55 protein-coding genes (1 of these 55 running past the window's edge) are annotated in these 56,804 nt (G+C 56.4%); 22 read left to right on the forward strand and 33 right to left on the reverse strand.

The window, feature by feature from the left end; translation table 11 throughout:
* Positions 1-229: 229 nt before the first annotated feature.
* A complete protein-coding gene (locus AC2FIT_RS11905) occupies positions 230-2,029 on the forward strand; it encodes an NAD(P)-binding domain-containing protein (RefSeq protein ID WP_496829691.1) in 1,800 nt (599 codons plus the stop codon).
* A gap of 340 nt (positions 2,030-2,369) precedes the next feature.
* Here the strand turns inward: AC2FIT_RS11905 and AC2FIT_RS11910 are convergent, their stop codons facing one another.
* From AC2FIT_RS11910 to AC2FIT_RS11940, 7 genes are all read right to left on the reverse strand, one after another.
* The gene (locus AC2FIT_RS11910) at positions 2,370-2,717 is read right to left on the reverse strand and encodes a hypothetical protein (RefSeq protein ID WP_496829693.1); all 348 of its coding nucleotides are present in this window, start codon (positions 2,715-2,717) and stop codon (positions 2,370-2,372) included.
* A 522-nt stretch (positions 2,718-3,239) separates the two neighbouring features.
* On the reverse strand, positions 3,240-4,217 hold the full coding sequence (locus AC2FIT_RS11915; RefSeq protein WP_496829695.1) for a DMT family transporter: 978 nt from the start codon (positions 4,215-4,217) through the stop codon (positions 3,240-3,242).
* A gap of 767 nt (positions 4,218-4,984) precedes the next feature.
* The gene (locus AC2FIT_RS11920; RefSeq protein WP_496829697.1) at positions 4,985-5,512 is read right to left on the reverse strand and encodes a hypothetical protein; all 528 of its coding nucleotides are present in this window, start codon (positions 5,510-5,512) and stop codon (positions 4,985-4,987) included.
* 186 nt (positions 5,513-5,698) lie between these two features.
* Positions 5,699-6,673 carry a recombinase family protein gene (locus tag AC2FIT_RS11925; RefSeq protein WP_496829699.1) on the reverse strand — a complete coding sequence of 325 codons (975 nt, stop codon included), beginning with the start codon at positions 6,671-6,673 and terminating at the stop codon, positions 5,699-5,701.
* Positions 6,674-6,675: 2 nt separating this feature from the next.
* Positions 6,676-7,125 (reverse strand): DUF2924 domain-containing protein, encoded by a 450-nt coding sequence (locus AC2FIT_RS11930; protein ID WP_496829701.1) that lies wholly within the window; start codon positions 7,123-7,125, stop codon positions 6,676-6,678.
* Positions 7,122-7,391, reverse strand: coding sequence for a DUF3489 domain-containing protein (locus tag AC2FIT_RS11935; RefSeq protein WP_496829703.1), 270 nt, complete (start codon positions 7,389-7,391; stop codon positions 7,122-7,124). Before AC2FIT_RS11935 ends, AC2FIT_RS11930 begins: the two co-directional genes overlap by 4 nt.
* Positions 7,392-7,591: 200 nt before the next feature.
* A complete protein-coding gene (locus AC2FIT_RS11940; RefSeq protein WP_496829704.1) occupies positions 7,592-8,296 on the reverse strand; it encodes an IS6 family transposase in 705 nt (234 codons plus the stop codon).
* 506 nt (positions 8,297-8,802) lie between these two features.
* Here AC2FIT_RS11940 and AC2FIT_RS11945 point away from each other — a divergent pair.
* From AC2FIT_RS11945 to AC2FIT_RS11960, 4 genes are all read left to right on the forward strand, one after another.
* On the forward strand, positions 8,803-9,396 hold the full coding sequence (locus tag AC2FIT_RS11945; RefSeq protein WP_496829706.1) for a helix-turn-helix transcriptional regulator: 594 nt from the start codon (positions 8,803-8,805) through the stop codon (positions 9,394-9,396).
* 349 nt (positions 9,397-9,745) lie between these two features.
* Positions 9,746-11,074 (forward strand): efflux RND transporter periplasmic adaptor subunit, encoded by a 1,329-nt coding sequence (locus AC2FIT_RS11950; RefSeq protein WP_496829708.1) that lies wholly within the window; start codon positions 9,746-9,748, stop codon positions 11,072-11,074.
* A gap of 3 nt (positions 11,075-11,077) precedes the next feature.
* Positions 11,078-11,881, forward strand: a complete 804-nt coding sequence (locus AC2FIT_RS11955; RefSeq protein WP_496829710.1) for an ABC transporter ATP-binding protein — start codon at positions 11,078-11,080, stop codon at positions 11,879-11,881.
* Positions 11,878-13,113, forward strand: coding sequence for an ABC transporter permease (locus AC2FIT_RS11960; RefSeq protein ID WP_496829712.1), 1,236 nt, complete (start codon positions 11,878-11,880; stop codon positions 13,111-13,113). Before AC2FIT_RS11955 ends, AC2FIT_RS11960 begins: the two co-directional genes overlap by 4 nt.
* Positions 13,114-13,163: 50 nt before the next feature.
* Here the strand turns inward: AC2FIT_RS11960 and AC2FIT_RS11965 are convergent, their stop codons facing one another.
* The 3 genes from AC2FIT_RS11965 to AC2FIT_RS11975 all read right to left on the reverse strand — a co-directional run bounded on the left by AC2FIT_RS11965 (position 13,164) and on the right by AC2FIT_RS11975 (position 15,095).
* The gene (locus tag AC2FIT_RS11965) at positions 13,164-13,463 is read right to left on the reverse strand and encodes a hypothetical protein (RefSeq protein WP_496829714.1); all 300 of its coding nucleotides are present in this window, start codon (positions 13,461-13,463) and stop codon (positions 13,164-13,166) included.
* Between the two features lie 260 nt (positions 13,464-13,723).
* On the reverse strand, positions 13,724-14,428 hold the full coding sequence (locus AC2FIT_RS11970; protein ID WP_496829704.1) for an IS6 family transposase: 705 nt from the start codon (positions 14,426-14,428) through the stop codon (positions 13,724-13,726).
* Between the two features lie 145 nt (positions 14,429-14,573).
* Positions 14,574-15,095 carry a DUF2478 domain-containing protein gene (locus tag AC2FIT_RS11975; RefSeq protein ID WP_496829716.1) on the reverse strand — a complete coding sequence of 174 codons (522 nt, stop codon included), beginning with the start codon at positions 15,093-15,095 and terminating at the stop codon, positions 14,574-14,576.
* 299 nt (positions 15,096-15,394) lie between these two features.
* Here AC2FIT_RS11975 and AC2FIT_RS11980 point away from each other — a divergent pair, with 299 nt between their 5' ends.
* A complete protein-coding gene (locus tag AC2FIT_RS11980) occupies positions 15,395-16,057 on the forward strand; it encodes a DNA-3-methyladenine glycosylase I (protein ID WP_496829718.1) in 663 nt (220 codons plus the stop codon).
* A gap of 41 nt (positions 16,058-16,098) precedes the next feature.
* A complete protein-coding gene (locus tag AC2FIT_RS11985) occupies positions 16,099-16,785 on the forward strand; it encodes a hypothetical protein (protein WP_496829720.1) in 687 nt (228 codons plus the stop codon).
* 3 nt (positions 16,786-16,788) lie between these two features.
* Here the strand turns inward: AC2FIT_RS11985 and AC2FIT_RS11990 are convergent, their stop codons facing one another.
* The 3 genes from AC2FIT_RS11990 to AC2FIT_RS12000 all read right to left on the reverse strand — a co-directional run bounded on the left by AC2FIT_RS11990 (position 16,789) and on the right by AC2FIT_RS12000 (position 19,301).
* A complete protein-coding gene (locus AC2FIT_RS11990; RefSeq protein ID WP_496829722.1) occupies positions 16,789-17,193 on the reverse strand; it encodes a c-type cytochrome in 405 nt (134 codons plus the stop codon).
* A 133-nt stretch (positions 17,194-17,326) separates the two neighbouring features.
* Entirely contained in the window at positions 17,327-18,013 is a 687-nt protein-coding gene (locus tag AC2FIT_RS11995) for an ABC transporter ATP-binding protein (protein ID WP_496829724.1), read from the reverse strand.
* On the reverse strand, positions 18,006-19,301 hold the full coding sequence (locus AC2FIT_RS12000) for a lipoprotein-releasing ABC transporter permease subunit (protein ID WP_496829726.1): 1,296 nt from the start codon (positions 19,299-19,301) through the stop codon (positions 18,006-18,008). The genes AC2FIT_RS11995 and AC2FIT_RS12000 overlap by 8 nt, the downstream gene beginning before the upstream one ends.
* Positions 19,302-19,816: 515 nt before the next feature.
* Between AC2FIT_RS12000 and AC2FIT_RS12005 the strand changes: the two genes are divergently transcribed.
* The gene (locus AC2FIT_RS12005) at positions 19,817-20,029 is read left to right on the forward strand and encodes a hypothetical protein (protein WP_496829728.1); all 213 of its coding nucleotides are present in this window, start codon (positions 19,817-19,819) and stop codon (positions 20,027-20,029) included.
* 5 nt (positions 20,030-20,034) lie between these two features.
* Here AC2FIT_RS12005 and AC2FIT_RS12010 read toward each other — a convergent pair whose 3' ends face one another.
* Both AC2FIT_RS12010 and proS read right to left on the reverse strand, forming a co-directional pair.
* Entirely contained in the window at positions 20,035-20,946 is a 912-nt protein-coding gene (locus AC2FIT_RS12010; RefSeq protein ID WP_496829730.1) for a glycosyltransferase family 2 protein, read from the reverse strand.
* The gene (gene proS / locus AC2FIT_RS12015) at positions 20,930-22,270 is read right to left on the reverse strand and encodes a proline--tRNA ligase (protein ID WP_496829732.1); all 1,341 of its coding nucleotides are present in this window, start codon (positions 22,268-22,270) and stop codon (positions 20,930-20,932) included. Before proS ends, AC2FIT_RS12010 begins: the two co-directional genes overlap by 17 nt.
* A gap of 167 nt (positions 22,271-22,437) precedes the next feature.
* Here proS and AC2FIT_RS12020 point away from each other — a divergent pair, with 167 nt between their 5' ends.
* From AC2FIT_RS12020 to AC2FIT_RS12040, 5 genes are all read left to right on the forward strand, one after another.
* A complete protein-coding gene (locus tag AC2FIT_RS12020) occupies positions 22,438-23,802 on the forward strand; it encodes an FAD-dependent oxidoreductase (RefSeq protein ID WP_496829734.1) in 1,365 nt (454 codons plus the stop codon).
* Positions 23,802-24,776, forward strand: a complete 975-nt coding sequence (locus AC2FIT_RS12025; RefSeq protein ID WP_496829736.1) for an isopenicillin N synthase family dioxygenase — start codon at positions 23,802-23,804, stop codon at positions 24,774-24,776. Before AC2FIT_RS12020 ends, AC2FIT_RS12025 begins: the two co-directional genes overlap by 1 nt.
* Before the next feature lie 90 nt (positions 24,777-24,866).
* On the forward strand, positions 24,867-25,940 hold the full coding sequence (locus tag AC2FIT_RS12030) for an AI-2E family transporter (RefSeq protein ID WP_068335801.1): 1,074 nt from the start codon (positions 24,867-24,869) through the stop codon (positions 25,938-25,940).
* Positions 25,941-26,630: a P-loop NTPase family protein gene (locus AC2FIT_RS12035; protein WP_496829738.1), complete on the forward strand. Its 690-nt coding sequence runs from the start codon at positions 25,941-25,943 to the stop codon at positions 26,628-26,630.
* A gap of 49 nt (positions 26,631-26,679) precedes the next feature.
* Positions 26,680-28,224, forward strand: a complete 1,545-nt coding sequence (locus AC2FIT_RS12040) for a Ppx/GppA family phosphatase (protein ID WP_496829740.1) — start codon at positions 26,680-26,682, stop codon at positions 28,222-28,224.
* A 3-nt stretch (positions 28,225-28,227) separates the two neighbouring features.
* Here the strand turns inward: AC2FIT_RS12040 and AC2FIT_RS12045 are convergent, their stop codons facing one another.
* From AC2FIT_RS12045 to scpA, 6 genes are all read right to left on the reverse strand, one after another.
* The gene (locus AC2FIT_RS12045; protein ID WP_496829742.1) at positions 28,228-28,602 is read right to left on the reverse strand and encodes a hypothetical protein; all 375 of its coding nucleotides are present in this window, start codon (positions 28,600-28,602) and stop codon (positions 28,228-28,230) included.
* 38 nt (positions 28,603-28,640) lie between these two features.
* The gene (locus tag AC2FIT_RS12050) at positions 28,641-29,618 is read right to left on the reverse strand and encodes an endonuclease/exonuclease/phosphatase family protein (protein WP_496830070.1); all 978 of its coding nucleotides are present in this window, start codon (positions 29,616-29,618) and stop codon (positions 28,641-28,643) included.
* Positions 29,619-29,623: 5 nt separating this feature from the next.
* Entirely contained in the window at positions 29,624-30,304 is a 681-nt protein-coding gene (locus AC2FIT_RS12055) for a TerB family tellurite resistance protein (protein ID WP_496829744.1), read from the reverse strand.
* Positions 30,305-30,349: 45 nt separating this feature from the next.
* Positions 30,350-30,838 (reverse strand): GNAT family N-acetyltransferase, encoded by a 489-nt coding sequence (locus AC2FIT_RS12060; protein WP_496829746.1) that lies wholly within the window; start codon positions 30,836-30,838, stop codon positions 30,350-30,352.
* The gene (locus tag AC2FIT_RS12065) at positions 30,835-31,437 is read right to left on the reverse strand and encodes a VOC family protein (protein WP_496829748.1); all 603 of its coding nucleotides are present in this window, start codon (positions 31,435-31,437) and stop codon (positions 30,835-30,837) included. The genes AC2FIT_RS12060 and AC2FIT_RS12065 overlap by 4 nt, the downstream gene beginning before the upstream one ends.
* Before the next feature lie 103 nt (positions 31,438-31,540).
* Complete coding sequence (gene scpA, locus AC2FIT_RS12070) at positions 31,541-33,667, reverse strand: methylmalonyl-CoA mutase (protein WP_496829750.1); 2,127 nt, start codon at positions 33,665-33,667, stop codon at positions 31,541-31,543.
* Positions 33,668-33,835: 168 nt separating this feature from the next.
* Between scpA and AC2FIT_RS12075 the strand changes: the two genes are divergently transcribed.
* Positions 33,836-34,282, forward strand: a complete 447-nt coding sequence (locus AC2FIT_RS12075; RefSeq protein ID WP_496829751.1) for a DUF4174 domain-containing protein — start codon at positions 33,836-33,838, stop codon at positions 34,280-34,282.
* 67 nt (positions 34,283-34,349) lie between these two features.
* Here the strand turns inward: AC2FIT_RS12075 and AC2FIT_RS12080 are convergent, their stop codons facing one another.
* On the reverse strand, positions 34,350-36,395 hold the full coding sequence (locus AC2FIT_RS12080) for an acetyl-CoA carboxylase biotin carboxylase subunit (protein WP_496829753.1): 2,046 nt from the start codon (positions 36,393-36,395) through the stop codon (positions 34,350-34,352).
* Between the two features lie 114 nt (positions 36,396-36,509).
* Complete coding sequence (locus AC2FIT_RS12085; RefSeq protein WP_496829755.1) at positions 36,510-36,713, reverse strand: hypothetical protein; 204 nt, start codon at positions 36,711-36,713, stop codon at positions 36,510-36,512.
* A gap of 641 nt (positions 36,714-37,354) precedes the next feature.
* Between AC2FIT_RS12085 and AC2FIT_RS12090 the strand changes: the two genes are divergently transcribed.
* Positions 37,355-38,512, forward strand: a complete 1,158-nt coding sequence (locus tag AC2FIT_RS12090) for a DcaP family trimeric outer membrane transporter (protein ID WP_496829756.1) — start codon at positions 37,355-37,357, stop codon at positions 38,510-38,512.
* A gap of 87 nt (positions 38,513-38,599) precedes the next feature.
* Here the strand turns inward: AC2FIT_RS12090 and AC2FIT_RS12095 are convergent, their stop codons facing one another.
* The 3 genes from AC2FIT_RS12095 to AC2FIT_RS12105 all read right to left on the reverse strand — a co-directional run bounded on the left by AC2FIT_RS12095 (position 38,600) and on the right by AC2FIT_RS12105 (position 41,201).
* On the reverse strand, positions 38,600-38,953 hold the full coding sequence (locus tag AC2FIT_RS12095; RefSeq protein ID WP_496829758.1) for a hypothetical protein: 354 nt from the start codon (positions 38,951-38,953) through the stop codon (positions 38,600-38,602).
* Positions 38,954-39,083: 130 nt separating this feature from the next.
* On the reverse strand, positions 39,084-39,491 hold the full coding sequence (locus tag AC2FIT_RS12100; protein WP_233421965.1) for a DUF6497 family protein: 408 nt from the start codon (positions 39,489-39,491) through the stop codon (positions 39,084-39,086).
* A 177-nt stretch (positions 39,492-39,668) separates the two neighbouring features.
* Positions 39,669-41,201 (reverse strand): acyl-CoA carboxylase subunit beta, encoded by a 1,533-nt coding sequence (locus AC2FIT_RS12105; RefSeq protein ID WP_496829761.1) that lies wholly within the window; start codon positions 41,199-41,201, stop codon positions 39,669-39,671.
* Between the two features lie 182 nt (positions 41,202-41,383).
* Here AC2FIT_RS12105 and AC2FIT_RS12110 point away from each other — a divergent pair, with 182 nt between their 5' ends.
* Both AC2FIT_RS12110 and AC2FIT_RS12115 read left to right on the forward strand, forming a co-directional pair.
* Positions 41,384-42,589: a multidrug effflux MFS transporter gene (locus tag AC2FIT_RS12110; RefSeq protein WP_496829763.1), complete on the forward strand. Its 1,206-nt coding sequence runs from the start codon at positions 41,384-41,386 to the stop codon at positions 42,587-42,589.
* Positions 42,590-42,654: 65 nt separating this feature from the next.
* A complete protein-coding gene (locus AC2FIT_RS12115; RefSeq protein ID WP_496829765.1) occupies positions 42,655-44,055 on the forward strand; it encodes a helix-turn-helix domain-containing protein in 1,401 nt (466 codons plus the stop codon).
* A 72-nt stretch (positions 44,056-44,127) separates the two neighbouring features.
* Here AC2FIT_RS12115 and AC2FIT_RS12120 read toward each other — a convergent pair whose 3' ends face one another.
* From AC2FIT_RS12120 to AC2FIT_RS12145, 6 genes are all read right to left on the reverse strand, one after another.
* A complete protein-coding gene (locus AC2FIT_RS12120; protein ID WP_224890727.1) occupies positions 44,128-44,367 on the reverse strand; it encodes an HP1242/YdcH family protein in 240 nt (79 codons plus the stop codon).
* A 78-nt stretch (positions 44,368-44,445) separates the two neighbouring features.
* A complete protein-coding gene (gene betA / locus AC2FIT_RS12125; protein WP_496829767.1) occupies positions 44,446-46,104 on the reverse strand; it encodes a choline dehydrogenase in 1,659 nt (552 codons plus the stop codon).
* Between the two features lie 72 nt (positions 46,105-46,176).
* A complete protein-coding gene (gene betC / locus AC2FIT_RS12130) occupies positions 46,177-47,685 on the reverse strand; it encodes a choline-sulfatase (protein ID WP_496829769.1) in 1,509 nt (502 codons plus the stop codon).
* Positions 47,682-48,254: a choline-binding transcriptional repressor BetI gene (gene betI, locus AC2FIT_RS12135; protein ID WP_496829771.1), complete on the reverse strand. Its 573-nt coding sequence runs from the start codon at positions 48,252-48,254 to the stop codon at positions 47,682-47,684. The genes betC and betI overlap by 4 nt, the downstream gene beginning before the upstream one ends.
* An 87-nt stretch (positions 48,255-48,341) precedes the next feature.
* Positions 48,342-49,250: a DMT family transporter gene (locus tag AC2FIT_RS12140; RefSeq protein WP_496829773.1), complete on the reverse strand. Its 909-nt coding sequence runs from the start codon at positions 49,248-49,250 to the stop codon at positions 48,342-48,344.
* 40 nt (positions 49,251-49,290) lie between these two features.
* Positions 49,291-49,890 carry a LysE/ArgO family amino acid transporter gene (locus AC2FIT_RS12145; protein ID WP_496829775.1) on the reverse strand — a complete coding sequence of 200 codons (600 nt, stop codon included), beginning with the start codon at positions 49,888-49,890 and terminating at the stop codon, positions 49,291-49,293.
* A gap of 86 nt (positions 49,891-49,976) precedes the next feature.
* Between AC2FIT_RS12145 and AC2FIT_RS12150 the strand changes: the two genes are divergently transcribed.
* On the forward strand, positions 49,977-50,882 hold the full coding sequence (locus AC2FIT_RS12150) for a LysR family transcriptional regulator ArgP (protein WP_496829777.1): 906 nt from the start codon (positions 49,977-49,979) through the stop codon (positions 50,880-50,882).
* Between the two features lie 62 nt (positions 50,883-50,944).
* On the opposite strand, the gene AC2FIT_RS12155 is transcribed toward AC2FIT_RS12150, so the two are convergent.
* Positions 50,945-51,685: a YebC/PmpR family DNA-binding transcriptional regulator gene (locus tag AC2FIT_RS12155; protein ID WP_496829779.1), complete on the reverse strand. Its 741-nt coding sequence runs from the start codon at positions 51,683-51,685 to the stop codon at positions 50,945-50,947.
* 110 nt (positions 51,686-51,795) lie between these two features.
* On the opposite strand from AC2FIT_RS12155, the gene AC2FIT_RS12160 reads away from it, so the two are divergent.
* The 4 genes from AC2FIT_RS12160 to AC2FIT_RS12175 all read left to right on the forward strand — a co-directional run.
* On the forward strand, positions 51,796-53,568 hold the full coding sequence (locus AC2FIT_RS12160) for an SLC13 family permease (protein WP_496829781.1): 1,773 nt from the start codon (positions 51,796-51,798) through the stop codon (positions 53,566-53,568).
* A gap of 16 nt (positions 53,569-53,584) precedes the next feature.
* A complete protein-coding gene (locus tag AC2FIT_RS12165; protein ID WP_496829783.1) occupies positions 53,585-54,319 on the forward strand; it encodes a glutamine amidotransferase in 735 nt (244 codons plus the stop codon).
* A gap of 72 nt (positions 54,320-54,391) precedes the next feature.
* On the forward strand, positions 54,392-55,249 hold the full coding sequence (locus AC2FIT_RS12170; RefSeq protein WP_496829785.1) for a bile acid:sodium symporter family protein: 858 nt from the start codon (positions 54,392-54,394) through the stop codon (positions 55,247-55,249).
* Positions 55,250-55,260: 11 nt separating this feature from the next.
* On the forward strand, positions 55,261-56,804 hold the 5' portion of the coding sequence (locus AC2FIT_RS12175; RefSeq protein ID WP_496829787.1) for an FAD-binding dehydrogenase. It continues 118 nt past the right edge of the window; the window shows 1,544 of its 1,662 coding nt (coding positions 1-1,544); it begins with the start codon at positions 55,261-55,263; its stop codon lies off the right edge, out of view.

Here is a 56,804-nt window from a genome sequence, read left to right on the forward strand (position 1 = left end):
CGATGTTGTGCGTGTGCAGCAGAAAACTCCGAAACCGGACTTTCACGGCGCCAGTCATGTATGTCTCACTTGCGGACTAAGAGGTCAGTGGCTTGAAGTCTTTTTAAACAACGGCGTCGTCCTTGCGGTCGGTTTGGTGCCAATGTTCGGGGCTCGTTAAATGTCTGGATTCTGAAGGCCCCCTTCCCATAGGCTGCTATCTAAAATGGATAAGCGAAGGGAGGATGAAATGCTTGATACGACACTAACGGACCAGACGCAGACATTTCTTGATGCGTTCGGCGAAGCACTCGAAAAAGGAGATGTTGAAGCTGCCACCGAGATGTTTCAGGATGACTGCTACTGGCGCGACCTAGTGACCTTCACTTGGAACATCAAAACGGTTGAAGGAAAAGGTCAGGTGGCCGATATGTTGCGGCACCAACTGGAGACGATTAAGCCAACAGGATGGAAGGTCGCGGATGGCGAGGTTCCGACTGTAGACGGTGGCATCACAACAGCATGGATCAAATTTGAAACTGAGGTTGCGCGCGGTTACGGTTTGATCCGTCTGAAGGATGGGTTGATCTGGACGCTGCTGACCACAATGGTCGAACTCAAAGGACATGAAGAACCCAAAGGCTTTCAGCGTCCGCTCGGAGCTAAACATGGAGCGGGGAAACACCGCATGACCTGGAAAGAAGAGCGGGAACAAGAAGAGACGGAACTCGGATACAACACGCAACCTTACTGCCTGATCATTGGCGGCGGACAGGGCGGTATTGCTTTGGGTGCACGTCTTCGCCAACTCGGCGTGCCCACTATCATTGTGGAGCGCAACGAGCGCCCCGGCGACAGCTGGCGTAAACGCTACAAGTCCCTCTGCCTGCATGACCCCGTCTGGTACGACCATCTGCCTTACATCAAATTCCCAGAGAATTGGCCGGTCTTCTCACCCAAGGATAAAATCGGTGATTGGCTCGAAATGTACACCAAGGTGATGGAGCTCAACTACTGGACGCATACGACCGCCAAGTCCGCCAGCTATGACGAGACAACCAAGGAGTGGACGGTCGTTGTAGATCGCAACGGTGAGGAAGTAACGCTGAAACCTAAACAGCTGGTCATGGCGACGGGTATGTCAGGCAAGGCCAACATGCCGAGCTTTCCGGGCATGGATAAGTTCAAGGGCGATCAGCATCATTCATCGCAGCATCCAGGCCCAGACAAGTACAAGGGCAAAAAGGCGGTTATAGTTGGGTCAAACAACTCCGCGCACGACATCGCGGCTGCCCTGTGGGAGAATGATGTCGACGTCACCATGGTTCAGCGTTCCTCTACACATATTGTGAGGTCCGATACTTTGATGGAGATCGGGCTCGGGGATCTTTATTCCGAACGAGCCGTCGAAGCCGGCATGACGACCGAAAAGGCAGACCTTATCTTCGCTTCGCTGCCCTATGCGATCCTACATGAGTTCCAGATTCCAGCCTACGCCGCGATGAAGGAACAGGATAAGGCGTTCTATGACGGGCTTGAGAAAGCAGGGTTTTGGCTGGACTGGGGTGACGACGACTCCGGTCTGTTCATGAAATATCTGCGCCGTGGCTCAGGCTACTATATCGACATCGGCGCCAGCCAACTTATCATTGACGGAGAGATCAAGATAAAGCGTGGTCAGGTTGTTGAGGTGGACGAAACCGGCGTCATTTTAGATGATGGAACACATCTCGACGCAGATGTCATTGTCTATGCAACTGGCTACAATTCGATGAATGGTTGGATTGCAGATCTGGCTGGTCAAGAAATGGCTGACAAAGTCGGGAAAGTATGGGGTTTGGGATCGGATACCACCAAGGATCCGGGTCCTTGGGAGGGGGAACAGCGCAACATGTGGAAACCCACGCAGCAAGAAGCTCTATGGTTTCATGGCGGAAATCTGCATCAATCGCGCCATTATTCGCAGTTTCTGTCGCTGCAGATAAAAGCTCGGATGGAAGGTATCGAAACGCCTGTTTATGGCCTTCAAGACGTACACCATTTGTCTTGATCGTCGTCGTCGGGCCGGAAAAATTCCGGCCCAACTTTCCCAAACGAATACGCGCTAAATCAACCGTCCCTTCATTCCATTAAAAGTCAGAAGTGTTCGCGAGATATTTTGCGCGGCTTGTAGTCAAAATTCAGTTCGCGCCTGTTTGGCAACAGAGTGTTGTCGTTACCGAAGGCCAGTGGCGAACTTGGCAGGTTTTCCACTGTCGGTGACTCTTTCGTAGATGCGTTTGAAGTCCGGGTTTAACCTGATGGCGGTGAGCCTGGCACATAGAGAACCGCATGTTTGCCCCAGACTTTGAATAGTCCTCTCTGTCAATGAGTTCAGGACAACTGCCGGACTACTCCGCAACATCCATCGAGAAGAAATACGTCGCGCACAACGCTTGATCGGCAATGCCTTCAGGCGGTTCCACTCCAGTAAACATCGCTACGCCAAGGTAGGTGAACCCGGAGCTGTCCTCACTCCAGGCTGCCATATACGTGATTGGCTGGTCGCCACAAAGCGTGTTTCCCCGACGCAGTGGGCCTGCATCCCCTGATACACGAAACACCTGAGCAACAGGCACGTCGCCAGACGCGCCCCAATGGCCTGAACTCTTGGGGTCATGAAATTCGAGATCAAGAAACCTTCCGGTCTCGAAAACCATCTGCTCGGTAGACAAGATCACTGGCCCGGTAATCGCCATTGCCGTTTCGCTGGAAGGATTGAAAGCTTTGGATTCCTCAAAGAGGGGTTGGGATGATGCTGGACCTCCCAATATAGCTATTGCCATTGGCAGTATAAGCGTCGATCGGCACATTTGATTCTCCAGTGTGCGAAGTAGCTTGGCAACTTTACAGCACCGTTATGCTATGCCGTTGAATGCAGCCGCGAGTTCCTGTTCACTGTTTCGAATGCCGCGCAAGCGATCAAGGTCTGAGAAGGGCTGATTGTGTTGAAAAACTCCGGTTATCGAAAATCGCACCGAAAAATTAGAATAAATTTCCCACAGGTCGCCTGTTTGAAAACACTGTTTGCAAAACGTCACTTTTGCAGAACGATTTTCTGCCAATTTGACCGTTCTCGGCGAAGCACCGAGTTTTTCAACACAATCAGCTCGAAGCCGCTATCTGACAAAAACTGCCAGATGACTGAAATCCAGAGCTTTGCAGACATAGCATCCGACCTTCATAAGTTCTTTGCGAAGACCACCGGTTTCGGCTGCAGACTAGGCATCGGGCCGCTTTCTCGCCTGCAGCGCAAGTCTTTCACGATTCAAAGTATAAAGTCCCGTCGCCACGATGATGGCGGCGCCGAGCCAGGTCCATCCATCTGGCAACTGCCCAAACACGATAAACCCGTAGAGAGTGCCCCACAAAAGCAAGCTGTATTGAACGGGAGCGACCACGACGGCCTGGGCGGCGTCCAAGGCCATTATGACAAGAATCTCAGCAATTGCTGCAAATACAGCCATTGCCAGTAACAAACCGAATTCCAGCGGGCTTTCTGGTGTTTGCCAGATGAATGGCAATGGAAGCGTCAGAAGGCCCCAGGACACGATTGCAGTGTACGCAACCGTGGTTCGTGTCTTGTCTTCGCCCGCCAGAATACGAGAGAGTACCTGCCGCAGAGCGAAGGCAGATGCCGCCACGATCAATAAGAGCGCAGCGGGATGAATGACGCCCAAACCGGGGCGGATGACGATCAGAGTTCCGAGGAAGCCGATGACCACGGCGGACCATCTTCGGACACCCACCGGCTCTCGCAGGATCAGCGCGCCCATCAAAGTCACCATGAAGGGGGCAACAAATGTGATCGCGACGGCATCAGCTAACGGAACGTAGGCGACGCCAACAATGAAGAGCGTTGCAGAACAAGCCGCCAGAACGCCGCGCCCTATCTGCAGTTTGGGATTGGTGGAGGACAAAACAGATTTGCCCTGAACACCAATTAGTACGAGCACACCCAACAACAGCCCCAGTTGGCGAAACCACACGATCTGGATGGGATGAACGGTGTCTGTCAGGAACTTTCCCATCGTATCAACGCCGGAGAACAGAAACATGCCCATCGCCATAAAAGCGATGCCGCGCAGGCTGTCTGTTCGTTGAGACGTTGATAGCTGCTTTTTCGGAATGATTGGTGTGATGGCCATATACGAATTGATTAGAGCAACCTTTAATTTGACGCTATTCAAATCCGTCAACTTACCGCGCGTTTACAGTTCGCTGCTCACGCGAAAGGAATGCCAACAGAACTTCCGCTCCGGGCTGCTTGTGTTGAAAAACTCGGTGCTTCGCCGAGAACGGTCAAATTGGCAGAAAATCGTTCTGCAAAAGTGACGTTTTGCAAACAGTGTTTTCAAACAGGCGACCTGTGGGAAATTTGTTCTAATTTTTCGGTGCGATTTTCGATAACCGGAGTTTTTCAACACAATCGGCTCAGTGCCGTTGTTCGCCGCACTTTGGCTGAGTGTCCGCTTAGGCTGCGCAAGCCGTCACTTGGGAGCAGGTCGACCCTAGTGACGCGTCAAGAGGCCCCTTCCCTGTACTGCTAGTTTTCTTCCCTGTTCTGCCTAAATATTTCCCTGTTCCTCGCAATAAATTCCCTGTTCTTTGAAGAGCAGGGAATTGCTCAATAACACGTTGTAATCGCTCTGGAAAAATCGGAAAAATACCCAAGAAATAGGCCAAATCGACGAAAAACTGCAAATATTCCCTGTAAATTCCCTGTTAGCAGGGAAAACAACACCCGAGACCGGTTCGCTCAAGACTGGTTCCACCACCACTCAGTCACCACAAAACCGTGTTGGTCACGCCCTCTCTGGATAGTGCTATTTTTTCCGTGGGTTACGAGGAGTGACGGCAGTCGAGACCTCAAGTATTGTCTCTGATCAGAGCCATTTTGGCGCGATTTCGGCCGAAGTCTCAGTGGAGCATTTACGCGTGAGGTCTTGAGGCAGGCCTGGATGCGCTATTGATGCGGAAAGCCCAGAATATTCCGCTGTTCATGCCAGTTCAGCGGTAATTCCGGAAGGCTACGCACCTTCTTTGCCGTGAGGTGTTGTGGCTGACGGCCTTCGAGAATAGCCGTTGAGATATCCGGTGCCAGCCAGGCAAGTGGCAGGATGCGACTGACCGATCCGCTTCGGAGCCCTTCGCGGTCTTCGATCTGGCGGATGGTGCTGGACGTGCCGTCAAGAAGTTCGGCTGACCACCGTCTCGCATCAGCGACGAGGTTGATGAGGCCCTGATCCGGCTGAGGCGTATCGTCCGGCGCAATGATGATCGGCCTCGCCCGTCCGGTCTGACGCTTTTGGAACGAGACGTCGAAGGCGGCATGGATTGGCAACTCAGCATTCTCAGTTGGCAGTAACGCACCCAGATCCAACCGAACACAAAACTGCCCCTTTGATAAATCAATGCGGTCGACCAAGCCGGCGAGATGCTGTGCATCTGGGTGTTCACCCTCATCGGCAATCTGGTTTCTCAGAAAATTCACTGCCCGGAGGATCTCTGCGATCGACGACGGATCAAAATCGACTGTCGATCTGATCTGCCGGGTCAGCCATGACCGATCGTCCAGGTGGTTCCTGAGCCCACTCAGAGCCAGCCGCTCGACTTCTCCGGCGGGAAGTCGTTCGATGTTGCCTTGGTCGTCTGAGCCGGATGGCGTTGACGTGTAATATCAATACCGCCGCGATTGGGCTGTTCCGCCCGTGCGCGTCGACTTGCTGGCGTAGGTCGTGCGCATTGGGCGGCCTACGGAATCATAGAGCAGCCCGTCGAGTAGGCGCCGAGCTGACCGTCGGGTCGTTCCGATCTTCCTGCCACCGTGGCTTGCAAGCAGCTCCTGCACCTGCTGCCAGGTAGCATCGTCGATGATGGCCTCATGTAGCCCATCATAGAGCTCTTCCTTGTGACGAGTCTTGCCGATATAGATGGGGTTGCGCAGGATGTTGTAGAGCGCAGCACGAGAGAAGGATGTACCTCCCGTCGTGCGCCCGTACCGGTCGGTCCGGCGTTTGCTTACGATACTGAGCGCGTCGAGCCTGTCGGACAGTTCGCGTACCGATCCGGCCGCCAGATACTCGGCAAATATGGTGCGGATCGCTTCGGCCTCAACCGGGTTAACAACCAAGGCTTTGTCGTTGACGTCATACCCCATTGGCACCGCGCCCCCCATCCAGATCCCCTTACGTCTGGAAGCTGCAACCTTGTCCCGGATACGCTCAGCCGTCACCTCGCGCTCGAACTGGGCGAATGACAATAGGGCGTTTAGGGTCAGGCGACCCATAGACGATGTCGTATTGAAGGCTTGGGTGACCGACACGAACGACACCCCTGCCCCGTCGAAGAGATCGACCATCTTCGCAAAGTCCGCCAGCGACCGGGTCAGGCGGTCCACCTTGTAGACAACGATGACGTCGACGCGGCCTGCCTCCACTTCGTTGAGCAATTGTGTAAGTCCGGGTCGATCCATGGATCCGCCGGAGAACCCGCCATCGTCATAGCGATCAGAGAGCTCTGCCCAGCCCTCGTGCTTCTGGCTCAGGATATAGGCCGCGCAGGCTTCCCTCTGCGCGTCGAGCGAGTTGAAGTCCTGTTCCAACCCCTCCTCGGTCGACTTACGGGTATAAATGGCGCAGCGCTGGCGGATCATGGCTATGCGACCTCGCGCAAACCAAAGAACTTGGGCCCGTTGCGGTTGGTCCCGGTCATCGCCCGTGCCACCGCCGACAGCGAGGAATAGCTCTGGCCGTTCCAGATCGCGCCGCCGTCCGCTGTAATCACCACTTCATGGGTGTCCCCGCCCCAAGCCTTCAGGATGCGGGTTCCGTCGCCAACCGTTGCTGGTACGGCGCCCCTGCAGCTATTCAGGAAACGCGAGTCAGTCCGGGCACGGATGACCCGCTTCCAGGCACGGCGTGCAAAGGCGCTCTCACCTCCCGCCGAAGCTGCCTGTGCATGCCATGCCAACGACAACCGCATCAGGCGCGCGGTAAAGGTTTTGGGCGGCGCGGTGCCCGTGGTCGCCTGCCAGATACGGCGCAGCGTTGCGGCGTCAACTTCTGCTAGTCGGCAGATATCGGGGGCGGTCACAGTCGATGTCATTGTCCTTCCCCCGGCATGATACGGTAGCGGGCCACCCTGCCCGACCGGTCAAGCTCAACACGTACGCCCGACGACCGCAGGCGCGAGATCGCCGCGCGTATCGTATGCGGCTGCCAGCCCAACTGCTTTTGGATCTGCACAACTGTTGCCCCGGTGCGGCGTGCCAGGAGTTTGCGCAGCGTCTCAGTTTTGGGCTCGGGAACTGGCCTCGACGATCTGTGGTTGGCGGGATCAGAAGGAAGGTTTTCTGTGGTTTGATTGGTCATCCAGGTCTCCTCTTGGTCGCGAGGCAATCTCGTGCCCCGTACTGACCAAAGCCCGGAGTTCCGGGCGGGAGGCTAAATTCGTTCAATAACGTCAGTGACACTCGCCCTTGCCCGGAAGTCCAGTGGAAGATGGACAATCGAACGCTGGGGTGCTGCCAGACCAATTCGAACTCGTCTCGGGTGAGACAGTATCACTGCCCCTATCCCGCGCAGAGACTGCGCCACTCATCCAGAGCGGCGGCACGGTTCAGCTTGAATCTTGATCTTGAGTAGAGGCTGCGCTCTGAATTGAAGAGGTTGTAGACTGAAGCATGGACGGCGGCGAATTTCTGCAAACTTCGCATCCGCCTGAAGCGAAGCATTGCCCTCTCCCGTCGTCGGAATGGCAGGTGAGAATTCTCGGCTCTGTTGTTCAGCCAGCGGCCCGTTTCCTGCCGATTTGCAGCACCGATTTCCCTAAGCGCGGAACCGTAAGATCTGAGCCGATCTGTCACAATCACTTCGGGGCGGCCATGCTTACGCATTGCTTTCTTTAGAAATTTCAACGCAGCCTTCTTGTCGCGTTTCCTGGTGACAAAGCTCTCAAGCACTTCACCTTCGTGATCGACGGCCCGCCAGAAATAGTGTCGTTCGCCATTTACCTTGACGAACATTTCATCCAGATGCCAGCGCCACTGGCTCGACTTCATTCCGAAAATGCGCCGCTTCCTGATTTCAGATGCGAACATCGGACCAAACCGATGCCACCAGTATCGAACCGCTTCGTGGCTGACATCGACACCCCGCTCATGCAAGAGATCCTCCACATTGCGAAGCGAAAGTGGGAAACGGACATATAGCATCACAGCAAGGCGGATGATTTCTGGACTGGTTTTGAAATAGCGAAACGGCGATCTTCTGGTCATGGGGCGACGCTACAAAACAGACCTACCCGCCTCAAGCCGGTTTCCTCTGACAAGACCCACTAAACTGTTTTGCATTTATCTGAAAGCGCAGGATTGGAAGTGATCAAAAAAGAATCACCTACGCCACTAAAAGTGCTTTGCTAAGGTTCCGAAGGTCTAATTTTAGTTTGCAGTGCCCCAACTAGCCAGTGTAGCCAGCAATTTTTACGAATTTCGAATAAGTGGCATTCATCCAACGGTGGAGAGGAGCGAAACAAAAGATGAACATATAGCGCTAAGTCGCGTTATAGAAGCGACCTCTCCATGTCAATTCTTTACTTAAATTAATTTCTTAATGATAGTGTTTCCGTAACGTAAGCTATTATTTCAGTTACTGCTGCTCTTCAAATTCGCAAGGGGGTCTTCCACAATTTTGTGATCGTTTCGATAGTACCGCACAAGGGCAGACCTTTAAGCTGGCACGCTTCGCCGACTTCTGATTGGATACTAGGTTAGGGTAGCGATTAATGAACTTTTCGTCTTTCGTCCAATGGTTTTCCCTTTTCGATAAGAGTACAATCAACATTCTTCTGCTTGATGCAGATGGAAACATATACGCTTTGCAAAAACATGATACAGACACCAAAAATCGGAGACTGACCCTGCACTGGCGTGACATTAATGTTGGGGGCAAACTACAAAACAAGAAGTTCGAAAGGCTGGTTAAGGCAGGTCTTGAATTTTCCTTTGAGAATGCAGACCCTTTGCCGCCTCCGCTGACTGTTCAAATTGAAGATGAGCGCAGGGTTTGCATAGACGTTTTGCCGTTACCTGAAGAATTCAAACTGCCATTTGGCGACGCACACGCGCTGCTAAATTTCCGTGAACTGGACGAGCAGGTTTCTATCACTCGTGACAGTCTACGAGAACATTTTGGCCTTACTCCATGTGAGGCGTCACTGGCGAAAGCCCTCACCGACGGCAAGAGCCTGAAAGATGCATCATCCAAGATGGACATTTCGATTTGGACGGCGCGCAGCCATTTGCGGTCGATCTTTCTGAAAACAGACACGCATCGTCAGGCTGAACTGGTATCGCTGATAACCCATCTAAACAATTAGGAAGCCTATCTATCTTTCCATCTTTAAATGTGGAGTAAAGCATACCTCATTTGAGGTAGTTTATACACGCTAGCTTATTCGAGATATTTTATGTCGACCAGCAAAATGCGACTAGGTTAATTAGGCTGGTTCATCATTGTGGCCTTGCTTAACTCAAGCTAACTTATTTAAGTTAAACTAGGGATGATATTTTTATTTCTTTAGGAATCGCTCTGTCAGACATTCTTGACATCGATGATGTTATGCGCTGGTTCTTTAAAACTTTATTGCCCACATTTCCGAAATTAGCGCCGCTACTTGCTTCAGAAAGGTTTGAAGAACGGGGCAGTCTGTGACACGATTTGGAATTATGACGAAAATCTTTTTTGCGACATTCGCCGTTTTGGCCATGCTGGGGTTTCTTGTTGTGGAAAGAGTGCCTCCGGATGACAAAGTTACCTACATTACTACCCCGGTTGAGTTTGGTCCTTTGGTTGAGGAAATCGTTGCTACCGGTACGGTTGATGCTTCGGTTAGCGTTGACGTCAGCTCCCAAGTTTCGGGTCGAATTACCAAGGTGAATGTCGGCTTCAACCAAGCTGTTGAAAAAGACGAGGCACTTGCAGAAATCGACAGCCAAGGCTTCGTCGCACGCGTGGCAGAAGCCAGGGCTTCGGTCGAAATCGCTCTTGCTTCGGTCGAAATGCAAACAGCTGTCATGGACAGGGCGGCGGTCGAGATCAAGGCAGCTGAGTTGGAGAAAGAAATTTACTTGGCCAAGATCGATCAGGCGAAGGCCGGATTGCAAGTCGCTCAATCTAGCCTCGGTCGGAAAGAAACACTGAAAAAAAGCGGGACTGTTTCCATTGCAGATTTGGAATACGAACGCGGCCAACTTCTTTCTGCTCAGGCGGTCTTGCGAGAGGCCGAAGCCCTATTTGCGACAAATGAGTTACGGGTCGAGACTGCAAAGGCCGATTTCGCACGCGCAAAGGCTGAACTTGCTGGCGCAAAAGCAAACGTGCCGCAGAGACAAGCACTCTTACAGCTCGCAGAAGTGGAGTTCCAACGCAGCACTATCCGCGCCCCGATCGATGGAGTGATCATCAACCGAAATATTGAAGAGGGTCAAACGGTGGCTGCAACTTTGGAGGCCCCGACTCTTTTCACTATAGCCCAGCGACTTGATGAAATGGTCGTTCTGGTGGATGTGGATGAAACCGATATAGGACGGATCAAAATTGGGCAGGAAGCGTATTTTATGGTGGATGCCTTTCCGGATACTTTTTTTACCGGGGTCGTCAGCGAAATTCGCAAATCACCGGTAACGTTCCAGAATATTGTGACCTACACCGTTATACTAAAGACACAGAATCCGGATGAAGCGCTGCTTCCCGGTATGACAGCACTAGTTGGAATCACCATTCGTGAAACCGAGCCGGCCCTTAAAGTTCCAACCAGCGCTATAAGTTTTCGACCGTCGATTTTGGGCGAGTTGGTTCAAGAGAACAATTCGCCGGCCGTGTGGAGGTTGGACGGGGAAGGTCGGCCGATTGCAATCCCTGTGACCATTGGTGATCGGGACCCAAGCCATATTGCAATCGAAACTGATAAACTTCGTGAAGGCGACCAGATTATTAGCAGTGAAATAGTGCGGCCAAGTTCCAGCGGCATGTTTCGATTGCGTTTGTGGGAGTAGCGCATGTCTATGCTTGTTATCGCCGAAGGCCTCTCAAGGAGCTATAGCAGCGGAGCGACTCGTATCGATGCCTTGAAGAACTGTTCGTTTACTATTGCCAGAGGTGAATTTGTAGCGATTACCGGGGCATCGGGGTCTGGGAAAACCACCTTGATGAATGTTTTGGGGCTTTTGGATCGACCAGATGCCGGTTCGTTGGCACTGGGAGGCCAAAGAACCGAAGACTTGTCGGCAGCCCAAAAGGCGCGGTTTCGCAACCGGGAAATTGGGTTTGTCTTTCAGTCCTATAACTTGCTCCCACGACACAGTGCGGTCGAAAATATTGAACTGCCAATGATCTATGCGGGGGTTCGGTCTTCGGAACGCAGAAGACGAGCGTTACGGGCACTGGAAGAAGTCGGTCTCGAAAATCGGGGCGGACACATGCCTCACCAGTTATCCGGAGGAGAGCAGCAACGTGTGGCTGTGGCGCGCGCCCTTGTAAACGAACCTAAACTGGTTTTGGCCGATGAGCCCACGGGAGCGCTGGACAGTCAAAAGGGACAACGGGTTCTGGAGTTGTTTCAACAGGTCAACTCGGCGGGGCGGGCGATAGTCATGATCACGCACGACGCCACGGTTGCACGGCACGCAAAACGCATCATGCAAATGAAAGACGGCAAAATCCTTTTAGATCGTAAAGTTCGAGATCGAATTGTGGGAAAATCAGAGCGCAGCCCTAGTTTGGCTGTTGGGAACGGAAATTTAGGCTCGTCAAACCGGACTGAAGCACCCTCCGAAATAGACGACTTTCAAGCTCTGCGATGACTGGGTTGGAGAGCCTTAAAATCGCGTTGCGCGCGATTAAGACAAACAAACTCCGCAGTTTTTTGACGATGTTGGGGATCATAGTCGGTGTCGCGTCGGTGGTTTCCATGACTGCGTTCGCGTCGGGCGCGCAGCGTGAAATCTCCATGCAAATCCGAACTTTGGGGTCAAACGTTTTGCTGGTTGAGCCACGCGAACTTGAAAACACGAACAGTGATGTTGGCAGAAGCCGGCCATCGAGATTGTCAGAAGCTGACGCCGATGAAATTGAACGAAAAATCGAGCCGGTTGCGATAGCTTCCCCCTCGGTCCGAGGAAACGCTTCGGTGGTGCGTAAGGGGGAAAACAGTTGGATGATGGTCAACGGCACCACGTCGGACTATTTCCAAATCCGCGAATGGCCGCTATCGTCTGGCCGTTTCTTCTCCGACGCCGAACAATCTGGGGCGGCAAAAGTTGCGCTCATAGGCCATCTCACAGCAAGCAAGCTTTTTGCAGGCGAAGACCCCCTGGGAAAAACAATCCGCGTCAATTCGGTGCCCCTCGAGGTGATTGGAGTCCTCGCAGAGAAAGGGGCTTCCGGATACGGACAAACGCAGGACGATATTGTTTTTCTGCCTATAAGCACAGCAAAACGTCGCCTGATCGGCAGTGCGAACTCAGTTCATCGGGGCTCGGTAAACTACATACTTGTAAAGACTCTTTCCACTGAAAGCATCCAGCCAGCAGTTGATGAAATTACTTCTCTTCTGAGGCAGAGGCATCGCATTACATCCAAAGATAAGGAGGATTTTCGTGTTGTTGACCCAGCGGCGATGATGGAAGCGCAAAATGCCGCGAAGAAAACTATTGGCTGGCTTCTCGCCGGTATCGCTTCGGTGTCGCTGATTGTTGGCGGCATCGGCATCATGAACATAATGCTCGTTTCGGTGACAGAGCGCACCCGAGAAATCGGCCTGCGAATGGCAATTGGAGCCAGAGAGAAAGACATTCTCTCCCAATTCCTTATGGAAGCTGTGGTTCTCTGTATATTGGGTGGCGTTATTGGGTTAGCCATTGGCGGGGCCGCTGCGGCTCTGGTCAGTAAGCTAGCAGGGTGGCCAGTTTTTTTGAGCCCTGCATCTATTTTAGGAGCGATCGGAATTTCCGGGGTCGTTGGATTATTTTTCGGCCTTTTTCCCGCACGGCGAGCGGCTCGACTGGACCCGATAACGGCTCTTAGGATCGAATAAAAGAAGGCGCCCCCAATAGGGGACGCCCAAGGGGGTTTATTTCCGATTGATCAATCTGTTGCCGGTCCGGAATTTCCAGGATCCAATTCACGTGCACGTACTATCCGGCATTTTTTCTTACCATGGTACTCATTGCAAACTTTAAATACAGCTTTTTTGTCCTCCGCGCCGACTCCCTTTATGCACTCGCCCTTGACGAGATATTCGCCGTCATTACCGCCGCCGTTGTTTGCGCATTGCGTGGCAGCTAGTGCGTATGGATCCTGCCCTATGGCCAATCCACCGTCCGCGAAAGCTGCCGTAGTTCCCCAAACCAATGCGAATGCTGAAACAAATGCAATCTTTTTCATGTCTTCCTCCACTGCTAATCAGGTACCCTAGTGAAGCAAAATTTAGGATTATGGACATCACTTGAACGGGCGGCGCATAAACAGGCTTATCTAGTTGATTCAAGCTGGTCCGAATGAGTTATGCGAACTTGCAGTGCGGTCTGTTTTGTACCTGATCGCTTTCGGAACGGCATTAATTGTTTCAGGGGCTAAGCTCCTCTATTTCTAAGGTGCTGCCAGACCAATTCGAACTCGTCTCGGGTGAGACAGTATCACTGCCCCTATCCCGCGCAGAGACTGCGCCACTCATCCAGAGCGGCGGCACGGTTCAGCTTGAATCTTGATCTTGAGTAGAGGCTGCGCTCTGAATTGAAGAGGTTGTAGACTGAAGCATGGACGGCGGCGAATTTCTGCAAACTTCGCATCCGCCTGAAGCGAAGCATTGCCCTCTCCCGTCGTCGGAATGGCAGGTGAGAATTCTCGGCTCTGTTGTTCAGCCAGCGGCCCGTTTCCTGCCGATTTGCAGCACCGATTTCCCTAAGCGCGGAACCGTAAGATCTGAGCCGATCTGTCACAATCACTTCGGGGCGGCCATGCTTACGCATTGCTTTCTTTAGAAATTTCAACGCAGCCTTCTTGTCGCGTTTCCTGGTGACAAAGCTCTCAAGCACTTCACCTTCGTGATCGACGGCCCGCCAGAAATAGTGTCGTTCGCCATTTACCTTGACGAACATTTCATCCAGATGCCAGCGCCACTGGCTCGACTTCATTCCGAAAATGCGCCGCTTCCTGATTTCAGATGCGAACATCGGACCAAACCGATGCCACCAGTATCGAACCGCTTCGTGGCTGACATCGACACCCCGCTCATGCAAGAGATCCTCCACATTGCGAAGCGAAAGTGGGAAACGGACATATAGCATCACAGCAAGGCGGATGATTTCTGGACTGGTTTTGAAATAGCGAAACGGCGATCTTCTGGTCATGGGGCGACGCTACAAAACAGACCTACCCGCCTCAAGCCGGTTTCCTATCACAAGACCTTTGATGAATGGCGAGCCTGTTACCACTGCGCCTAATCACTTACCGGACAAGCACGCGGAAACGCACAGCGAGTCGCTGCGGCTTCACTCAAGCCGCAGCGACTCGCTGTGCGTCGACGCGGTTAAACCAAGCTACAATAGATTCGAGGTCAGCCGCGACCTTTTCGGCCGCGCCACCCGCGAAGTCCTGAAACTTGTCACTGTTCAGGCCATTCACACCAACCAGTACCGGAATGTCCTTTGCCAGCGCCTCGGCAATCACAGGACGAAAGCCGCGCCCGTCAGCCTCATGCTTGCCGAACTTGTTGATGATCAGCAACTGCGGGGCGTCATCCAGCGAATTGGCAACCAACCCAACGGCCTGCTCCAGTGCCGCAGGGTCCAGGCGGCAGCCCCGCGAATGTTCGCCCAGCGACTGTGAGATACGTATCATCTCACCGTCTGGCAACACGCGGACGTCCATGTCGCATTTGCTGCTATCGGTGCATTCGGTGTTGGTTTGCACCACGCCGGCAAGATGCGCGCCAGCGGCCAGTAGATGCTGTGCAACTTCGCTCAGAAGCCGATCGGTCGCGCCGCGGTCGGTGGTTGTGACATAGGCCAGATACATTCAGAGACCCTCGAAAAAATATCGTGCCCACTCAGATAGCACGCATAATCCGATCCGACCACTCCCAGCGTTGCGGCAGAGGTGGTAAACCGACCAAAGCTGCGTGCATGCCTGGAAGCAGCACCGAGCGGACAAGGGCTCGACCCAGCTTTGTCATCTTCCTTATTTCTCGGCTTCGGTGCAGTCTTGGGATTTAGGTTGGCCATAGCCCAAACAACTGGGGCGAAGCGCTGAAAATGCTCTGTAATTTCAGGTGCAGCCCGATATGTAACACCCAAACACGACAACAAAGGGTACCGATGCACCATTTCGATGATATATTTCTTATGGCCGCCGCCCGCCACGGCGGGCCTGACGCCATAGAGGCCAAGCTGACCAAACCCAAAAGCGTTACAGAGCTTGCCGCGCTGCCTGACGATCGCTGGTTGTCGATTTTCACCAAGTGCATTTTTCGGGCCGGGTTCAACTGGACGGTCATAGAAAACAAGTGGGCGGGGTTCGAGGCCGCATTTAACGGGTTCGACGTTGGCCGCTGTGCATTTATGGATGACGAGACATTCGACGCCCTGCTACGGGATACCCGTATAGTGCGCAACGGTGCCAAGATCGCTGCCGTCCGGGACAATGCGGCGTTTCTGCTAGAGCTGCGTCAGGAAGGTGGTGCGGGCCACGTTCTAGGCAGTTGGCCGTCCACCGACTACGTAGGACTGCTGGCTATGTTAAACAAAAGAGGCACACGTTTGGGCGGAAAGTCGGCGCAATATGCTATGCGCCTTGCCGGTCGCGACAGTTTTATCCTGTCACAGGATGTCACTGCCCGGCTGATCGCGGAAGGCGTGGTCGACAGGCCACCTAGCTCGAAAAAGGCGATGATGGCCGTACAGAACGCTTTTAACATGTGGATGGATCAATCCGGACGATCACTGACAGAAATCAGCCGCGTTTTGGCAATGACCCTGTGAAAAGCAGTTGCAGTGCGGGCGCTTGCCACTAGGCTCTGATTATGACCTGTCGCATCCTGATGATGGCTCTTGTTCTGTTTGCGTCCTGCGGACGCTCGTTGACCGAGCAGGAACGCAGCTTTGCCGATACCGTTCAGGGTGAGACGCTTAACCTGGACCGCGTGCGCCTCGTCGAGGGGGCTCCGGTCGCGCCGGTTACCTTTTATCGCAAATCACGGCCCCGCCTCGCTTGCCGCGAACGCATTCTGCCGCCTTCTGAAGAAGGCATAGTGACCGCAAAACCGGCCGCCGTTGCCCTGTTCAATCGGGTTTATTTCACCCGCGACTGGTATCTTGAGGACTATATGTCCGAATTCCCCGAACAGATGAACCTGATTGCAGCGATGCTTCTTGCGCATGAGTTGACCCATGTCTGGCAATGGCAAAACCGGGAAACCACCGGCTATCACCCGCTGCGCGCCGCAGCCGAACATGGCGGCAACTCGGACCCGTACCTGTTCGATCTCAACACATCGCCGAACTTCTTGTCATATGGGTTTGAACAGCAAGGCGCGATCGTCGAGGAATACGTCTGCTGCCGGGCGCTGGACCCAAAGGCACCCAGAACCCAGCGAATTCACGACATGCTGAGCGTACATTTCGATCTGTCACCACTGCCAGAGCAGTCACGTGACCGCGACATCGTGATCCCGTGGAACGGCGCCAAGACCGAAGGCATTTGCAGATAACGACTACTGCCCTTGCAGCGTTTCGAGATAGGCGACCAAATCCACGATCGGCTGGCTTGTCAGAATCGGCTGCCCCTCTGGCGTTTTCATCGAGGTATCCTGCCCATCAAAATATGGTCCGTAAACCGGCATCGGGCTACCATGGCTTACCAACGGATCGCGCCCATCAATACGCGCCACCACGCGAGCGGTTGGGAATACGCCATCTTCGTTGGCCAGTTTCGTCAGGTCCGGTGGTGGAATCAACAAAACACCGGCCATTGGGCCTTGCCCGGCTGCATCGATCCCGTGGCACGTTGCACAAAAGTGCCGGTACAACTCGGCCCCTTCCCCGACGTCCTGCGCCGCGGCCTGTGAAACTGCCATCAGTGTTCCGATAGCAGCTACCCCAAGTAGCTGTCTGCTCATCGCATCCTCCTGTCACGATTGACGTTTACAGGCTTGCTCGCTGCGGTTCTTGGCACAATGATCCAGATCAACGAAGCAGATGAGCAGTGGCAATAATACAATACGTCTTCATCATGCTGACTGGCGGGGCCCATCACTCAACTGGCCTGAGCACCCCACCTTCCAATCGCAGTTTGCGGTCCATCCGGGCTGCAAGGTCCATGTTGTGCGTGGCAATCAACGCTGACAGCCCTTCTTCCCGCACCAGCGCCATAAGCGCGTCAAACACCTGATCAGATGTCTCGGGGTCCAGATTTCCGGTTGGTTCATCGGCCAGCAAGATTTTGGGGGTGTTGGCCAGCGCTCGGCAGAATGCCACGCGTTGTTGTTCACCCCCTGACAAAGTCGCTGGACGGTGATGCGCGCGCGGCGCAACACCAACGCGGTCCAACAAGGACATCGCCCTATCTTGGGCCGCCTTCTCGGACACACCGTTGGCCAGTTGTGGCAGGGTGATATTTTCCAGTGCCGTGAACTCGGGCAGCAGGTGGTGGAACTGATAAACGAAGCCTACGTCCTGCCGTCGGATCGCCGTGCGGGTCCGATCCCCCTTGCCGTTTACAGTCTTGCCCGCGATTTCCACGGACCCGACATCTGGCGTGTCCAGCAACCCCGCGATGTGCAACAGGGTAGACTTTCCCGCCCCGGATGGTGCCACCAGCGCAACAGCTTCGCCCGCGCGCAACTCCAGATCGGCGCCGCGCAGCACTTGAACTTCGCCCGGCGTGCCCTTCAGGTAGGTCTTGACCAGCCCGTTCAACCGCATCGTCACATCATTCATACCGCAGCGCCTCGACCGGATTCAGCCGCGCCGCGCGGCGCGCCGGGAAATAGGTAACAAAGAACGACAACCCCAATGATAAACCAATCGCCTTGAGCACATCCGACAGATGTAGTTCGGCCGGCAAGGCATAGATACCGCGAATGGACGGGTCCCAAACGCCGCCTCCCATGATGTAGTTCACGAATGAAAATATCGGATCGATATAGATCGCAAAAAGGCATCCCAGCAGCACACCCAAAGCAGTGCCGATGATCCCTGTGAACGCACCGCAAATGAAGAAGACGCGCAGGACCGAGCCTTCGCTCAGCCCAATGGTACGCAGGATGCCGATATCGCGACCCTTGTTTTTCACCAGCATGATCAGACCCGAAACGATGTTCATCGCAGCGATCAGAACCAGGATAGACAGGATGATGAACATCACGTTGTCTTCAACCTCGAGCGCCCGCAGAAACCCGCCGGATGCGTCCTGCCATGTCCATATCTGGCTTCGCTCTCCGGCGGCTTCGAGGATTGGGATCAGGATCGGCGTCAGTTCTTCGGGCCGCTCGACCATAACCTCGATCTCGTCGGCCACACCTTCGCGGTTGAAGAAGCTCTGCGCCTGTTCGAAGGGCATATACACGCGCGTCCTGTCGATATCATATCGCCCGGCCGAGAACACATAGACGACCCGATACGCATTTACGCGCGGCGATGTACCAAAGGCCGTCTTCACCCCGTTGGGCGAGGTCAGCTTGATCGTGTCCCCAACCGTTGCCCCGATACCCCGTGCGACACCTGACCCGATGGCAATGACATCTTCGCCATTCTGAAATTCGGACAGATCACCCACGGCCTGTTCGCTTTCCGCAACGCCGGGCAGGTCCAGCAGGTCATCCGGTTGAATGCCAAAAACCTCGACCCCGTTGCTCCGCTCGCGATTGGTGATCAGTACCTGCCCTTTCACCAAGGGCGCTGCACGCTCTACACCGGGAACCTGTGCGATGCGGTCGGCCATGTCATCATAATTCGCAATAGTGCGATCCAGCCGACCCTGAGCGTCAAAATTGCCCGCCGAATAAACCGTGACATGCGCATTGGCACCCAGAATGGTGCCCACGAACTCGGCCCGGAAGCCGGACCGCACGGCCAAGGTCGCAATCAGGGCAAATACGGCCAGCGTGATTCCGATGAGTGAAATCCAGGTCATCACGCTGACGCCGCCCTCGGCCCGGCGGGCACGCAGGTATCGCCAGGCGATCTTCCATTCAAAGGGGGCAAAGGGCGGGGGCGTCTTGGCCATATCTGCTCCGGGTGGTTTTGTTTGGCGCGACACTTTCGGCATTTCCTTGGATGGTCAAGTTGATATCCACCACCTGCGTCCGGATGGGCGTTTCCGCGACCTCTGCGCATAGTCTTCGATACGAATCATACGAAAAACCATCGCAATTTATCTGGTCAAAGGTGATATCGGAGCGCAACCTTATACCCTTGGTTGTGACGCGCTTCACAGACATCCCCGAATTGTTTCAGGTATGAAGTCAAAGAGGCCGTCGCGTGAGGGACTGAACTCAAAATGCAACAATTTCCTCAGCAATTTTATTTCGCCTTTTGCCAATTTTTCGAAATTTTGTCACCCTAAACACGAGGGGGATACCATTTTAAGAGCGGGAGACGCTCATGTTAGTAAAGAGTAATACGGTTTTTTTGGACCCGACTTTGGTCCGAAAGGCATCTTCAGAACTTGATTGTGAAACTGCAGCGCTTTTGCGTGCAACAATTCGCCCTGTGTTTGACACTGCGGCAAGTTGGGCAAGCTTGGCTGACATCCTAAAGGAAAAGGGATACCGTCTGGCATTTCGCGACGGGCGCTTGTGCATCACGGACCGCACAACCGGGGAAAGAGTGTGTGGGATACGCTTTCTTGGGTTCGAACTGCGTGAATTGGTCAAACGCCTCGGACGCCCAATCGTCGTGGCACGCGGGAACACCGCGGATGGCGACATTCTGACGAAACGGCCAAAACCGTAACAGACCTAGTAGCTACGCCAAAACTGTGCTTTGCGGCGCAGCGTCTTTGTCAGGCTGTAGAACGCAGCCCGGGCAATGGCCGGGTGCGACAGCGATTTCAACAAAATAGCAGCTGAAACCCGTACTGGCAGATGGCCCTGCTTGTACCATCCAATCCTTTGTGCGTCGGTATATCCAGACAGATCGCAGAACTGGCTATAGTTTTTCAGCCAGACTGCGGCCATTTCAGCACCTGCGGCATCTGTGTCCGCTGACACCCCTCCGATCCGAAACAGCGATATTGGCCGCTGTAGCCGATAGCCGGAATGGCCAGATAAAATCATCCGCAAGACCATGTCATAATCCGCGGCAATGCGGAACTGCAGGTCATGACCACCCATTTCCTGAAAAACCGCCTTTTTCAAAACCATCGCATTATGTCCGAATGGCAGGCGTTGCAGGATGGATTTCGGCGTGAGCCGGCGAGCGTGGCGTCGATTGCCCTCATCATCAAAAAAGACCGTCTCACCGTAAACAAAGTCCGGCTTGTCAGGCTCAAGGGCTTTTTGAACATCCAGCAGGCTGTCAGCGCCCGCAAGCAAGTCATCCGAATTGAGGAAAAGAATATACTCGCCCGCGCACCGCTGAACCGCCTGGTTCATCGCATCATAAAGGCTTTTGTCTGCCTCGCAGAAATACTGCACGGGAATGGGGTTTTCAGAATCCGCGATCTTTTGAATCGCGGCCTTCAAAAGCTCTTGCGTGCCGTCGTCGGATTGGCCGTCCCAAATCACATGCTCGATGTCGCGGAATTTTTGATCCTGAACACTGTCGAGGGCAGCGAGGACTTGTTCCTCGCGCCCTGCTTCGATCAGGTTTCGCGTTACCGTGACGACCGAGATCAGTGGCCGTTGATCCTGTTCAGGCAATTTGCTCATAGATTTCGGCAACTTTCTTAACGGCGGCCTCAGGGCTCAGCTCTTCGCTTTCGCCGGTCCGGCGGCAGGTCAGCTCGACCACGCCGTTTTTCAGCCCCCGCGGACCAACGGTAATGCGCCAGGGCAGACCGATAAGGTCCATGGTGGCGAACTTGCCCCCCGCCCGCTCGTTCCGATCATCATAAAGCGGTTCAAGCCCCAGCGCGGTCAGAGCGCCATAAATTTTGTCACAGGCCGCATCGGCTTCTTCATCACCTTGCTTAAGGTTAACGATTCCGCAGTGGAACGGTGTCACGCCTTCGGGCCAGATGATGCCCTTGTCATCGTGGCTGGCTTCGATGATCGCGCCTATCAGGCGGCTAACCCCGATGCCGTGGCTGCCCATGTGAACGGGAACCGGTTTGCCGTCAGGGCCCTGCACAGTTGCGCCCAAGGGTTCGGAGTATTTGGTGCCGAAATAGAAGATTTGGCCAACTTCGATGCCACGCGCCACGCGGCGACGTTCCTCGGGGATTTGATTGAACAGCGCCTCGTCGTGGGTTTCGTCCGTACGCGCGTATTTTGAGGTGAACTCTTCGAGGATCGCCTGACATTGCTCGCGGTTATCGTAATCGATGTCACGGTCACCGAACGTCAGGTCGGTGACGGCACTGTCATAGAACACCTCGGACTCACCAGTGTCAGCCAACACGAGGAATTCATGAGTATCATCGCCGCCGATGGGGCCGGAGTCGGCACGCATCGGGATCGCTTGCAGGCCCATACGTTCGTAGGTGCGCAGGTAACTGACCAGATGGCGGTTATAGGCGTGCAGCGCATCCTCTTTGGTCAGGTCAAAATTGTACCCGTCCTTCATATAGAACTCGCGTCCACGCATCACGCCGAAACGCGGGCGGATCTCGTCGCGGAATTTCCATTGGATTTGATACAGCGTCAGCGGCAGGTCTTTATAGCTGCTGACATGGCCGCGGAAGATGTCGGTCACCAACTCTTCGGCGGTCGGGGTATACAGCATGTCGCGGCCATGGCGGTCCTGCATCCGCAGCATTTCCTGACCATAATCATCATAGCGGCCGGATTCACGCCACAGGTCGGCCGATTGCAGGATCGGCATCTGGATCGCGACGTGCCCTGCCCGCGCTTGTTCCTCGTGCACGATGTTTTCCAGTTTACGCAGGACTTTGAAACCCAGCGGCAGCCACGAGTAAATCCCGGCTGCGGCCTGCTTGATCATCCCGGCACGCAGCATCAGCCGGTGGCTGACGATCTGAGCCTCGGACGGAGTTTCCTTAAGAACGGGCAGAAAGTAACGGCTGAGGCGCATTTTGAACCTTTAAAGGTGAATTTGGACTTCAAAGCTGCTTATTGCAAAGCCCCGCCGGGGGCAATCGGCATTGGTGATTTTGCGGCCCTCAGGTCAGGTGGCTTTTTGAATTGACCCATCAGTCAGGTTCTTCAATTGTGACAGAAATGTAAATTTCAGAGGCACCGATGCAGACCATTCAGGAACCCGCCCGTCAGATACCCGTTGTCCATCAGACCGACGTCCTGGTCGTTGGGTCCGGGCCCGCCGGGCTGGCTGCCGCGTTGGCCGCAGCGCGTGCCGGGGCCGAGGTGTCCCTGGTTGACCGCTTTGGCTGTATGGGCGGCAACATCACCGTTGTCGGGGTCGAGGGGTTTGCCTGGTATCGACACGAACAGACGGTGGAAGCAGGCGGCATCGGAATGGAATTCGAAAACCGCGCCAAGGACATGGGCGCCGCAGTGCCGGAAAGCCAGTCACTCAGCTATGAGCTGGACAGCGAAGGGTTCAAACTGGTGGCAGACAAGCTGGTAGAAGAAGCTGGTATACATCCGATGCTGCACCGCCAATTCGTCGCGCCCATCATGGAGGGCGACCGCATCACTGGCATCATCACCGAATCCAAGGCCGGACGCGAGGCGATCCTGGCCAAGGTGGTGATCGACGCGACCGGAGACGCCGACGTGGCCCACCGCGCGGGTGCGCCGACCTACAAAACCGCGCGCGAAGAGATGATGGCTGCTTCGGTCATGTTCCATCTGGCTGGTGTGGACAAACGGGCCTTTATGGAAGGCGTAAAGGCCGATCCACAGACTTACAAGGATTGGGGCGGTGGCGGTGAATGGAACATCGAAACCAGCGGAAAAGAGGACGACATGTTCTCACCCTTCGTTCACAAGCCGTTCCAGCAGGCCATCGAACAGGGGCTGATCCCGCCGCATCTGAACACCATCGCAGGCACTTGGGGCGCGATGCACGACACGGGCGAGCTGACCTATATGAACCTCATCCACCTCACCGAAATTGACGGAACCGACCCCGATAGTCTGACACGCGGAGAGATCGAGGGCCGCCGGCAGGCCATGCTCGCCATCGACGCGCTGCGCCGCTTCATGCCGGGTTGCGAAAACGCCCGGCTGCGAAACTTTGGCATGACAATCGGTATCCGGGATACACGTAAGATCGACGCGGTCTACAACATGACCGAGAACGACGCCCGCCATCAGGGCCGGTTCGAGGACACGATCGGTATATACCCCGAATTCATAGATGGTTTCGGCATCCTGATTCTGCCGACCACGGGGCGTTACATGCAAGTGCCCTATCGTTCGATGTTGCCGAAGGGGATAAAGGGGCTGTTGGTCGCGGGCCGTTCGCACGGGGCTGACAAGGTGGCCCATGCCGCCACGCGGAACATGGCGTGCTGTGCGGTTATGGGTCAGGGCGCAGGTATTGCTGCCGCTTTGTCGCTGAAAAGTAATCAAGAGCTTCACGTATTGAACCTTGCGCCAGTTCATACCGAGCTTAACCGCCAAGGTGTCAGGATTCACTGATGGGCCGCATTCCGACGATTGACATCACCCCGCTGCGCGACACGCGGCATTCGGACTATGACCTGACCGTCAGACAGGTGATGGATGCCTGCGCAGATATCGGGTTTCTGTCGATCTCGGGAACCGAGATATCCCCCGATACAGTCCAGCGTATGCGCACCTGCGTGCAGGCCATCTTTGACATCGACGAAGATGAGAAATGGGAGCAGTCGATCACCCGCGAGAACTATCGCGGTTTCATCCCGTTGGGATTCTTCACGCCGAATCATGGGTCTGGCACGGCGGACAAATACGAAGGGTACAAACTGCACTACGAAGTGGCCAATGATGCAACGATCCGCAGTGAATGCGCCCTATATGGCCCAAATGTCTGGCCACCGCAGGTGCCTGAGGCACGGTCCGTAATCCTCGGCTATTGGTCGCAACTAGACCGTGTAGCCGATATCCTGTTAGGCGCGCTAGAGACCGGTCTGGGGCTGCCCGCCCGCCAGTTGCGCGACGCTTTCCGCGATCCGATGACAAATATGACGCTGCTGCACTATCCCCCTCAGGCACCTCATGAGGACGGCTACGGCATCCATCCCCACAAAGACACCGACGCTCTGACCATCATCGCACCCGACCCTGTTGGCGGGCTGGAAGTGCAAACTCATGACGGAGACTGGATCGCTCCCGATTGTCCACCAGGCGGATTTGTCGTCAATATCGGCGACATGCTGGAACTATGGTCAGGCGGGCGGCTCAAATCCACGCCGCATCGCGTGGTGAATCGTTCTGGCCGAGAACGCTATTCCTTCCCCTATTTTGCAGTGCCCCGCCACGACGTAATCGTAGCCCCCCTGCTCACGCCCCTGCCGGGATTTGACCGTCCCCCGGTGCATTGCGGCCATTGGTCAGCTGAAACATGGCGCACAAACTGGCCTGATGAAACAGCGACGGATACAACGCCTGAGCTGGGGACGCTGCGCGATTGACGACCCGTATTGCAACGGACATGAACAGCTTGCATCACAAGGCCGCATACGCCAAGAACGCCAGCAAGAGCCGATAACAAGGGGACAACCATGGCGTTGCCGGTGAAAGATCAACTCAGGTACTGGGGGGTTGCAACCGCAGTTTTTGCCCTGCTGCTCTGGGCGCTTGGCGACGTTCTGCTGCCATTCGTCATTGGTGGCGCCATCGCATATTTCCTTGACCCGATTGCCGACCGGATCGAGGCTTTGGGCCTGTCACGTATGGCGGCGACGGGGATCATCACCATTGTTGGGGTTCTGGGCTTTTTGCTGATTGTTTTGATGGTCGTACCCGCGCTGATCACGCAGCTTGTTGATCTGGTCGACGTGCTTCCAAGCCTGTTCCAAGAGCTGCGCGGGTTTATCGAACGGCAGTTCCCTTCAATTCTGGACACCAACTCAAGCTCGCATCAAGCGCTCGTCTCTCTGGGCGAGACTTTGAAAGCAAAATCCGGGGACGTTCTGCAATCGGTCGTGGCCTCTCTTGGTTCGGCCATCAACGTCTTGTTCCTGTTGGTCATTGTTCCGGTTGTCACGGTCTACATGCTGCTGGACTGGGATCGCATGACGGCCCGCATCGGAGAGCTGCTGCCCCGTGACCACGCCCCCACGATCAAGCGCCTCGCGGGCGAGATTGATGACGTTCTGGCCTCGTTCGTGCGCGGCATGGGGACTGTATGCCTGATACTTGGCACCTATTATGCTGTGGCGCTGATGGTCGTTGGCCTGCAATTTGGCCTGATTGTCGGGTTCATTGCAGGCCTTGTGACGTTCATCCCCTATCTGGGCGCGTTGATCGGCGGTACGCTGGCGATCGGCCTCGCCCTGTTTCAGTTCTGGGGCGATTGGATTCAGATCGGGTTGGTCGCGGGCATCTTTGCACTTGGCCAAGTGACCGAGGGCAATTTCCTCACCCCCAAACTGGTTGGCAGTTCGGTTGGCCTGCACCCGGTCTGGCTGCTGCTTGCCCTGTCGGTCTTCGGCGCATTGTTCGGTTTTGTCGGCATGCTGGTCGCAGTGCCTGTTGCGGCCGCCCTGGGGGTTGTCGCCCGGTTCCTGACCTCAGTCTATCTGGACAGCCGACTATACACCGGCATTGAAGGGCAGCAACAGGAAGACGAGTAGATGGCCCAACAACTGAGTTTCGATCTGCCGGCGAAAACTGCGCTTGGCCGTGAGGATTTCTTTGTCTCCCCCGCCAACGCGCTGGCTGTTGCAATGATCTCGGCCACGTCATGGCCCGGTAACAAGCTGGTCCTCAGCGGTCCTGCCGGGGCAGGTAAAACACATCTGGCCCATGTCTGGGCCGCTGAAACCGGTGGGCGGATCATCCAGGCCCGAGACGTGCGCCATCAGGACGTTCCCGAACTGGCCCGCACACCTGTTGCCGTTGAAGACGTGCCGATGGTCGCTGACGATATCGAACAGCAGAAAACCCTGTTTCATCTGCACAATCTGGTACTGGCTGAAGGGCGCGCATTGTTGATGACCGGGCGTTTGGTGCCGAAACTGTGGCAATTACCGCTACCCGATCTTCAAAGCCGGATCGAGGGCGCGCATCACGTGGCGCTTGATCCGCCCGACGATGCGCTTTTGGGCGCGGTGCTGGCCAAGCTTTTCATCGACCGCCAACTGAACCCCGGACCTGACGTGATTGCTTATCTTGTCAAACACATGGACCGGCGTTTCGAAACCGCGGCCGAGGTGGTGGCGCGGCTGGATCACCTTGCCCTGTCGGAAAAGAGAGAAATTACGCGCGCGCTTGCGGGGCGGGTCCTGAACGCGGATGTGACGGAAGTCACATCCGACAATTGACCAAAACGCGGCGATTTCGCATTGTGGCACCGAAATACCTGGAAGAAACATGGATCAGATCGCAGCAACCGACATCCCGGACTGGGGACCTTTCGGAAAACCGTTGTTCGATAATCCTGAGGTCCGCGCCCTGTCGCGGGTCGGTGTGGTCGATGTGGGGTCAAACTCGGTCCGCATGGTGATCTTCGACGGTGCGGCAAGATCTCCGGCCTATTTCTTCAATGAAAAAGTGATGTGCGAACTGGGGGCCGGGCTGTCGGAAACCGGGCATCTGAACCCTCGCGGGCGCGTCCGTGCGATGGCAGCTCTACGTCGGTTCCGCCGGTTGGCCGACGATCTGGGCCTTCCCGGTTTGCATGTTGTCGCAACCGCAGCCGTACGCGAAGCCAGCGACGGCGCCGAATTCTGTGAAGAGGTTAAATCGGAAATCGGGCTGAGCGTTCAGATTCTTGATGGTGCTGAAGAGGCGCGGCTGTCGGCGCAAGGCGTATTGCTTGGCTGGCCGGGTGCCTATGGTTTGGTTTGCGACATTGGCGGCTCGTCCATGGAATTGGCCGAGATCGGTGCCGGAGAGGTTGGTCACTGTCTGACATCTGCCCTAGGCCCGCTGAAGCTGCGTGACATCAAGGGCGGACGACGTGCGCGAAAGGCACATATAAAAGAAGCAATGGAAGACCTGCGGGATCAATTGGGGCCCCAAAGGGATCGTTTGTTCCTTGTGGGCGGCAGTTGGCGGGCATTTGCCCGTCTGGACATGCTGCGGCGGGGCTATCCCTTGAACGTTCTGCATGAATACCGCATGACCACCAAACAGGTGCATGAAACCATTAAGTTCATCGAAAAAGGAGACCCGGCCGAGTTGCGCAGTCTGGCGGGTGTCTCTGGGTCTCGTATGGCCTTGATACCTTATGCAATGGATGTGCTCGCGCGGTTGATCCGCACGTTCAAACCCAAGGATATCGCGATTTCAAGCTATGGTATACGCGAGGGCTTGCTGTACGAGCAAATGCCGCAAAACCTGCGTGATCGCGATCCACTGATCGAGGCCAGCCGGTTTTCCGAGGCCAAGGATGCGCGCCTGCCCGGTTTCGGCAAGCACCTTTACGATTTCGTCATGCCGCTATTCAAATCAGCGCCCGCAACGCGCGTGCGTCTGATCAAGGCGGCTTGTCTGCTGCATGATGTAAGCTGGCGCGCGCATCCCGACTATCGGGCCGAGGTCTGTTTCGATTATGTCACCCGCGCCAATCTGGGCGGGCTAAAGCACTCTGAACGGATATTTATCGGGCTGGCTCTGCAACATAGGTACCGCAACAAACGCGAGGGCAACCGCTTTGCCCCATTGTACAAACTGCTGGGCGAGCAGGACCAGAAACAGGCCGAGATTCTGGGTAAAGCCATGCGTTTCGGTGCCATGCTATGGATGCAAAGCGACGCTACGATGGGCACCCTGCGGTATTTCCCCAAAAAGCGCCAGCTTGAACTGAGGCTGCCCAAAGCAGGGTCCCCATTGTTCACCGAGGTGGCGGCGTCGCGACTGAACTCATTGGCTTCGGCCCTGAAATCCGAAACCCGCGTGATCGTCAGGGGATAAGGGCTAAATCTCTGTCGCCCCGTCAGCTTCTTCCTGGCTCTCCTCGGGCACTTCGGGTTCGTCCGGAATGCGTTTCTTGCGAATGATGATATCGCCGTTTGGCAGCATCTCGGGCGCTTCGTAGGCGCTCCAATCCTCGATCTCATCCGCCAGTTCGGCAAGCGCTGGTCCCATCTCTTGAAAGAAGGACTGCATGGCCGGTCCGAACTTGCCAACGAGACCCTGTAAATCTTCCAGCGCGGGCTCCATTTCCTTACGCAGCCCTTCAAAAAACAGCTCGGCCCCCTGCTCCATCAGAGACTTGCCGGTGTCCTCTTCGGCGTGGGAGGGCAGCGCCAGCGCAACCGAAAGCGCACAGATAGGAATAAGACGTCTCATAGGCACAAGTATAGGGGCTGCTGTCCGTTGATGAAAGGCTACAGCTCAATATCCAGTGAGACAGGAAAATGGTCGGATGCGGTCAGCAAGGCCTGATGCAAGTCAGTCACGTCGCGGCATTTTTTATCTCGGAACGGGTGCCAAATGCGCCAGGCCGGTCGCCGCGCACGCAGGTTTTCGCTGACCATTATGTAGTCCAGTAAAGCCTCAAGATGCTCCCCATTATCAAGGTCAAAACGGGCCGTTGATGGTATTGGATTCACCTGTCCGGCGTGAGGATCGAACAAGCCAGTCTGCAACAGAATTTCGACCGAGGATCGACCAAAAAGGTTTTCGAACTCATCCAACCCCGGCCCGTCATTCAGATCACCCAGCAGGATAACGTGCTCACCGACCGCGATATGTTGTGAAATCCGGCGCGACAACCACACCGCCTGCGCAAGTTGTTTGCGGCGGTTTGCGATCGAGATCCGGATTGCCTCATCCCGCGATTCGGCCCCGTGCGGTGCTTTGGATTTCAGATGCGCACCAATCAGGCGTAGGTGCACCCCGGATCGTGTCTTAACCGCCAGCTCCATCGGAGGTTTGGAGAATAAAACTTTGTCCTCGGTCGCGTCGATATCCAGGTCAATTCGAAACACATCGTCAAACCTGGGGGCTGTGTCGTCGCCTCCAATCGGATCATGCCTTACGGTCATCACATCGGGGTCGTACAGCAGGGCTAGTTCCTGATGGGTTTCGTTGGCAAATCCCATCGCCGCATGCGAGGTGCGCAGGTCAAATGCCTCGGCAAAGTTCTGCAAGGCTCGGATGGTATCCTGTGTTCTGCCGGTGTTTGGGGCTTCGACGATCACGACTGCATCTGCGTCAACCGCTGTCAGAACCTTGGCGATGGCCTCAACTTGCTGTGCCTTGGTGATGTTAAGACGACCCGACCAGTTGTCATTCACGATCAGGTTGTCGTTTCGGTCAAACAAGTTGGCGAACCATTCGATATTATAGGTCGCGAACCGCATCCCTGTCAGGCCTGCGCGCCGTTGATTTCGTCCCACGCGCGATTTATGTCGATCATCTTCTTTTCGGCAAGTCGAATGGCTTCTTCAGGCACCCCACGCGCCATCATCGCATCAGGATGGGTTTCACGCACCAACTGCCGCCAGACCTTGCGGATATCTGGCAGTGGCATGTCGCGCGGCACACCCAGAACTGTGTACGGATCACTCGGCGCGTCAGGAACAAATCGTGTACGCAGGGCCAGGAACTGAGCCTCAGTCTGGCCAAAAATCCGGCTGACCTGCTCCAGAAACTCATCCTCGTTCGGATGATAGAACCCATCTGCCATGGCGATGTGAAAAAGCCCCTCCATCAGGTCGCAAAGGGTGGTTGCATCATCTTCGAACATACGTGCGATTTTTCGGGCATAATCCTGATATCCGGCGACATCGGTTCGGGCCATATCAAAGACGCGGGCCGCGTTGGCTTCGTCCTTGCGCGCAATCTGAAAGACTTCCCGGAACGCAGTAACCTCATCCCGCGTCACCTGCCCGTCAGCCTTGGCCATTTTTGCACCCAACGCAATCACGGCAATCGCAAACGCGACCGAGCGTTCCGGCGGGGCGCGCAGTTTTTCAAATACAGCCGTCAGGCTTTCACCTTGGGAAAGCGCGCTCAGCGCGTCGGATATACGAGTCCAGATCGACATGAATGCACCCTATCGCTCTTGTTCACCACTGTCAGGTGCGACCGATCACCCTGAGGCGAGAATTTTCTGCATCAAAAAAAGATCCAAACGTTTTCCCCACTTTAGGCCGACCTCGGGCATATGGCCAACTTGCCTATAGCCAAGCGCGGCGTGAAACGCGACCGCACCCGCATTTGTCGAAGAAATTCCGGCTACCAGAACGTGTATGCCTTGTTTCCGCGCAGCATCCTCCAGCGCGGACAACAAAGCGCGCCCGGTCCCCTGCCCACGCGCCTCTGGAGCCAGTTGAATGCTATGCTCGCGGCATTCCGCATATCCCGGCCCGTTTCGAAAGGTACCATAGGTGGCAAACCCTAAAAAATGTGCGTTTTCTTCAGCCACCAAAAAGGCGGGGCCGCGTGATTGGATATCCTTGGCTATGGCATCAACGTCGCGCTCATCGGTGGTGAATGTCACTAACGTTTCGCGAATGATCGTGTTGGTGATTTCCGCGATTGCAGCGGCATCCCCGATCTGGGCTTGACGGATGTTCATTCCAGAACACGCGGGCCATGAGGCGTTTCGAATTCAGCACGCAATGCGGCTGGGCCGGAGTCGAACACCACGGTTTCCATATCTCCTATCAAGCGCGCCAGATCCAGAGCTTCGGGGTGGAAAACCACCAGTCGCTTTAGGCGGCAGCCGCTGTCTTCAAGCATCTTGGCCGGGTGAAGATCACCATGCCATCGGATCAGCGCCGGAAACAGGTTATCGAAAGGCAGTCGCCCATTGGGGGGCACCGCCATTTGCCACCTCAGCGCGCCTCGGGCCAGCTCGACCGGCTGTCCCGCCTCATCGGGCAAGTTGGACAAAGCCGCATCAATATCCGAGACTCGGCAAATCCAGTTCGTCAGGCGGGGAGAGCCAGAAAACCGGTCAAGGTCAAACCACCGAGTAGGTTCCGGCTTGGGCGCATTGGGGTCGATTGCAATCGCCTCCAGATACAACCCATCGCGCAAACCCAGCAGCCGGTTATGCGTGCCAAAAGTTTCATGTTTGCCACCACCTTGAAGCGGCGCCCCCAAGGCGTGCTCGACATGAGCGGCTGCCTGTTCCAGTGTCTCACCCGCAACGGCCAAATGATCCAGCAACACGTGCGACCTCCATCAAAAAAGACCAGACCCGTACGGATCTGGTCGCATGTACCCAACACTGGTAAAGGATCACAAGATTTTTCGATGAAAAACCCGGTTGACCTTAAGCTTTGGCTTCTCTGATGAGGCGCAGAATGTCCTGTGCTGCATCGGGGATGTTCGTACCCGGGCCAAAGATCGCCTTCACGCCGTGATCATAGAGGAACTGGTAGTCCTGCTGCGGGATCACACCGCCGCAAATGACAATGATGTCCTCTGCTCCGGCCTTTTTAAGTTCCTCAACCAATTGCGGCGCCAGCGTCTTGTGGCCAGCGGCCTGAGAGGAGATGCCAACAACATGCACGTCATTGTCCACAGCATCCTGCGCAGCCTCGGCAGGGGTTTGGAACAGCGGGCCAACGTCCACGTCGAACCCGATATCCGCAAAGGCAGTGGCGATCACTTTGGCACCGCGGTCGTGCCCGTCCTGCCCCATTTTGACAACCAGCAAACGGGGGCGGCGGCCTTCGGCCTCGGCGAAGTCTTCGATGGATTTCTGTATCGCAGCAAAGCCTTCATCGCCCTCATAAGCAGCGCCGTAAACGCCAGCCAGTGTTTTTACTTCGGCGCGGTGACGGCCGAATTCTTTCTCCATTGCCATGCTGATCTCTCCTACGGATGCACGGGCGCGGGCGGCCTCAACGGCGGCGGCCAGCAAATTTCCACCCTCGCGCGCGGTTGTGGTCAGATTGTCCAACGCCTGCTGGCACGCGGCGTCATCGCGGGTCGCACGGATGCGTTCCAGTCTCGCGACCTGGGCTTCACGCACGGCCACGTTGTCGACATCCAGAATGTCGATCGGGTCTTCCTGTTCCTTGCGGTATTTGTTGACGCCTACGATGACTTCTTCGCCCCGGTCGATCATGGCCTGACGGCGCGCAGCGCTTTCTTCGATCCGCAGCTTGGGCATGCCCGAGGCAACGGCCTTGGTCATGCCACCCATCTCCTCGACCTCTTCCATCAGAGCCCATGCCTTTTCGACCAGTTCATTGGTGAGGCTTTCGACGTAGTAGGACCCGGCCAGCGGATCGACCACATCGGTCACACCGGTTTCTTCCTGAAGCACCAACTGCGTGTTACGCGCGATACGGGCCGAGAAATCGGTGGGGAGCGCGATCGCCTCATCCAGCGCATTGGTGTGCAGCGACTGGGTGCCGCCCAGAACCGCGCTCATCGCCTCGTAGGCCGTGCGGATCACGTTGTTATAGGGGTCTTGTTCCTGCAACGACACACCGGACGTCTGGCAATGAGTACGCAGCATCTTTGACCGTTCAGACTTCGCACCGAAATCTGTCATCACCCGGTGCCACAGCGTGCGGGCGGCGCGCAGCTTGGCGATCTCCATGAAAAAATTCATGCCGATTGCAAAGAAGAACGACAGACGGCCCGCGAACTTGTCAACGTCCATCCCGGCCTGTGTCGCTGCGCGAACATATTCACGTCCATCCGCCAGAGTATAAGCCAGTTCCTGCACGAGGTTCGCCCCAGCCTCTTGCATGTGATAGCCGGAAATTGAGATCGAGTTGAATTTCGGCATCTCGTTCGACGTGTATTCGATGATATCCGAGATGATCCGCATCGACGGCTCGGGCGGGTAGATGTAGGTGTTGCGCACCATGAACTCTTTCAGAATGTCGTTCTGAATGGTTCCGGACAGGACGGATTTATCGTGACCCTGCTCCTCTCCTGCAACGATGAAGTTTGCAAGAATGGGGATCACCGCGCCGTTCATCGTCATCGAGACCGAGACCTTGTCCAGCGGAATGCCGTCAAACAGGATTTTCATATCCTCGACACTGTCAATGGCCACACCGGCCTTGCCGACGTCTCCAACCACACGCGGATGATCGCTGTCGTATCCTCGGTGCGTCGCAAGGTCGAAAGCGACGGAAACGCCCTGTTGGCCCGCCGCCAGATTTCGGCGATAGAACGCGTTGGATTCCTCGGCGGTCGAGAAGCCTGCATACTGCCGGATTGTCCAAGGGCGCCCGGCATACATCGTGGCCTTTACCCCGCGCGTAAACGGACCAAACCCCGGCAAAGACCCCATATGCGGCAAATTGGCGGTATCTTCTTGCGTATAGAGTGGTTTGACATCGATGCCTTCCAAGGTTTCCCTGGTCAGATCTTCCAACAGACGCCCGCGCAGCTCTTTCTCGGCTAGGGCTTGCCAGTCTTTGGTATCGGTCATGGCGATTTCCTTTTCTTTATTCGGGTCGCGTCGGAAGGTCATCCGCGCGATGTGATATCCGACAGGGCCGGTTCAGGCCCGGTCAAACGCAAGTTTTTGAACGCCGGGTGCATTTCGTCGGTCGCATTCACAAACACAGGGGCTATATTCAACCCAACAGGAGGACTTATGACACGAACGCTTGCCCTTGTTTTCTTGGTACTATTCCCGCTGGCCGCAGTGGCTGCCGACGGGTCTGCACCGGCAGAGGATGAATTTGTCCGGCCCGTTGGCGACAGCGAGCTCAGCGAGTTTCTGTGGGTCAGTCGACCGATCGTTGTCTTTGCCGACACGCCCGCCGACCCCCGGTTCCAGCAACAGATCGACATGCTGGTCGAAGGCGAAGCAGCCATGCGCGATCGCGATGTGATTGTGCTGACCGATACGGACCCAGCCGCGCGTTCGCCCATCCGATCGAAATTGCGGCCGCGCGGGTTCCAGATGGTGTTCGTCGACAAGGACGGTGTGGTTAAACTGCGTAAGCCTTCCCCGTGGAGCGTGCGCGAGATTGGCCGATCCATCGACAAGACGCCCCTGCGCGAACGCGAGATCCGCGAGCGACGCGAGGGCGGTTGAACGGCCTCACCACGCCCGGCGCGACGCGCCGGGACCATCCGGAGATATGGCGAACACAAGGCCATGATCATTCGAACTCGATGATCACATCGTCCACGGCAAGGCTGTCACCCGGGCCGGCATTGATCTTGGCAACGACACCCTTCTTTTCGGCCCGCAGGATGTTTTCCATCTTCATCGCCTCGACCGTGCACAGCGCCTGACCTTCCTGCACCTCTTGCCCCACTTCGACATCGATCTTTACGATCAGGCCGGGCATCGGACAGAGAAGCATCTTGGATGTATCAGGCGGAAGTTTCTCGGGCATCAGTCTGGCCAGTTCCGCCTGACGCGGACGGCGCACATGCACCTTCAGGTCAGCGCCGCGGTTTCGCACACGGAACCCGCCCGAGATTTTGCCGACCTTCATCACCAGAGGGTTGCCATCCACGTCAACTAAAGCCAATTGATCGCCAGGGGTCCAGTCTGATGAGACACGCAGGGTCTCGCCATCATTGAACTTGACCGTCGCACCCTGTTTGTCGGCTTTGACCTTCACATCAAATTCCAGCCCCTGCAACGCGACGTTCCACCGCTTGCCCACCTTGCGCTCGTGATTGTCCATACGGCCCGAGACACGTGTGCGGCGAATCTCGGCCACCCGATGCATCGCCGCGCAAGAGGCCGCGATGCTGCGCAGATCAGCTTCGGACAGTTCTACGCCAGCAAACCCGTCCGGGTATTCCTCAGCAATGAAGGCGGTGGTCATATCGCCGCTGATGAATTTCGGGTGGTCCATCACGGCAGACAGGAAAGGAAGGTTATGACCAATACCTTCCACCTCAAAACTATCCAGCGCCACGCGCATCGCTTCAATCGCGACCTCACGCGTCGGGGCCCATGTACAAAGCTTGGCGATCATCGGGTCATAGTACATACTGATCTCGCCACCTTCGTAGACGCCCGTATCGTTGCGAACCGCAGCCTCACCCGTGGGCGCATCGCCCTGCCATTTGCCGTTCACCAGCATCGGACCAGCAGCGGTTTCCTGCGGGGGGCGATACCGGGTCAGACGACCAATCGAGGGCAGGAAATTGCGGTACGGGTCTTCGGCATACAGGCGGTTTTCAATGGCCCAGCCAGTCAGGGTTACATCATCTTGCGTGATCGTCAGCTTTTCACCTGCCGCCACGCGGATCATCTGTTCAACCAGATCAACACCGGTGATCAGCTCAGTGACGGGGTGTTCGACCTGAAGGCGCGTGTTCATTTCCAGGAAATAGAAATTCTTCTGGCCATCCACGATGAACTCAACCGTGCCCGCACTGGCATAGTTCACGGCCTTGGCCAGCGCGACGGCCTGTTCTCCCATTGCCTTGCGCGTTTCTGGGTCAAGGAAGGGCGATGGCGCCTCTTCAACTACCTTCTGGTTCCGACGCTGGATCGAACATTCACGCTCGCCCAGATAGATTCCGTTGCCGTGGGTGTCGCACAAAACCTGAATCTCGATATGGCGAGGTTGAGTCACGAATTTCTCGATGAAAATTCGATCGTCCCCGAACGAGTTCGCAGCTTCGTTCTTGGATGACTGGAAGCCTTCGCGCGCTTCTTCATCATTCCAGGCGATCCGCATACCCTTACCACCGCCGCCGGCGCTGGCCTTGATCATGACCGGATAGCCGATTTCGTTTGATATCTTAACCGCCTCATCGGCATCTTCGATCAAACCCATATAACCGGGGACTGTCGATACACCCGCATCCTGAGCGATCTTTTTCGAGGTGATCTTGTCACCCATCGCCTCAATCGCACCCTTCGGAGGTCCGACAAACGCAACCCCTTCCGCCTCAAGCGCCTCGGCGAATTTTGCGTTTTCCGACAGGAAGCCATAGCCGGGGTGCACCGCCTGGGCACCGCTTTGCCGTATGGCGTCCATCACCTTGTCGATGACAATGTAGGACTGGTTCGCAGGCGGCGGGCCTATGTGCACCGCCTCATCCGCCATCGAAACGTGCAGCGCGTTCTTGTCTGCATCTGAGTAAATGGCGACCGTGCCGATACCCATCTTACGCGCGGTTTTCATAACGCGGCAGGCGATCTCACCCCGGTTGGCGATCAGGATCTTGTTGAACATGGAACGTCCTTTGTCTTGGTGTTTTGGAAACGCAAAACGCCGCCACAGGGTTTTAGCCCCATGACGGCGTGTTCCGCGATGACGGTCGAGGCGACAGGCGCCCCAAAGACTGTATTAGTAACAGTTCCGTTGTGTTTTGCAGAATAGCACGTTGCCGGCGGCACCCACCGCTGCCCCGACGAACGGATCGGCGTTGAGGACCGCCGCGCCCAGCGCGCCTGCGCCACCGCCCAGCAGCGCCTGTTCGCCGGTCGAGTCACCACAGGCCGCGAGGCCCGTACAGGTCGCAACGGCCAGGAAGAATTTTGAGAATCGCATTCGTTCTGCCTCTTTTCAGTTATTGATTCACTGAAGCGGAGATGCAGCAACCGGGGGTTGATATTCAATAACAAGCGCGGTTTTTTCGGGTTTTGCGCAGGTTTATGCCGTAGGTCGCGCGCAAAGAAAAACGCGGGCAGGACGTTGTGGGTTTCACAAGCCTGCCCGCGCAAGGAAGGGGTACGGAATAGTAGGTGCTTGTGCGGCGCAGGCAAAGTAGAGCCGCACGGCACAGACAGAATGCACGCGACGTAACAGGCGGCAAAGACTGAAGTGTTACCCGTTGGGATTCCGGCTGGAATCTGCCCATGCAACAAAACGCCGCGCAAATTAGTGCCGAGTGCCATGAACGTCGGCGCATGTGGCCTGAAACCTATGGCCGTCACAATTCTGTTACAAACAACGAAGTAAGCGGAGCGCCCTAAAATTACGTTACCGCTATCAGCTAGAAGCAACTCGGCAGAAAATTTCGGTTGTATCAGGGTTTTAGCAGGGACCTTCACCTCTGCGTGATTTCTAACCCATAATTTCACACATTTCGTTGAATTATAACCAGTTTTTTGTCTCGGCCTCGTGATTTCCTTGAACATTCGCTGCATGAAAGTGTGCCCGTGCATATTTGCACACAAGGAAACACCCAAATGAAAAAACAAAACACAAAGGCAATCCTGCTCACTGCTACTGTGCTGAGCGTAACCAGCACGCTTGCCTTTGCCGAAGACGCACAAACCCAAGCCGAGTTGGAAGCTCTGCGCGCCCGGGTTGAAGCTCTCGAAGCCAATAGCGCCGGTTCCGGAACCGGGGATCTTCGTGTCGGTAGCACATCCCTGGATGTCTACGGCTATGTTAAAGCCGACTTCTTCTATGATTTCGACTTCGACCAAGGCGACACGGCCTTTGTGAACGTTATTGGTGAACCCGGCGCAGCGACCAACGGAAAATTTGGCGCCACAGTTCGCCAATCGCGGATCGGGCTGCGCACCCTCACACCCAGCAGCATCGGCGACATTGGCGGACAATTGGAGGTAGACCTGTTTGGCTCGAGCGGTACCGCCGAATTCCGGATACGTCATGCCAATATCACGATCGGTGACCACTGGCTGATTGGTCAGACCTGGACGAACTTCATGGCGCTGGACTCTTATCCCCGCACGGTTGAATTCAACGGACCTGTTGGCGTTCTGTTTGCCCGGACACCGCAGGTTCGCTACACCGGCAAACTCGGCGCACACACCACGTTCACCGCGTCTGTGGAAGAAAACGTCGGCTCCTCGAACTCGGATGACCCTGTTCTGACGGCCGCTGTCGAGTTCAAAAACGATAAGTACAGCGCCCGTGCGGCTGCGCTTTACAGCAAGGCGAAGTCCGCCGACGGCAATACCGAGGTTGATCAAACCGGCTTCACTGTCGGCGCCACGGCCAAACTCTGGAAAGGTGGGCTTTTCACGGCCAACTACACCGACGGCGAGGCGATTGGCCCGTATCTGATCGGTGGCGGTGATGCAATCGTTGGCGGCCGGGCCAACGACGCGGACGGCTACTCGCTTGAGCTCCGCCAGGACATAGGGGAAAAACTGAACATCGGTATCGCCTATGGTAGCGAAGACTATGACCTTGCGAGCTCGACCGGTACGCTGGCTTTCACCGAACTCGAAACGATCCACGTCAACGCGTTCTACAAAGCCACGGATAACCTGACCTTGAGCGCCGAATACTTCTACGGCGAGCGGAATGACGCGCCTACGGGCCGGGATTTCGACGGCGACCGTATTCAGCTTGCCGCGCAGCTGAACTTCTAGGCCTACAGCCCTGCCCTGCCCGACACCGGGCAGGGTTTTTTCCCAAGACACTTTCGGGTGGGTATGCACTACAGCGGCCTGCACGGCTTAACGCACCTCGCTGAAAATATCCGGAAACGACATGCGCGCCGCGTCCACATCTATCACCAGCAAGGCCTCGTAGCTGGCCGGATCAAACGGATCTTCGGCAGCAATAATTTCGCGTTCAAACAACCAACTCAACCGACCCGCATCCAAGTTGCCGCGTTCAAAAGGTTGGTCGCCAAAATGCTGCCACAGCGCCTCCATGAATGCTGCGTCGGCACGACGGTCTGCGGGCTTGCGATCCCGAAACCGTTCGCGCCGAGAGATCGGCGTGATACCTTTTGGGTTGGCACGGCGAATAGTGAACTGAAAATCGGTTCCGGGAAGCCGTCCCGGGAATCCACGGTGTTTCAGCATGTCGCTACCTTTTTGTTCGTCGTATTAAGGGAAACAAGCCTGTTCCCAAGCGCAGACAGAATCATTACGCGCACCTCCAAAGCCGCATTGGTTTTCAGAAACGTCCGGGTTTTTCGATAACGTTTCATGGTCAGAAGCCCTCCCAGATACATTGGGATTGCTCCAGCCGATAGGCTTCAAAGAACTGAGTTGCATCGGGCGCCGACCGCCCGAATTCGATAGGCCGGTCAGACAGAGAAATAACAACCCGCGCCGGTTCGAGATCGTATTTGGCGACATAGGCGACCGCGAGCGTTTGACACAAATGCGCCATATCGACCGAGGCCACATCATATCCGATCCGCCCCACTGTCGACCCGATCTTGGGCGCGATGAAGCGAAACCTGACCCACAGCTCACCCGGACTGTTGTCCAGCAGCACATCAGTCAGATGTACGGGCTGTCCAGACGGCACCGGCAGCAGGTTTTCGGATTTGGCGAAGGCAGGGTTGACGCATGAAAGACATATCAGAGCAAGAGCGCGACCCCAGACCTGCAAGACGCAGGCTCCTCTCTCCGGGGTCGCGCGCGCTTGGCGTAAGGCCCGCGCTTTTCTATGTCTGATAGGGCTATTCATTTATCAGCTTTATTCTCTATGTCAAACGCTCTGGTTGTCCCGCCTGCCACGGTTTGCACGCAAAGCGTTCTGCTACCGACACACCCGTCGCGGTTTCCTCTACAGCGGAATATTGTCGTGCTTTTTCCACGGGTTTTTCAGTTTCTTGTTACGAAGGCTCGCAAATGCGCGGGACACACGGCGGCGGGTGGATTGGGGCATAATCACCTCGTCAATAAAACCACGCTCAGCCGCAACGAATGGGTTGGCGAAGCGGTTTTCGTAATCCTGCGTGTGCTGCGCAATCTTCTCGACGTTACCCAGATCGGCGCGGTGGATGATCTCGGTCGCGCCCTTGGCGCCCATCACAGCGATCTCGGCTGTGGGCCAGGCATAGTTGAAATCACCACGCAGATGCTTTGAAGCCATAACGTCATATGCGCCACCATAGGCCTTGCGGGTGATAACAGTGACCTTCGGAACCGTCGCCTCGCCATAGGCAAACAGCAGCTTGGCACCATGCTTGATGACACCGCCGTATTCTTGTGATGTCCCCGGCAAAAAGCCCGGCACATCCACGAAAGTCAGGATCGGAATTTCGAAACAGTCGCAGAACCGCACGAAGCGCGCGGCCTTGCGGCTGCTGTCGATGTCCAGGCAGCCGGCCAGCACCATCGGCTGGTTCGCCACGACCCCAACGGTCTGTCCCTCCAGCCGGATAAAACCGGTGATGATGTTCTTGGCGTAGTCTTCCTGAATTTCGTAGAAATCACCCTCATCCGCCACCTTGGTGATCAGCTCTTTCATGTCATAGGGAGTGTTCGGATTGTCCGGGATCAGAGTATCCAGCGAGGTTTCGACCCGTTCCGGGCTGTCAAAGAAGGGACGCACCGGGGGCTTTTCACGGTTGTTCAGCGGTAGGAAATCGACAAGACGGCGTACTTCGGCCAGTGCTTCAACATCATTCTCGAACGCGCCATCGGCGACCGAGGATTTCTTGGTGTGGGTCGATGCGCCGCCCAGTTCTTCGGCGGTGACAACTTCGTTGGTAACGGTTTTTACGACGTCGGGGCCGGTCACGAACATGTACGACGTGTCTTTGACCATAAAGATAAAATCGGTCATTGCCGGGCTGTAAACAGCGCCACCAGCACAGGGGCCCATGATCACGCTGATCTGCGGCACCACGCCGGAGGCCATGATGTTCCGCTGGAACACCTCGGCATAACCCGCCAGCGAAGCCACGCCTTCTTGGATTCGCGCCCCGCCCGAGTCGTTGATCCCGATAACCGGCGCGCCATTCTGGATCGCCATATCCATGATCTTGCAGATTTTCTGCGCGTGGGTTTCCGACAGCGAGCCGCCGAACACGGTGAAATCCTGGCTGAACACATACACCATCCGGCCATTGATCGTACCCCAGCCGGTCACCACGCCATCGCCCGCAGGTTTTTGATTTTCCATCCCGAAATCTGTGCAGCGGTGACTGACGAACATATCGAACTCTTCGAAACTGCCTTCATCCAACAGCAGGTCGATACGTTCGCGCGCGGTCAGCTTGCCGCGGCCGTGCTGTGCGTCGATGCGCTTTTGCCCACCGCCCAGCCGGGCTTCGTTGCGACGGTCTTCAAGCTCTGTCAGGATGTCTTTCATGGCGCTAGTCCCCTGTGAATTTTGCGCGACACTATACGCAGACGCGCCTAACCCAAAGCGTCTTTCGGCAAATTTGCAAATATTTGGCAACTTACTTCAGGAAAATTGTAAACTAGCTAATTTCTCCTGTCGGGGACGTTCTTGCATGGCATTCCTGCTGACGCGTAATATACACGTGAACCATGCAGTTCAGTTCAAGTCAGGCGCACCGCTCGCCCCCCACAATTTCCACACTCGTTTTGCTGTCGGGGCTGTCGGCGCTCAGCCTGAATTTGTTCCTGCCCAGCCTGCCGAACATGGCGCTGCATTTTCAGACCGACTACAAGGTCATGCAATTGTCGATTGCGTTGTACTTACTGGTCAATGCAGTGCTTCAAATCCTGATCGGGCCGATTGCGGATAAGGCCGGGCGACGACCTGTTCTGCTGTGGGGGCTGGTCCTGTTCCTGGCTGCTACACTGGGCTGCATTTACGCCCCGAACGCCGAGGTTTTTCTGGCCTTCCGGATGTGTCAGGCCATCGTGGTGGTGGGCATGGTACTCAGCCGGGCGGCAGTGCGTGACCTGTTTGAACAGGACAAAGCGGCTTCAATGATTGGGTATGTGACGATGGGTATGGCCGTCGTCCCCATGATTGGCCCGGCCATTGGCGGCTTTTTAGAAGAGAGTTTTGGGTGGAAGGCGAATTTTTGGCTGCCCTTCGCGCTTGGTGTAATGACGCTGGTGCTGACCTACTTCGATTTTGGCGAGACTTCGGTCAAAAGCGGTAAAACGCTGATACAGCAATTCCGCGAATATCCTGAATTGCTGCGCTCTCCACGCTTTTGGGGCTATTCGATGTCCTGCGCGCTGTCATCAGGTGCGTTCTTCGCCTATCTGGGTGGAGCACCGTTCATCGGCACCGAGGTGTTCGGCCTGAGCGCCGCACAGATTGGCGTCCTTTTTGGCGCTCCTGCGGTCGGGTATTTTTTAGGCAACTTTCTCAGCGGTCGGTACTCGGTTCGGTTTGGTGTGAACCGGATGGTCTATTGTGGGTGCTGGCTGACCACAATTGGCATAGCATTGTCCGCCGCTCTGTTTCTTTTGGGCCTTGGAACGGCGCTCAGCTTTTTCGGGTTCATGACCTTTGTCGGCGTCGGCAATGGAATGACAATTCCCAATGCCACCTCCGGTGCCCTGTCTGTCCGCCCGCATCTTGCCGCGACAGCTTCGGGTCTAAGCGGAGCGATCATGCTGGGTGGCGGTGCCGGGCTAAGCGGTCTGGCTGCGGCCCTGTTGACCAAAGACACCGGGGCAATGCCATTGCTGTGGCTAATGCTGGCCACTTCGGTGCTTGCCGTCTGCGCCATCAGTTTGGTTATCTGGCGCGAGAAGAAGCTGGGCCTGTAACACAGCTTGCACCAGAAAGTTTGCAAAGTTAACTTGCACTGAGGGAAAAGTTGCAAAGGCACGTCATGGCCACCCAAAAACTTTACGCTGGTGCAAAACTACGTGAAATGCGCACGCGTCTGACCCTGACGCAAAAGGACTTCGCTGCCAAACTGGGCGTTTCGCTGCCCTATCTCAATCAGATGGAGAACAACAACCGGCCGATCTCAACGACGGTTGTTCTGGCGCTGGCGCAGGAATTTGGCATGGATGTGACCGAGCTGAGCACAGGCGACAGCGAGCGTCTGGTCTCGGACATGCGTGAGGCGCTGGCTGATCCGGTATTCGATGACACAATGCCCCCGCTGGCCGATCTGCGCCTGACAGCGTCGAATGCGCCCGCCCTTGCCCGGGCGTTCATCGCGCTTCACCGCACCTACCGGCAAACGCATGAGCGGCTGGCTTCATTGGATGAAGCCTTAGGGCGCGAAGACGCGCGAATTCAGGCCAGCCCCTGGGAAGAGGTGCGCGACTTCTTCCATTACTGCGACAACTACATCGATGCGGTCGACCGCGCGGCCGAGCGGTTTGCCACACGTGCAAACGACGCTGGGGGCATTCGCTCCACAGCAATCGACAGTCTTGGTGAACGCGGCATCCGGGTGCAATTTGTGGATATTGACGAAACCCGAAAATACGACGCCGACAGCAGAACCCTTCAGCTTTCCTCGCGTACCGCGCCACAAACACAGGTGTTCCAACTGTTGTTGCAGATGGCGTTGATCAGTCAGGATAAATTGCTGGAAGCAACGTTGGATTTTGCCAAGTTTCAAAGCGACGAAGCCCGCGCTATCGCCAAGATCGGTCTGGCCAATTATTTCGCCGGGGCTTCACTGATGCCCTATGGTGCGTTTCTGGCAGCCGCGCAAGAATACCGTCACGATCTGGAAATGCTCAGCAATCGCTTTGGCGCGTCCATCGAACAGGTTGCACATCGACTGTCTACGCTGCAACGCCCGGGCGCCAAGGGCATTCCGTTCTTTTTCGTGCGGGTCGATCAGGCGGGCACGATCACCAAGCGCCACTCGGCCACCAGACTACAATTTGCGCGGTTCGGGGGTGCCTGCCCGCTGTGGAACGTTCACCGCGCCTTTGAAACCCCCGGCCATTTCCTTCGACAACTGGCAGAAACGCCCGACGGCGTGCGCTATATCTCACTGGCCAGAGATGTTTCGAAATCAGGTGGCTCATTTGGCGCACCTGTGCGCCGCTATGCCATCGCGCTTGGATGCGAGGTACGTCACGCCGAAGCGCTGGTCTACGCCGACAACCTCGATATCAACAACGCCAGCGCCTATGAGCCGATCGGCATCTCATGCCGTATTTGCGAACGTAAGAACTGCCACCAGCGTTCGGTTCCACCACTAGAGCGCCGCCTTTCGATTGACGCGCATACGCGCGGCACGTTGCCTTATGAAGTCACCTGAACTTTGGCATATGTGACAGGACCGACGCAGAGTTGTGGATTGCAGCGGCGGGGGCGCGGCCCCGCCCACGTCTTATGCTTTTGACAAAATCGCCCAGATCTCATCCTTCAGCGCAGCACGTTTCTTGCGCAACTCACCTTCGGCCAAATCTTCCATTGGCTCGATATTCGCTTCGGCCCGATGCACGGTGCGGTTGATCTCGTGATATTCATCCGCAAGCCTTGCGAAATGCGCGTCGGATTGCTTGAGCTGGCTCATCAATTCGACTTTGTCCGGAAATTCTTCGGCCAGTTCATGCGGGGTGTGGGACATTCCTGTTCGCTCCTAAAAGATGTCGTTGCTACTCCGGTTTATACGCCTGCAGCACGCCCCACTTTGACGCGGATCAAATCACCGCTGCGCTGTCGCCCATTTCGGATGAATCCATGGGCGATTGTTGGCACGTGGCAGAGCCTCTTTCCCAAGCAGATGATCTGAAACTTTCTCACCCACCATGATGGACGGCGCATTCAGATTGCCGTTGGTGATCTGCGGAAAGATCGAGCTGTCGGCAACGCGCAGCCCATCCACGCCGATCACGCGGCTTTGGGGATCGACCACCGCATCTTTGTCGTCGACCTGCCCCATACGGCAGGTACCGCACGGGTGATAGGCGCTTTCGGCGTGTTCGGCGATAAAGCCGTTCAGCTCTTCATCTGTCTGCATATCCGCACCGGGCTGAATTTCCTTGCCCGCATAAGGTTTGAACGCCTCTTGTCCGAAGATTTCACGGGTCAGGCGGATGCATTTGCGAAAATCCTCCCAATCCTTTTCATGACTCATGTAATTGAACCGGATCACCGGCGCGTCCTCAGCCCGGTCCGAGCGAAGCCTGACTGTTCCCCGCGACGGAGACCGCATCGGCCCGACATGCGCCTGAAATCCGTGCCCTTCAGCCGCGGCCTGACCGTCATACCGAACGGCCATAGGCAAAAAGTGGTACTGAATATCCGGATATTCAACGCCTGGATTCGAGCGGATAAACGCCGCGCTTTCGAATTGGTTCGATGCCCCAAGGCCGGTTTTCGTGAACAGCCACTGTGCCCCGATCAGGCCCTTGCTGATCAGATTCCAATGCTTGTACAGCGTGATAGGTTGCAAAGAGGCTTGTTGTATATACAACTCCAGATGGTCTTGAAGGTTCCCGCCAACGCCGGGACGATCGGCGAGAACGTCAATTCCCATCTCGGCCAGATGCGCCGCCGGACCGATCCCGGACAGCATCAAAAGTTTGGGTGAATTGATGGACGACGCAGCCAGAACCACCTCGCGCCGAGCACGGATAACTTCCTTCTTGCCGCCACGGATCAACTCGACACCTATGGCACGGCCGTTTTCAACCATAACCCGAGATGCCAGACCGCGGATAATTTCGCAGTTTTCGCGTTTCAAAGCAGGCTTCAGATAGGCATTTGCCGCAGACCAGCGCCGTCCTTTCCAGACGGTTTGATCCATCGGACCAAAACCTTCCTGTTTCTCACCGTTGTAATCCCCGGTGACCTCATAGCCCGCCTGCTGCCCCGCATCGACGAAAGCTTGAAACAGCGGGTTTTGGCGCGGCCCCCGAGAAACATGCAGCGGACCATCCTTGCCACGCCACTCTGCATCACCACCGTGACCACCATCGTGCCATGTCTCCATGCGCTTGTAGTAAGGCAGCACGTCGGCATAGGACCAGCCATCGGCCCCCATTTCGGCCCACGTGTCAAAGTCGCGCGCATGACCGCGCACATAAACCATCCCGTTTATCGAGGACGACCCACCAATCACCTTGCCACGCGGGCAGGCCAGACGGCGGTTGTTCAGATGCGGCTCGGGTTCGGATTGATAGCCCCAGTCATAGCGCGCCATGTTCATTGGATAGCTGAGCGCGGCAGGCATCTGGATAAACGGCCCGGCATCTGTGCCGCCATGTTCGATGACCAGAACTGAAGCCCCTGCCTCGCTCAGACGATAGGCCATCGCGCAACCGGCTGATCCGGCGCCTACAATGACGAAATCTGCTTCCATTTTTCAACTCCTAGACCCGCCGCTCCAAATCAGGTGAATTACGGCGGAGTGTGTTTTCCTCGGACAGAAAAGTTATTCGCCGCGCGGGAAGCGCTGGCTTTCCTCGACGATGTTCAAATCCATGTGGTTGCGCATGTAGCGCTCTGACGCTTTCTGAAGGGGCTGATAGTCCCACGGGTAATAACCGCCCTGCCGCAGCGCCTCGTACACCACCCATCGGCGGGCTTGGCTGGCCCGCACGTCCGCGTCGAACCGATCCAGATCCCAACGTGCCTCAGATTTCGCGCGCAGAGTTTGCAACGTCCCGGCATGCGCAGGGTTCGTGGCCAGATTGACCCGTTCCTGCGGATCAGCTTCAAGATCGAAAAGCTGATCGGGGTCCAGCGAACAGCGGTTGTATTTCCACTTGCCATACCGCAACGAGACCAGCGGTGCATATGACGCCTCGGCCGCGTATTCCATCGCAACCGGCGCAGTGCGTTCTACCCCGTGCGCCAAAGGCACAAGATTTTCGCCATCGGTCCATGGCGCAATTTCTGCCATGTCAACGCCTGCAAGCGCGGCAAGCGTTGGGGTCACATCAAGCGTTGAAACCGGTGCCTCGATCCGTCCCGCAGGCAAGTCAGGCGCACAGATCATCAGCGGCACGCGCGACGACCCCTCGAAGAAGGTCATCTTGAACCACAAACCGCGTTCGCCAAGCATGTCGCCGTGGTCCGAAACGAATAGGATGATCGCCTCTTGCCGAGTGCTTTCAAGCACCTCAAGGATTTCGCCGATTTTGTCATCCAGGTACGAGATATTGGCAAAATAGGCGCGGCGTGACTTGCGGATGTCATCCTCGGTGATGTCAAAGCTGCGCCAGTCATTGGCATCGAAAATCCGCTTGGAATGCGGGTCTTGGTTTTCGTAGCCCAAGTCCGACACTTCGGGCAGCAGGTGGTCGCAATCTTCGTACAGGTCCCAGTATTTCCGGCGCGCTACGTAGGGATCATGCGGGTGAGTAAAGCTGACGGTCACGCACCACGGACGGTCGTCCTTGCCACGGGCCAGATCGTACAGCTTGGCCTTGGCGTGATAGGCGACCTCGTCATCATATTCCATCTGGTTGGAAATCTCGGCCACGCCGGCGCCAGTGACCGAGCCCATGTTGTGATACCACCAATCGATCCGCTCGCCCGGTTTGCGGTAATCAGGGGTCCAGCCGAAATCAGCCGGGTAAATATCGGTGGTCAGCCGATCTTCGAACCCGTGCAACTGATCGGGTCCGACAAAATGCATCTTGCCGGACAGGCATGTATAATATCCCGCCCGACGCAGGTGGTGGGCATATGTGGGGATATCGCTGCGGAACTCGGCCGCATTGTCGTACACTCCGGTGCGCGAGGGCAATTGCCCCGACATGAAGCTGGCCCGCCCCGGAGCACAGAGTGGGGATGCTGTGTACGCGTTGGCAAAACGTGTCGACCGGTCCGCCAGTTTCTTCAGGTTCGGAGCATGAAGCCAGTCAGCGGGACCATCAGGAAAGAGGGTTCCGTTTAACTGATCCACCATCAGGATCAGAATGTTCGGCTGTGTCATTTTTCAGCCTCAAGTAAGGTAGTAAGGACACGTAAGGCGTGCTTCACGGCCAGTTGCGGTTCCTTCGGGGCTGTAAGTGCCGCGCGAATATACAAACCGTCAATCAGGGCAATCATGTTTGCGGCCGCCTCGACCGGGTCCTGCATCAACGGACGCAGCGCGTCGACCAGATTGGACCGCATACGGGCCTGATAAATCTGCCATAGGCGCAGCGCATCGTCGTTCGTTTGCGCCAGAACATAAAATGTCATCCACGCGGTGATGACATCAGGTGTAAAGCAGGACGGTGCAAAGCAAGCACGAATAATCGCTTGCGCCCTTTGATGAGGTGCGGCCGCTTTAAGCTCGGCCCGTGCCTCATTCCCGAAGTCGGACAGGATTCGCCGCATCGCGGCCAGAAAAATTTGATCTTTACCGCCGAAATAGTGATGCGCCAGCGCGCTGGACATTCCGGCCCGTTTGGCAATCTGGCTGACGGTCACATCCAGGGATTTCTTTGACCCAAGCTCGGCAATCGTCGCGCGAACGATCGCATCACGACGGATTGGTTCCATTCCGAGTTTTGGCATAGCCATCCCCTTCTCAACAATTGCCGAGGAGACGCTACGGTGATTTTATTGACTCGTCAATCAACAACAATTTTACCAACGAGCCGGTTACAACTTGGGCGCAATACTGGGCGTGGTCAGATTGCTGCGATTCAGAACAGCTTCGCGCCAAGCGATAAAGCTGACAGCCGTCAGAATGAGTGATCCACCTGCGACAACCCATATGTCGACGCTTTCGTGAAAAACCAACGCGCCCATGAGCGTAGCCCAGATCAGCTGTAAAAACGTTACCGGCTGGGTTACGGCCACCGGGGCCGCTTGCAAGGCGAGCGTCATCAAATAGTGGCCCGCGGTAGCAAAGCAGGCGACCAGAAACAACACCCCGATATCGCGCAAACTTGGAGGCTCCCACACTGCGACGGCAAACGGTATCAAGGCGAGCGTCACCCAAATCGACAGATGCGCCACAATGACCGAGGGCGGGATGTCTCGCACCAGCAATTTGGCCAGCAGGTATGACCCGCCAAGCATCAAAGCAGTGCCCAGCATCGCCAGGTGCCCGGTCGAAACCTCTCGGAATCCGGGGCGCAGGATGATGGCAACGCCGATCAACGCCACCAGAATCGCGGCGATCCGGCGGAAAGCCAGCTTTTCACCCAAAAACAGCGCGGCCCCTAGTGTGACATAAACCGGGGTCATATAGTTCATCGCCGTGACCTCGGCTAACGGAATCTGGGTCATCGCGTAGAACCACAGCATGACGGCAATCCCGTGAACGAGTCCGCGCAGTCCGAACAAGGATAGGTGTCGGGATGACAGGCGGGTTGTCAGGATAGAACGCAGCGCAGGCAGCAGAAACACCAACCCCAGGACGTACCGTATGAAAGCCGCCTGAATGGGGCTCATGGTCGTTCCCAAGGATTTGACGAGTGCCGTCATCACCACAAAGGAAATCCCGGCAGCAAACATCCAGAACATACCCGCGAGGGGCCGCGATGAGACGGCGAGCGTTGTCATGCGCAATTCTGAACACCGAAATCGGATCAGAGACAACCCTTCACATGGCAATAAGCTTAAACGCGATACCCAGCATGACGATTCCGATTACCGAATCCAGAACCTGCCATGCGCGCGGTCGGGCAAAGACAGGGGACAGCACCCCTGCCCCGTAGCCAAGAGAAAAGAAAAACACAAAGCTGGACAACATCGCCCCAACAGCAAAAGCCATGCGGTCATCATACTGGGCCGAGATTGAGCCAATCAGCACAACCGTATCCAAATAGACATGGGGATTTAACCACGTGAAAGCCAGCACGGTCAGCAGGACCGAACGCAGACTGGCGCGCTGACCTTCTGACACGTCCATCACGGCCCCGCCTCGCCAGGCCGATTGCAGGCTGCGCAGCCCGTACCAGGTCAGGAAAATCGCCCCGCCATACCGCATGGCCGTTTCAAACCAAGGCAACTCTTCGGCCAACGCGCCGAACCCCGCGACACCGGCTGCGATCAGGATTGCATCCGATGCCGCGCAGGTCAGGCACAGGGGCAACACATGCTCGCGCCGCAGACCCTGACGCAGCACAAAAGCGTTTTGCGCGCCAATAGCTAGGATCAGGCTGAAGCCTAAGGTGAAACCGGCGATCAGGGATGTAGGCATGAAACCTCCTTTAGTCTGAGGCGTTGACTACGGATATCGACGCGTTCTATCAAATTAAAGATACTGACCACAGTTAAGTTTAGCTAATGTTGCTTGATCCCAATCACCTGTCCGCTCTGTCGTCAATCCTTCGCCACGGCAGTTTTGACGCCGCTGCAGCTGAGCTTTCGGTAACGCCCTCAGCTATTTCGCAGCGGATCAAGGCGCTGGAGGACCGCGTGGGCGCAGCGCTGATCAACCGGGGGACGCCCTGCACCGGTACCCCCGCGGGGTTGCGTATCGCCCGACATGCTGAGGATATAGGCTTGCTAGAGGCCAAACTGGCCCGCGAACTGACCCTGGATCAGGCCACCGGCCCTGTCAGGGTTCGTGTGGCAGTACCCGCAGATGTTCTGGCAACATGGTTCATTGATGCGATGGCTCAGGTGAATGGGTTGTTGTTCGATCTGGTGGTCGACGATCAGGATCATTCAGCAGAATGGCTACGCCGGGGCGAGGTCAGTGCCGCCATAACGGTGGGCGGGCAGTTGGTTTCGGGCTGCGATGCCACATCTCTGGGGGCGTTGCGCTATGTCGCGACAGCCAGCCCCGAATTCATAGAAAAATGGTTCGCCAAAGGCGTAGACGAACACACATTGGCTAGCGCGCCTTGCCTGACCTTCAATCGCAAGGACAGGCTTCAGAAAGCCTGGATTGCCGAACAAACGGGCCAAGCGGTTTCTCCGCCTTCACATTTCCTGCCTTTGCCGCAGGGTTTTGTGGATGCGGCAATCGCTGGGATGGGCTGGGGCATGAACCCTGTCGGCCTAGCGCAACATGCGTTGGACGATGGCAGGCTGCGGCCTCTGCTACAGAACGCGCCGTTGGATGTGCCGCTGACGTGGCAGGTCGGCCGCGTCTTGTCTGCGGCCTTGGCGCCGCTGACCAGTGCGGTCAGACAGGCCGCCCGCGCGGCGCTACTTCCTCAGTGCAGCGACCAATCCAGTTTTTGACCAGTCAGCGCTATGAGAGTTTGGAAAAGCTCCTCGACATCAGAAGGTGGTGATGGCGCAGATCAAAGCTGCGCCATGACCTCGTCCGAGGCATCGAAATTGGTGGTAACGCGCTGCACGTCATCGTCGTCTTCCAGCGCATCGACCAGCTTCATCAGCTTTTGCATGTCTTCAAGGCCCAACTCAGTCGTGGTCGTAGGTTTCCAGACCAGTTTGGTGGACTCGGATTCGCCCAGCGCGGTTTCCAGCGCGCTGGATACATCGTTCAGATCGGTATCTGCACACCAAATAATGTGGCCATCGTCCGAACTTTCGACATCTTCGGCACCAGCTTCAATAGCCGCTTCAAAGATCGCATCCGCATCACCGGCGGTCGCGGGATAGACAACTTCGCCCTTGCGTTCGAACATGAACCCGACCGAACCGGTCTCGCCCAGATTGCCGCCGTTCTTGGAAAAGGTCGACCGCACGGTCGAAGCGGTCCGGTTGCGGTTGTCCGTCATCGCCTCGACAATCACGGCCACACCGTTGGGGCCATAGCCCTCATACCGGATTTCTTCGTAATCGTCGCCCTCGCCCGCGACAGATTTCTTGATGGCGCGGTCGATCACGTCCTTGGGGACCGAGTTCGACTTGGCCTCTTTTACGGCCAGACGCAGACGTGGGTTCTTGTCAGGATCGGGGTCACCCATTTTGGCGGCGACGGTGATCTCTTTCGACAGTTTGGAAAACAGTTTGGACCGCGCGGCGTCCTGACGCCCCTTGCGGTGCTGGATATTGGCCCATTTGGAATGGCCTGCCATGTTGCGTCCTCGTGATAGTGGTTGCGTATTCGGCGCTCATATAGACGTTTGCCGGGCATGGGATCAAGAGAGCGGCTTGCCCAAGCCCTGCTTGAGGGTATGGTGGCGGCATGACGACAGATCAGATTATTCTTTTTGCCCTTTTCACCACCGTGTTCGGAATGCTGCTATGGGGGCGGTTTCGCTATGATCTTGTGGCGTTTTCCGCCCTGCTGCTTGGGGTTATTCTTGGGGTTGTTCCAGTGGACAGGGCTTTTGCCGGGTTCGGGCATCCCGCAACAATTATCGTGGCGCTTGTTCTGGTTGTATCGGCTGGCCTTGTCCGCTCGGGCGCTGTGTTCCTTATTACGCGCACCTTGGTTGACGCCTCGCGGGGGTTAGGGGCGCATATCGCCTTGATGGGGGGTATCAGCGCGGTTCTGTCGGCCTTCATGAACAATGTGGCCGCGCTGGCATTGCTGATGCCGGTCGATATTCAAACCGCACGCAAGGCAGGCCGGTCGGTGGGGCTTACGCTGATGCCGCTAAGCTTTGCAACCATTCTGGGCGGCATGGCGACACTGATCGGGACGCCACCCAACATAATCATCGCCTCAATCCGGCAAGAAACGTTGGGCGAACCGTTCGCGATGTTCGATTTCGCTCCGGTGGGCGGGGTGGCGGCCATCGCAGGCTTGGCCTTTGTCTCGTTGATCGGATGGCGGCTTATCCCGGACCGTGGCCCGCAAACCGAAAGCACCGAGGCGCTGGCCGAATATATCGCTGAACTGACCATTCCGCCCGAGTCGGCTCATATTGGAAAGCGGGTCAGCGAACTTTACGCAGCAGCCGAAAAATCCGACGTTGCGATCATCGGCCTCATCCGCGACGGCAAGCGGCGCTATGGCCGCTCGGCGCATGCCACGCTGCAAGAGGGCGACGCACTGGTGCTTGAAGCACGGCCCGAAGCGCTGGATGAGTTTCGCGCGGCGTTGAGCCTCGATTTCTCGGACACACGGCGGCAGGAATTGCTGACGGCCGAAGGCGACGGGCTAGAGGTGATCGAAGTTGTCGCCACCGAAAGCGCCCGCATCACGGGCCGCACCGCACAGGGGCTTGGGTTGGCGTGGCGGCAAAGTACCGTTCTGATGGGCATTTCCCGCCAGGGCCGCCGCATCACCGAACAGGTTCGCAAAACCGAGGTCGAGGCCGGCGACATCCTACTGCTGCTGTGCCCCCGTGACCGCAGCGCGGATGTGACCGAATGGCTTGGCTGCCTGCCGTTGGCCGCGCGCGGGTTGAATGTCACGGCCAATGACAAGGCATGGCTGGCCATCGGCCTGTTCGCCGCAGCCGTATTGGCGGCCAGTCTCGGGCTGATCTACCTGCCGATTGCATTGGGGCTTGTTGTCGTGGCCTATGTGCTGACCAAGATCATGCCGATTGCAGACCTCTACAACCACATCGAATGGCCAGTGGTTGTTTTGTTGGGCTCAATGATCCCTTTAGGCAGCGCGTTGGAGACGTCTGGCGGCACCGAGTTGATCGCCAACGCGCTGGTGCAACTGACCGGCGGCTTGCCCGCCTGGGCCATTCTGACCGTGCTGATGATCGTCACGATGACCCTGTCAGATGTTCTGAACAACACTGCGACAGCCATTGTTGCCGCGCCGGTTGGCATCCAGATGGCACGCACGCTTGAGGTGTCTCCGGACCCGTTCCTGATGACCGTCGCCGTAGCGGCCTCAGCCGCATTCCTCACCCCGATAGGTCACAAAAACAATACGCTGGTCCTCGGCCCTGGCGGCTATCGGTTCGGGGACTACTGGCGCATGGGTCTGCCGCTGGAAATCCTTATCGTCGCGGTTTCGATCCCCGCCATCCTTGTCTTCTGGCCGCTTTGACGGGTAAGGGCAGCGCATGAAACGATTTCTGATCCTGCAACTGCGCCCCGAGACCGAGGCGTCGGATGCCGAATACGCCTCGATCCTGGACAAGACCGGCCTTTCGCCGGACCAGACCCACCGTATCAAGCTGGACTGCGAAACCCTGCCCGAAGGGTTGGACGTGACGGATTATGCAGGCGTAATCGTTGGCGGTGGTCCCGGCTGTGTCAGCGATGATCCCGCGACGAAATCCGAAAGCGACGCGCGGGTTGAGGCATCAATCATGGGTTTGATGCCCCAGATCACCGCAAACGATCACCCGTTCATGGGGTGCTGCTATGGTTTGGGTATCCTGGCCGCGCATCTTGGCGGGCACGTCAGTAAGGACCGGTTCGGCGAACCCGTCGGCCCCTCAACCTGCCACCTGACCGATGAGGGCGCGCGCGATCCTCTGACCGCCGGGCTGGGCGAGAGTTTCGATGCGTTTGTGGGCCACAAAGAGGCGGTGCAAACGCTTCCCGAAGGCTGCGTGCATCTGCTGTCCTCAGACCCCTGCCCGTTTCAGATGATCCGCTGGGGTCAGAATGTCTATGCCACGCAGTTCCACCCCGAAGCCGACGCGCGTGATTTCGAACAACGTATCAAAATCTATAAGAATTATGGGTATTTCCCCCCCGAAGACGCGCAGCGCCTGATTGATATTTGCCACGCTGCCAAGGTTACAAAACCCGGTGAAATCCTGCGCCGTTTCGCCCAGCGCTATATGTGACCTAACGGCGCTGTTGCCTGCGCCGCAATCACTCGCTTAGGCTAATCCGAACGGCTTTGGGAGGAGTTGTTCTTGGATCTGCTCATAAATGTCGGCCTGCCACTTTCGCTGGCCATTATCATGTTGTCTCTGGGCGTCGGGTTGCACGTTGCTGACTTCAAACGTGTGCTGAGCCGGGGATATCCCTTTGCCATCGGCGCGCTTTGTCAGGTTATCTTGTTGCCCATAGCGGCGTTTATCACAGTTACAGCCTTCGCCTTGCCGCCCGAAATTGCGGTGGGTTTCATGCTGCTTAGCTTTTGCCCCGGCGGAGTGACCAGCAACATACTGTCGAAGCTGGCCAAAGGCGATGTTGCGCTGTCCGTCAGTCTGACTGCGGTGATCAGCTTGCTTTCCATGATCACGGTCCCCTTTCTGGCAGCATGGTCAATCGCTCATTTCATGAGTGAGGACGCACCCGAGGTTTCGATCACTGGCCTGGCCATCGCATTGTTCCTGATCACCACTCTGCCCGTCGCAATCGGTGTCAGCCTGCGTCACTTCGCAACCGGGTTTGCGGAACGGATCGACGCACCGCTGACCAAACTGGCAACCGCCTTGTTTGTGCTGATTGTCCTGGCCGCGCTGGCTGGGAACTGGCAACTGTTCATAGACAACCTCGGAGCTATGGGTGCTGGACTGGTCTCACTTAACATTGCACTGCTGGCAATCGGGCTGGGGATCGCGCGTGCCGCGAAACTGTCGTGGAACGAGAGTAAAACGATCTCAATCGAAACCGGCATTCAGAACTCGACACTCGGGATAACGCTTGCCGCGCTGATCACAGGGCCAGAAAGCGGGTTTAGCCCATTGGCCCTTCCCTCTGCCGTTTACGGGATCATGATGTATGTCGTGGCACTGCCGTACATCACCTGGCTGCGTGGCCGCTGAAAGGACAAGTCATGACCACAAACACTGCCGATGCCATTGTGGTGGGTGCCGGTTTGGCTGGCCTCGTAGCTGCGGCCGAGATGGGGGATCGCGGAAAGAAAGTCATCATGCTGGATCAAGAGCCCGAGCATTTTCTGGGCGGGCAAGCATTCTGGAGCCTCGGTGGTCTGTTCATGGTCGATACCCCGGAACAACGTCGGATGGGAATCAAAGACAGCCACGACCTGGCCCTGCGCGACTGGATGGGCAGCGCGCAGTTCGATCGCGACGAAGATGCCTGGCCGCGCAGATGGGCTGAAGCCTATATTGAGTTCGCAGCCGGAGAGATGCGCCCGTGGCTGCATGAAATGGGTTTACGCTGGTTTCCCATCGTTGGCTGGGCCGAACGTGGCGGATCTTACGCGGATGGTCATGGCAACTCGGTGCCACGGTTCCACATCACGTGGGGCACTGGACCGGGTGTGCTTGAGCACTTTATCCGCCGCGTGCGCGCGCATGTCAGCAACGGGTTGATCGAGTTAAAGTTCCGCCATCAGGTCAGCCACATCATCATGCAGAACGGCTGCGCCAAAGGGGTCTCGGGCGAGGTTCTGGCCAATGACACCGCCCTTCATGGTGCCAGGACTAGCCGCGATGAGGTCGGCGAGTTCGAAGTTTATGCGCCGTCGGTTATTGTCACCTCTGGGGGGATCGGAGGTAATTTTGAGATGGTGCGCAAGAATTGGCCCCGCAACCGGTTGGGTGAGCCACCAAAAGACATGGTCGCCGGCGTACCGTTTCACGTCGATGGCCGCATGATCGGCATCAGCGAAAAAGCTGGCGGTCACGTGATCAACAGCGACAGGATGTGGCATTACACCGAAGGCGTGCGCAATTGGAACCCGATCTGGCCATCACACGGCATCCGCATCCTGCCCGGCCCAAGCTCTATGTGGTTCGACGCGCGCGGCAACCGGCTGAAACCACCCTGCATGCCCGGATTCGATACCCTTGGCACGCTGAAGGAAATCCTGAAAACCGGATATGAATACAGCTGGTTCGTCCTGACTCAAAAAGTCATCAAGAAGGAATTCGCGCTTTCAGGTTCAGAACAGAACCCCGACATGACAGACGGAGGATGGAAAGAGGTGCTGTTCCAGCGCGTTCTAACCGGGTCAAAGGCGACGGCACCGGTTGAGGCTTTCAAAGAGCATGGCGAAGATTTCATCGTCGCCAATACCCTGACCGAACTGGTCAGCGGCATGAACCAGTTGGGCGGAGGCTTGATCGACGAGGCACATCTGAGGGCTCAGATCGAAGCGCGGGATTCGCAGGTCGACAATCCCTTCACCAAGGACGCGCAAATGGCTGCCATATTGGCCGCGCGCAACTACCGTGGCGACAAGCTGATCCGCACTGCCAAACCTCATAAATTCCTCGACCCGGCCAATGGCCCGCTAATTGCAGTAAAGCTGCATGTGCTCACGCGTAAGACGCTGGGCGGGCTGCAGACGAACCTGGACAGTCAAATGATTGGCGCGGACGGTCAGGTCGTGCCTGGTCTGTTCGCGGCCGG

The organism is Ruegeria sp. YTSA135, assembly GCF_059610165.1.

Excerpts from the sequence above, each read along its gene's own strand:
- AC2FIT_RS11955 (WP_496829710.1), top strand. The coding sequence starts at position 11,078 with ATGTCTATGCTTGTTATCGCCGAAGGCCTCTCAAGGAGCTATAGCAGC.
- AC2FIT_RS12020 (WP_496829734.1), top strand. The coding sequence starts at position 22,438 with ATGCAGACCATTCAGGAACCCGCCCGTCAGATACCCGTTGTCCATCAG.
- AC2FIT_RS12025 (WP_496829736.1), top strand. The coding sequence starts at position 23,802 with ATGGGCCGCATTCCGACGATTGACATCACCCCGCTGCGCGACACGCGG.
- betI (WP_496829771.1), bottom strand. The coding sequence starts at position 48,254 with ATGCCAAAACTCGGAATGGAACCAATCCGTCGTGATGCGATCGTTCGC.
- AC2FIT_RS11975 (WP_496829716.1), bottom strand. The coding sequence starts at position 15,095 with ATGTATCTGGCCTATGTCACAACCACCGACCGCGGCGCGACCGATCGG.
- AC2FIT_RS12045 (WP_496829742.1), bottom strand. The coding sequence starts at position 28,602 with ATGAGACGTCTTATTCCTATCTGTGCGCTTTCGGTTGCGCTGGCGCTG.
- AC2FIT_RS11950 (WP_496829708.1), top strand. The coding sequence starts at position 9,746 with ATGACGAAAATCTTTTTTGCGACATTCGCCGTTTTGGCCATGCTGGGG.
- AC2FIT_RS12075 (WP_496829751.1), top strand. The coding sequence starts at position 33,836 with ATGACACGAACGCTTGCCCTTGTTTTCTTGGTACTATTCCCGCTGGCC.
- AC2FIT_RS12010 (WP_496829730.1), bottom strand. The coding sequence starts at position 20,946 with ATGAGCAAATTGCCTGAACAGGATCAACGGCCACTGATCTCGGTCGTC.
- AC2FIT_RS11925 (WP_496829699.1), bottom strand. The coding sequence starts at position 6,673 with ATGATCCGCCAGCGCTGCGCCATTTATACCCGTAAGTCGACCGAGGAG.
- AC2FIT_RS12055 (WP_496829744.1), bottom strand. The coding sequence starts at position 30,304 with ATGTCGATCTGGACTCGTATATCCGACGCGCTGAGCGCGCTTTCCCAA.
- AC2FIT_RS11990 (WP_496829722.1), bottom strand. The coding sequence starts at position 17,193 with ATGAGCAGACAGCTACTTGGGGTAGCTGCTATCGGAACACTGATGGCA.
- AC2FIT_RS12000 (WP_496829726.1), bottom strand. The coding sequence starts at position 19,301 with ATGGCCAAGACGCCCCCGCCCTTTGCCCCCTTTGAATGGAAGATCGCC.
- AC2FIT_RS11905 (WP_496829691.1), top strand. The coding sequence starts at position 230 with ATGCTTGATACGACACTAACGGACCAGACGCAGACATTTCTTGATGCG.
- AC2FIT_RS12140 (WP_496829773.1), bottom strand. The coding sequence starts at position 49,250 with ATGACAACGCTCGCCGTCTCATCGCGGCCCCTCGCGGGTATGTTCTGG.
- AC2FIT_RS11985 (WP_496829720.1), top strand. The coding sequence starts at position 16,099 with ATGACCTGTCGCATCCTGATGATGGCTCTTGTTCTGTTTGCGTCCTGC.
- AC2FIT_RS12090 (WP_496829756.1), top strand. The coding sequence starts at position 37,355 with ATGAAAAAACAAAACACAAAGGCAATCCTGCTCACTGCTACTGTGCTG.
- AC2FIT_RS11910 (WP_496829693.1), bottom strand. The coding sequence starts at position 2,717 with ATGGCGATTACCGGGCCAGTGATCTTGTCTACCGAGCAGATGGTTTTC.
- betC (WP_496829769.1), bottom strand. The coding sequence starts at position 47,685 with ATGACACAGCCGAACATTCTGATCCTGATGGTGGATCAGTTAAACGGA.
- AC2FIT_RS12165 (WP_496829783.1), top strand. The coding sequence starts at position 53,585 with ATGAAACGATTTCTGATCCTGCAACTGCGCCCCGAGACCGAGGCGTCG.
- AC2FIT_RS12110 (WP_496829763.1), top strand. The coding sequence starts at position 41,384 with ATGCAGTTCAGTTCAAGTCAGGCGCACCGCTCGCCCCCCACAATTTCC.
- AC2FIT_RS11930 (WP_496829701.1), bottom strand. The coding sequence starts at position 7,125 with ATGACATCGACTGTGACCGCCCCCGATATCTGCCGACTAGCAGAAGTT.
- AC2FIT_RS12060 (WP_496829746.1), bottom strand. The coding sequence starts at position 30,838 with ATGAACATCCGTCAAGCCCAGATCGGGGATGCCGCTGCAATCGCGGAA.
- AC2FIT_RS11980 (WP_496829718.1), top strand. The coding sequence starts at position 15,395 with ATGCACCATTTCGATGATATATTTCTTATGGCCGCCGCCCGCCACGGC.
- betA (WP_496829767.1), bottom strand. The coding sequence starts at position 46,104 with ATGGAAGCAGATTTCGTCATTGTAGGCGCCGGATCAGCCGGTTGCGCG.
- AC2FIT_RS12040 (WP_496829740.1), top strand. The coding sequence starts at position 26,680 with ATGGATCAGATCGCAGCAACCGACATCCCGGACTGGGGACCTTTCGGA.
- AC2FIT_RS12035 (WP_496829738.1), top strand. The coding sequence starts at position 25,941 with ATGGCCCAACAACTGAGTTTCGATCTGCCGGCGAAAACTGCGCTTGGC.
- AC2FIT_RS11935 (WP_496829703.1), bottom strand. The coding sequence starts at position 7,391 with ATGACCAATCAAACCACAGAAAACCTTCCTTCTGATCCCGCCAACCAC.
- AC2FIT_RS11965 (WP_496829714.1), bottom strand. The coding sequence starts at position 13,463 with ATGAAAAAGATTGCATTTGTTTCAGCATTCGCATTGGTTTGGGGAACT.
- AC2FIT_RS12080 (WP_496829753.1), bottom strand. The coding sequence starts at position 36,395 with ATGTTCAACAAGATCCTGATCGCCAACCGGGGTGAGATCGCCTGCCGC.
- AC2FIT_RS11995 (WP_496829724.1), bottom strand. The coding sequence starts at position 18,013 with ATGAATGATGTGACGATGCGGTTGAACGGGCTGGTCAAGACCTACCTG.
- scpA (WP_496829750.1), bottom strand. The coding sequence starts at position 33,667 with ATGACCGATACCAAAGACTGGCAAGCCCTAGCCGAGAAAGAGCTGCGC.
- AC2FIT_RS11960 (WP_496829712.1), top strand. The coding sequence starts at position 11,878 with ATGACTGGGTTGGAGAGCCTTAAAATCGCGTTGCGCGCGATTAAGACA.
- AC2FIT_RS12095 (WP_496829758.1), bottom strand. The coding sequence starts at position 38,953 with ATGCTGAAACACCGTGGATTCCCGGGACGGCTTCCCGGAACCGATTTT.
- AC2FIT_RS12030 (WP_068335801.1), top strand. The coding sequence starts at position 24,867 with ATGGCGTTGCCGGTGAAAGATCAACTCAGGTACTGGGGGGTTGCAACC.
- AC2FIT_RS11945 (WP_496829706.1), top strand. The coding sequence starts at position 8,803 with ATGAACTTTTCGTCTTTCGTCCAATGGTTTTCCCTTTTCGATAAGAGT.
- AC2FIT_RS12085 (WP_496829755.1), bottom strand. The coding sequence starts at position 36,713 with ATGCGATTCTCAAAATTCTTCCTGGCCGTTGCGACCTGTACGGGCCTC.
- AC2FIT_RS12150 (WP_496829777.1), top strand. The coding sequence starts at position 49,977 with ATGTTGCTTGATCCCAATCACCTGTCCGCTCTGTCGTCAATCCTTCGC.
- AC2FIT_RS12155 (WP_496829779.1), bottom strand. The coding sequence starts at position 51,685 with ATGGCAGGCCATTCCAAATGGGCCAATATCCAGCACCGCAAGGGGCGT.
- AC2FIT_RS12105 (WP_496829761.1), bottom strand. The coding sequence starts at position 41,201 with ATGAAAGACATCCTGACAGAGCTTGAAGACCGTCGCAACGAAGCCCGG.
- proS (WP_496829732.1), bottom strand. The coding sequence starts at position 22,270 with ATGCGCCTCAGCCGTTACTTTCTGCCCGTTCTTAAGGAAACTCCGTCC.
- AC2FIT_RS11940 (WP_496829704.1), bottom strand. The coding sequence starts at position 8,296 with ATGACCAGAAGATCGCCGTTTCGCTATTTCAAAACCAGTCCAGAAATC.
- AC2FIT_RS12115 (WP_496829765.1), top strand. The coding sequence starts at position 42,655 with ATGGCCACCCAAAAACTTTACGCTGGTGCAAAACTACGTGAAATGCGC.
- AC2FIT_RS12160 (WP_496829781.1), top strand. The coding sequence starts at position 51,796 with ATGACGACAGATCAGATTATTCTTTTTGCCCTTTTCACCACCGTGTTC.
- AC2FIT_RS11970 (WP_496829704.1), bottom strand. The coding sequence starts at position 14,428 with ATGACCAGAAGATCGCCGTTTCGCTATTTCAAAACCAGTCCAGAAATC.
- AC2FIT_RS12120 (WP_224890727.1), bottom strand. The coding sequence starts at position 44,367 with ATGTCCCACACCCCGCATGAACTGGCCGAAGAATTTCCGGACAAAGTC.
- AC2FIT_RS12050 (WP_496830070.1), bottom strand. The coding sequence starts at position 29,618 with ATGCGGTTCGCGACCTATAATATCGAATGGTTCGCCAACTTGTTTGAC.
- AC2FIT_RS12145 (WP_496829775.1), bottom strand. The coding sequence starts at position 49,890 with ATGCCTACATCCCTGATCGCCGGTTTCACCTTAGGCTTCAGCCTGATC.